Genomic DNA, 57,671 nt, shown 5'->3' on the forward strand with positions numbered 1-57,671 from the left:
AGCCGCTTTCTTCGCTTCTCTAGCCATCATGAATTTCGTCAATCGTTCTGTTACGATACCGCGGATCAAAATAACGACGATCCCAACTAGGAAGTAACGAACTGCTAAACTTGATTGACTGAATCCAGCTTTTGTCACACCATTCGCGATCCCTAAGTAAACAAATAGTTCGCCCGCGTTGGCATATGGGAATAGACCTGTAACTGGATGGACAAATGATACTGCCGCATCATAAAATGCTGGTTTTTCTTCTTCTTTAACGAATTTACCAAATGTATAAGCCATCGGATTCGTTAACATCAAGACTGCCAAGATCGGCATCAACGAATAACGTAAAACCATATATTTTGAACAATAGCGGATTGCTCGGTCAACACGCTCTTCACCAATAAATGCAATAACAGAATAAGTAAAGGTTAAAAGTACAATTAGCAATGGTACGATACCGGTCATATAGCCCATAAATTGCTCTCCGCCGGCTTCAAACATACCAATAAAGTTTTTTCCTGCCCATTCGATATATTTCATTATAAAATCCTCCTTTTAGGTAACCGCTTCCAATTTCCGTGTATAAATCTGCGATAAAGCTTTCTCAATTTGTGATGCCTTTTTTTCCTGTGCAGCTGTGCTATAACGGTCTAGCTGCGTACCTCTATATGATTGTTCCTCTTTGAAGCGGGCAAAAATAGTCAAGCCTCTGCAGATATAGCACTGGATAACTTTCCCGTCAGCATCCACAACAACTGCAACAATCGTTCGCAGTACCTTCCCTTTTACAACTTCAGTATAAAACTCATACTCCGTGCCAGCTTGTTCGCTAGTGATTTTTTTGATAAAACTTTGGTAATATTTCACCTGAACGATACTTAGCAAACTCTGGCTAAGCATCAAAACGATTAAAATAATCATTAAGCCGCTCATAAGCTACATCCTCTCCAAAAGCAGATGAGGAAAATCCTCACCTGCTATAACTATGTCTTAATCGCCAAATGTTGAATCTTGAAGTTTCCGCAACCGATAGACTGTTGTTGATTCATCGATCTCAATGTCATCATAAGTTAAGAAAGTCCCGTCTTTGATATCACGTTTCGCAACAGAAGAACCGCCAACTAAACCGATTGGAACATTGTCATTCTTCACTAGATCTGCATGTGTTTCTAACACGCCACGGACACAATAACCGCCAATACCGTCGATTTTTTCTCCCGCTTTGATATCTTTCTTCGCTACCGCAACTGTTTCAGAAATTGGAGCGCCTAATGGAACGATTGCATGATCATGATTTAAGACTGCTTTAGCAATCGTGATCGGTGTTTCTAAACTTGCTAAGTGATACGGACGATACAAGATATGATGGTCGCGATCACCCTTCTTCATCAAGTAGCTCAATTCATGACGAGCGCCGTCGTTTTGCCCCTTAACAATAACAAAGACTCCTGGTGCTAAACCGTCAACGTATTCTACAACGCCGTATTTGTCTAAGACACCGCCATTTTCTTTCAAGTCTAGATCCTTAACTACAGAATCCACATCGCCGCTGATCCCATGCATCCCAACTTTATCAGGAATAAACCCGATCGCATTTGATAGTAGGTTCATTTCTGCCATCGTTTTTGTTCCGTCTTGGAAGGCTGCCAACATATGACTGGACATTTGTTTCGAGTCCGCTTCTGCTTGGGCTGTATCTGGATTCGCACCAACTTTTAATTTGTTGTTCTTCCCTTTACCTGCAACCAGTACTTCCATTCCCATACTCTTCGCAAATTCAAATAATTCCGTCGTTGCAGCTGGTTCGTCACCATCAGACCCTGTATAAACTAAGTTAGCTGAGTCGTACATCTTCTTCATCAATGGGCCAATCGTAATATCTACTTCCACATTTAACAGGACGATATGCTTCTTCGCTAATAATGTTTCTAACGAAATTTGTGCGCCAACTTCTGGGACTCCAGTCGCGTCAACAATAACTTCTACCTTATCCGAATGAATGATTTCTTTAAAATCTGAACTAACTAAGATATCCACTTTCTTCTCTGCACTTGCATTATAAGCATCTGCCGCACGTTGAGCAGCGTCCTTATGGATATCGCTGATTCCCGTTACTGCCATTCCTGGAATCGTTGAAATCTGAGCAATCATCCCGAAACCCATTTGACCTGCACCAATTACCCCAACCTTGATCGGTGCTCCATTTTTTTCTCTTTCCAAAAGCTTGCCATAAAGTGTCATTATTACCCCTCCATACTTTTTTGACATATGACAACACCATTGACATATGCCTTAAGACAACTTTAGTATAACATCACAAAGAAACATGTCAACGCTTTCTTTTCACAAACTATCATTTTTTACTAATTGGAACATATGTTACAAAAGTATTTTATACCGTAAAAAAGGTGATATAACAGCGAAATAGAAATAATATCTATTAAACAATATTTGTTTCGAAGATAAAATAATCACAAATACACATTCTTTAAATAACTATTTTTTAAAATAGCGGTTTTCTATCTAGTCTATTAAAAAGTCAATAAATCATTTTCATTGAACTAAAATTCACAATGTTCCGAGCAACTATTTATCCTTTAAACAAGTCTGTTTATTCATTATAAAAATATGGACCAATTTAAATAGGAAGGTTTCTCTCTTCTCTTGTGAATAAACACACGATAAAAACCCCAACCCTTCATCGCTCTTTTTATTAGCGAGAAAAACAAAAACCGTAACCTTGTCTTTCGGCAAAGTTACGGTTTCTCTTATTGCTGTCCGTAGGTCTCGAATTTCTCCAAGACCTCTTTCATTTGTTCTTGATTTAATAATTTCGGCGTTCCGATGCAACGCGCACGATAATCAAGTTTTGCTAAAAATTCGATGTCTTTAGCGACTCCAAAAGCACTGGATAGATCAGGACCAATGGTCAAAACACCATGATTACCCAGCAAAATACCATTGTCTTCCTGAATAAAATTAAAGGCTTCTTCGGCCAATTCGCGTGTTCCAAATGTTTTATACTCACAACAACGAATTTTTTCGCCGACAGAACCAATAATATAATGCAGCGGTTCAATTTCTTGCTGCAAGCAGGCAAACGTCGTCGCATATTCGGAATGCGTGTGGACGACTGAACGTACGTCTGGACGATTCGCGTAAAAAATACTATGCAGATCATATTCACTAGAGGGTTTGCGATTTCCTTCTAACACATGGCCCTGAAGGTCTAGCAAAACAATATCTTCCGGTTCGGTTTCAAAATAAGGAATACCACTCGGACTGATCAGCATCGCTTCCTCTTCTGGAAGATAAATACTGATATTGCCCCCCGTTCCTGTCGTCAATTTTTCAGTAATGAGCTTCTTGCCGTATTCAACAATCAACTCACGTTCTTTTAGATGTCTCATTTTCTGCTCCTATCAATAAAAATTATTTTCAGGCTGTTCTGTTAGATACCGTTTTAAATCATAAGGAGAATAAATCCCACGATCTGTTACAACAGCACCGATTAGTTCTGGCGGCGTGATATCAAAGGACGGGTAGATCGCTTTGACTCCCTTTAAGGTATGTTTGATACCATTTAGTTCCATAACTTGTTCAGGGTCACGCATCTCGATCTTGATACTTTTATGACTCGTTTTATCCATATCTGGGATGCCTGTAACAAAATAAGGAATACCAAAACGTTGAGCCAAAATCGCTATTTGATAAGTCCCCACTTTATTAGCAATATAGCCGTCTTGGGCAATCGTATCTGCTGCAGAAGTAAATAGATCGATTTTTTCATGTTCCATCAGATAAGCGATCATATTATCCGAAACGACGGTCGTATCAAACCCCATTTCAGCACAACAACTAGCTGTTAGACGCGCGCCTTGCAGATAGGGACGAGTTTCTGCGCAAAAGAAACGCAGCGTTTTTTTCTGCTCAATAGCTTCCCGCAGCAACATTCCAATGATCGTTTCACCAAAACATTGTGTCAATACAGTCCCATTATCAGGGATTTTTTCAATCAAATATTTCGCCACTTGATCCATCGTGTAGTAGCGGCGATTCAAAGAATCAATCGTATTTTGTTTAATTGCTTCAGTCGGGTCCTCACCTTTTTTTAACGCCTCTTCTGCCACTGCCACACATTTTTCCGTGATCAGTGTCATACGATTAGCGGTCGTTGGACGAGCATGAGCAATTGTATGTGACGCCTTTTTTAAATACGCGATCTGTTCTGCAGATTCTAACGCTTTACTTTCTTCGGCCGCTAATGCCATCCCCATTCCTGCCGCAGTATACGGTCCCGCGCTCTGGGTCACCATATCCGTGATGGCTTGCGCGACCGCCTGATGTGTCTCACATTCAACAAATTCCACCCGAGTCGGATAAATTCGACGGTCTAAAATGCGAACTTTTCCCTCTTCATACCATGCGACATTTTCATATTGTAATAATGTTGGCATGGTGTAATCCTGTCTCTTCAAGTAATCCACCTTCTACTTCATTGTTAGTATATTCATTTTTAAAACGCATATCATTCCGCTAAACCTGGTATGTAAGGATAGCATGAGCATTCGAAATTTTATCTTAACTTTGCAATCTGGAAAAAGCGGAACTGACAAATTCATTGATGCTATCAACTAGCTGGCTGCCGCTAGTGATGTGTTGGCGATTGGTAATTAATTGTATACCTAATTTTAGCAGCAATCGTTCAGCAGCAATTTTATCCTCAACAGAAAGCAAAGACAATTCCTTTACTTTGGAATCTCCTACAACTCTGCGAATGATCTCGGTACCAGCATACCCTGCTGCATCTGCCATAATTTCTTGCAGTATGGCGTCCTTAAATGCATGATTCCGATACAAAGAAATTGTTACGTATTCATCGTAATATGTCCTTAATTTTGCTTGGACCTGGTCGTAAACAGCCGCAATTGTCTCAGTAATCCATTGCTGGAATTTTTGATTGCTTGTCGGATCAAAGAGATTTTTGACCATCGGAAAATAAAGATGTGCCAAAACGTTTCCAATGTCATATCCCGCCGGACCATAAAAAGCAAATTCAGGATCAATCACTTTCAGGCCTTCTTGGTTAATAAAAATAGAACCTGTATGAAGGTCGCCATGCAGCAAAGACTGAGCGTTGTTCATAAAATTGATGCGCAACATTGCAACTTCTGCTTGCAGCGGCTCATTCTCATATAAATTTTCGACAACAAATTGTTCATTGCCCGGTGTCAATATATTCCGTTGTTTATAGTCGTTATACGGTTCTGTGAATACCAAATCCTCGCTGATATCGCACATCTCTGGATTGATAAACTCTTTAACACGCTGTTTTTTAATCTCTCGATCCAAAACAAGGTCACTCGTCAAAAGCAACGTCCGTACTAAATATTCTGCAATCTCCTCGCTGAAGTGAGGGAATGTATTTTTTTCAATCAATTCATAACGCATGTTTAAATAGTCTGAAATATCTTCCATCGTCAACGCGTACATTTTTTGATCATAATAATAAACTTCCGGCACAAACTGTGGCGCTAACTCATTTTGCAAACGTAAAATTTCTGCTTCGATCCGATTACGATCAATATCCAATGGTCGGCCAGAAGAACGCAGCAGCACATCCGCCTGTTTAATAATCAGACTTTCTTGTGTCGCTTCATTCACCACACGAAAAACATAATTGATATTTCCATCACCTATCTCAGTAACAGTTAACGGTACATCCGCTGGAAAAACGCCCAATTTTTCCACGACATAGTGTTCGATCATTTGCGTATCCATTAAAAAATGTTTTTGGTACATCGCCGATTCTTTCGGTCTAAATTTCATATTATCGCCTCATTCATTTAATTTCCCAGTTAACTCAATGTTTTTTCCTAAAATAAAAAAAGATTCTGGTTCTCGCCACACATATCCTCAAACTAAATCTCCCTCGGATAAAACTGCGAGAAATTTGACTGACAAAAAAACACTCACCTAAAAGTGTACATTTAAACCAGTTAAATGCAACTCTTAGATGAATGTTCTTACCTAATCGCAATCTTTGTTCCAACAGTAATCGTTGGCATTGCTTTTTCTTCTACATAAAGTGTTCCTGGCAGTTCTGCCGTTTCTGAACCATCGAAGCGCAAGGTAATATGTCCTAAATCATCAAGATTCTTTTTCACTACCTCGCCTACTGCTGTGATTCTATATGTTTGCTCATCGAAAGAAAAATTCATCCCTGCGGTGATTTCATCAGTGGATGGGGTCAATTGGATGTTGTAACAATAATCTGCTAAAGTCTCCGGCGCATCATTGCCGAAAAAAATCAACATCTTTTCTTGTTGAAACATCTCTGCTTCAGGTCCAATATTGGTAATCTGCGTCTCAAAAATCATCGTTCATCTCTCCAAACATTTTTAACTGTATAATCCAAAACTTGCTAACCAAGCCACGATTACCCGTGGAACACCGTTTAAGAAACGTGAATACAAGACGGACGGTACTCCAACTTCAACTGTTTCCGCTTCAGCTTCTTCCAATCCCAAACCAACTGGAATAAAGTCGCAGGCATTTTGGGTATTGATTGCAAATAGAGCGGGCAAAGCTAGCTGCGGCGGGATATTCCCTTTACCTATTTCTACCCCGATCAAGGTTCCCAAGATCTGGCTAATAACTGCCCCAGGCCCTAATAATGGTGACAAGAATGGCAGCGAACAAATAAATCCGATAATAATCAAGCCGATTACGTTCCCAGCTAATGGTTTCATTAGGTTGGCAAAAACAGTCCCGATTCCTGAACCTTGAATGATCCCGATTAATAATGATACAAAGGCCATAAAAGGAATAACCGTATTGATCATCGTCTGCACACCTTCGCGAGCGGACTGATTGAACGTCGCTACGACTTTTCCGGCACCCATTCCGATTTTAGCGATAAAACTTTTTTGTTCTGCTCGTTGTTCCGTAATTTTTTTATCCGTTGAATATTTGAACTCGCGCTCTGATTTGTCTTCCGTAACAAAAACTGGTTTAGTGGCAGTTTCGGTTTCATTTGCTAACATGATTTGATTATCACCAACAGCAGAAACATAGATATCTTCATTGATGTATTGCGCTAACGGACCACTCTTTCCTGTAGGAACAATATTCACTGTCGGAATATTCTTCTTAGGATAAATTCCGCAGCGTAATGTTCCGCCGCAATCAATAATAGCTAAAGCGATTTCATTGTCGGGAATGGATGTCTTGAAGCCATTGACCGATTCCATACCAGATAATTCCTCAATTTTATCAACGATGCTTGGTTTATCTCCACCACCAGTTACATAGACAAATTTATGTTTTTCGTCTGTTGGTGTAATGACTAAAGGCCCGCCATATCCGCCTGAACCTTTTACGATTTTAATACTATTATAAGCCATTTTCGCTCCTCCTAATTCATTTCAATGTATTTATTTTTCTAATAGAAAAATAAATTTGATGTTCATCACCTATCATTCCACTAAACTGTTCAATTCACGCAAACTGTGAAAATTTCTATTCGGTCACTGGAACGTCATCGACTTCTTTGCTTAACTGAATTCCTTGTTGTTTACAAACAAATGCTGTTGTAAAATCAGTCGTCCAGCCGCCGATAAAGTTCATGACTAACCCAACAAACATATAACGAATCGCTAATTCCATTGAATTCAGACCTAGCTGCGTAATCCCTTGAGCGATCCCCATCCATACAAACAATTCACCGGGATTGATGTGGGGAAAAACACCGGTACTAGTATGGCAGAATTGCGCATTTGACGCATAATAGCTTGGCTTATAAAATTCCGGTAAGAATCTAGCCATAGTAAAAGACATCGGATTACCTAACATAAAAGCAGAAACGAAGGGTAAAACAAGATAGCGTGTAAAGGGATTCTTTGAAGAGACTTTTGCAACTTTCGTTACGCGTTCTTCTCCTAAAAAAGCAATCAATGTGTTCATCGCTACCATCAACATTAAAACAACTGGAACGATGCCTGTCATCCAACTAATAAATGTTTCGGCACCCGTTTGGAAAAGGCTCATAAAACCTTCCGCAAATTTCGTAATGTAATCCATTTTTAAAACACTCCTTTTATATTTGTGATTTACGTTTCGTGAATTTATCTTGAATCGAAAGTTTCATTAGTGCTACTTGATTGCCTACATTAAAGATTGGGGATTTTGGAGCTTCATCCCGGTGGTTGCCATTTTCTACCTCTAAATAAATCTTTTGTGCATTTGCCGCCGCTTGACGAGTTAATTTGTTTTCCTCTATCAGGATAGAAGATTCGGTCAATTGGTGAATATCAATGCCAATAAATTGCGGGCGTGATTTGAATCGGGCTAAGATCGACGTTCCCTGCATCATTTCCGCTTCTTGAATGATTCCGGTATTATCAACCCCTAACAATAGGATCGTCCCCGAAGCGATTTTTCCAGGACGACGACCAATCGCTACTTTTCCTTTACGCTTCATTCGAATATAAACAGAATTAAAATTTTTGATTTGCTTCATCCCTAAGAAAATTTGAAGAATGTAAGCCATAATTGCAATAGCACCTAAAACAAAAATATTCATACAACACCTGCTCCTTTCTGATACAAAGAGAAAACTCCTCGTACACCTGCCTCACTAGCATCCCTTAACCAATAATTGACGATATTCCTCTTTGCTAGTTATTCGTTTGACCTGTTCCCTTAACGCTTCACTGGAAGAGATAACAAAAATTGTATCGTAAAAACTTAACAGCTCATCCTCCATCTCCAATGTCAGATTTTCCGGAATCGCTACCAGAAAAATCAGTTCAATGTCTTCGGTTGATCGTTCGTCTGGATATATCCCAATCGTGACGAGAATTTCCTCGCTTTGATGATTGATTCCATGGGGAAAAGCAATCCCATTGTCGATCACCGCAGATTCTTCTTGAGCCTTTGTCAAAATATAATTCCTAAACGAATCGCTGATCAGTTGTTTTACTCGCATTTTATCTAGTAGCGCAATCAAATTTTCCTCATAAGCCAACTGTTTATCCAACTGTTCAAAAGCAAATTGAATATGTTCAAATGACGCAGCTTTTGAAGCGACGATCCGTTTCCATTCACTCAATAGCCAATTTTCGTTGAATAGATCTGTTAACTTGATCACAGCGGTAGTGGCCTTTGTATGTTTCAAAGGAATAGTCGTGAATACTGCAAAATAACGATCTAAATCCTTCGTCTCATATTCTTCCTCTGAATAATGAGCAATTCGAATATTCGGTCCTAGAACCGTTGCTAACTGCCGCTTGATCATCAAAGCCGTGCCTTTCCCAGTATTACAAACCACAGCGATCTCTTTCATCTTTGGTTGAGCATCCGATTTCAATGCCAACTCAAAATAGATGGCTAAGTATGAAAGTTCGGATTGCTGATTGGGTTTTTGTAAGAAATCGGCCAGCGCTGTAATCCCTATTTCCGCTAATTCATGTACGAAAGCATGCTTTTGTTTAAATTCCTCACGAAATATATCATAGGTCTCAATTTGAAAAATGATCCGATTAATCAAAAACATAAAATGCGCTCGAATGTTTTGGAACAATACTTCTTGATCTAAATTAATGATCACAGCCGCATTGATTTGATCCATCATCGATTGAAACAATGTTTTGACTTCCGGATTATCCGCCTGCTCCTCAGGAACCAGATTATTATTGAAAATATTTAACGGGAAACAGAGAAAGTCAAAATCAAATTTACTGATCGTCAGACTATATTCCGTTGCCAAACTGACAAATAATTCTTCCAATAATTGATCGGCTGCGAAATAATTAACATAATAGGGAACCGCCTGTATCAAAGGTTTTCCACCTTGAATTCGTTGAATCGTTAAAATAATCGTCTTTTTTAATAATCCCAATGTGCGAAAATCCATTTTTTTACTTAATGCGATCGCGTCAATCTGCTCCAGCAAGTCGTCACTTAAGATCGGCTGCTCCAGATAATCATAGGCGTGCTGCAGATAGAGTAATCGTACCTGCGACTCCGTTCCAGCGATCCGTAAGCCTTTATTAGGTGTACCAATCAGAGAAATCTGATACCTTGTCATTAATTGTTTCAACTGCCGCAAATCTTTATTGACCGTTGAACGACTGACACCTAATACTTCTGATAGATCATCGATTACGATATACCCTTCTTGTTTCATAAAACAATCAATCAACACTGCAATTCGTTTTGTACTTGAATTAAAATCAGTTTGTTGTTTTAAACTGCCATTCATAATCTCTGAGAACTGCTGTGAATCCCGTACTTTCAGGGAGTAAATCGCTTCTTTTTCTTCAATTAATGCAATCCGTTCCATTTGATCATTCAATAGTTGAATCGCTTTTTTGGTGGTCTGCGCGCTTGTACCAGTTATTTTTTGCAGTTCAATCAGACTCAGGCGGTCATGAGTAATAAAATGCTGCAATAATTGATACCAGCGATTGATCAATGCCATCTTATTTACACCACCTTCTTTATCCTCGCGTCTTCCCTCCAGCTACATTGGTCGTAACGCCTGTAATATAACTAGACCGGTCAGATAGATAATAGCATACTAAATCCGCGACTTCACTGAGCTTTCCGCTCCGTCCTAATGGGATCGTCGTAGTCTTATCATAGTTCTTACGAAGTTCTTCAACAGTGATTCCACGTGTATAAGCCAACGCTGTCTCATAAGCTTCAGTTCGTAAGCCAGTTTCTTCCATGATTCCCGGTGCTATTCCCACTACCCGAATTCCTTGCTTGCCTAATTCTTTCGACCATGACCGTGTAAAACTGTTGACTGCAGCTTTAGTTGCAGCGTACGGGCTTTGACCTTCTGATCCTTCCAAACCGCATTCCGACGACATGTTGATAATCACGCCTTCATGTCTTTCCATCATTGTCCGCGCCGCCGCTTGTGTCATTAAAAATAGACCCTTTTGATTGATCGCCATCATTTTATCAAAGACATCATCAGATAATTCAAACGGACTATGAGGATTTTCTTCATCCACTAATAATCGCGGCACGTTAATTCCAGCATTATTTACCAAGCCATCGATCTGTCCTAATTCTTCAACAACTTTCGCCACATTCTCTTCTACTTGCTGGCGATTCGAAATATCCGTTTTAAAATAGTAAAGATTATCGTGAATCATCTTCCCAGGTTGAAGATCAAAATTCGCAACGATCACTCCTTGACCCAGTAATTCCTCAATAATACTTGCTCCAATTCCTGAAGAGCCACCTGTTACGATCACTTTTTTTCCTGCAACGTCTAACCAATCTGACATTCCATGTTCCCTCCTCTTAATTACACGCCAAGTATAAAGCGCTTTCCCCAAATGATTAATACGCTCTTTTTTTTGAAACCAGAAAAAAAAGGACACTAATTTGTGAAATGTGCAAAAAAAGCCTAAGCAGACGAAGCTGCTTAGGCTTTTTGCAACACTCTATTCATTTCTGTTTGCAGCAATTGCGGTGAACGCTCGATTGCATCGATCGTATCTCCGGCAATATGCGATGTGATCACAACATTATCTAATTTTAGTAACGGGTCATTGGGATCAGCCGGTTCCTCCCAAAGCACATCAATGCCGGCACCAGCAATCCTTTTTTTCGTTAAACACTCGATAAAATCTGTCCGATTAAGAATGTCTGGTCGAGCTGTATTAATCAAATAAGCACTGGGTTTCATCCGCTTCAACAAGGACTGATCAATCAAATTTATCGTCTCTGGTACCACTCTCAAATGCAAAGAGACGACATCCGATTCGCTAAAAATTTTCTTCAAGCTTTTCAATTTTATATGATAGCCTTTTTGATCTAAGCTTGCTTGATCTGCAAAGGCATCATACGCGCTGACTTCTAATCCTAATGCTGTTAAACGCTTTGCGACGATCTTTCCAATATGGCCTAAACCGACCAAACCGACTTTTAGATTAGAAAAGGACGTTTTGTACGCATCATTCGAAAAATTTTGCGGCCACTTGCCATTCTTTACTTGGATCGCGGAAGCGGCAATATTTCGGACTGTCGTATACATCAAACCAATCGTAAAATCTGCCACCGGTTCCGCATTTCGAATGACGTTGATTACCGAAAGCTCTTTTGATTGTTTTACTGCCTCCAAATCAATATGTTCCAAGCCACCTCGACAAGTCCCAATCATTTTTAACTGTTTCCCGTGCCGTAATAACTTTTGAGAAACCGGCGCCAAATGAACTAATAAATACTCGGCTGACGACACTGCGGTTAGTATCTCTGAAGGCCACTCAAAACCATTCGGTCCATCATGCTCCAAAACTTTGATTACTTCGCGAAATTCCGAACGCGTTTTTCCAGCTTGCCACTCAAACAGTTGAACATTGATTGGTGAATCAAGTATCAGACCGTTGGCTGCAGCAGCTAAATTTTCAGCCGATACAAAGGGATCTCCAATCACTACGACATTAGTCATTTCGCAAGCCCTCTTCCATCAATATCCCAGATTTCGGTTTCACGTGAAACTTTTCCGCTAAATCCCAAAGTTGCTGATCGGTAATTCGCTGCTTAATTTCTTGTCTAGTTGAACAAATCTGCAAATAAATTTGCGCTGCTTTTTCCGCTGTTTCAACTAGGCCAAAAGCATCATCCATTGTTTGTCCTGCACCCATAATACCGTGATGTGGCCAGACAACAATCCTAGAATCATGCATTTTTTTTGCCGATGCGGCACCTAACTCACTCGTACCCGCAACCATCCATGGAAGAACGGATACACCATCAGGAAAAACGACTAAACATTCAGTAATCATTTGCCACAATGTTTTGGTAAATTTTTTCTCATCTAAGTCATGGATAAAGGTCATTGCTGATATCGCTGTCGCGTGGGTATGCAGAATTACTCGATGTTCTGGATCTTGCGCAAGCCGAACTTCATGACATTGAAGGTGCGACGCTAACTCACTCGTTGGCAGGTCGCCTCCTTCTAGCCCCCATAACAGGTCGTACTTGTCACCTTCTGCGCTTATCTGGATGATCGCCAAACTATTTGCTGGATTCTTTTGGATATTCTTAAAATACTTTCCTGAACCTGAAACAAGAAATAGTTCCCCTGCCAAATTTTTTACAGTAAAATTCAGTTCTACCGTCCGTTTAACATGAGCGATATTGAGATAATATTGAACCTCCTCTTGCGGCAACCGGTAACTGATATTACCACCATTTCGCTCCGCCCAGCCATATGCCCATAATTGGCTGGTTGCTTCGCACATTTCTCGAATAAAAGGAGCCTGACCGATCTCATGAATTTTCATTCCATCATCCTCCGTTGCTTACTTAATTAAAGGAGGACCGTAATTAGTCGAGCTACGATCATAAATGCCACACCCAGCACACCATGAATCCAGTAAGTTCTGCTTTTTACGACATCCCCATTGGTGCCAACTACTAGTTTTTTTGCGCCATCAAAAAAGATTTTGATAAAAAAGGCTAGGCCAATCAAAATAAACAAATCGCTAATCATCGTCATCCTCCTCCCTAATTAGTAACTATTTCTGTCCGTAATACGCATTCGCTCCATGTTTACGAAGATAATGTTTATCTAACACACGTTGCGGCAGCTCTTCTGCAAATGAATTTAATTGACGAGTCAACAGGTTCATTTTACATACTTCTTCCAATACCACGGCGTTCATCACCGCGCTATGAGCGTCTTTGCCCCAAGTAAACGGACCGTGTCCATGAAGCAATACTCCTGGAACTTCCAAAGGTTTGATTTCACGTTGTTTGAATGTTTCGATAATGACATTTCCTGTTTCGTGTTCGTACCCTTCATCGATTTCATTTTGTGTTAGGAAACGAGCACATGGAACCGAGCCATAAAAGGTATCTGCGTGAGTCGTTCCCATCGCTGGAACATCTAATCCTGATTGTGCCCAAGCTGCTGCCCAAGTTGAATGGGTGTGAACGATGCCGCCAATCTCTGGAAATGCTTTGTATAATACTGCATGAGTCGGCGTATCGGATGAAGGGTTTAATTCTCCTTCGATCACATTATTTTCTAAATCAACAACAACCATGTCATCAGCCGTCATTTCTTCGTAGCTGACTCCGCTTGGCTTGATAACAAAATAGCCGGTCTCAGGATCATAAGCGCTGACATTTCCCCAAGTATATTTAATTAATCCTTGTTTAGGTAAGGCTAAATTCGCTTGAAATACTTCTTCTTTTAATTGTTCTAACATTGGTTTGGTCCCCTCTTACTCTGGATTGACTGCAACAACGATTTTGTTATACGCAAGTTCTCTTTTAAACATCTTAGGCAGCACATCTGACAAATCCGTTAACGTGATTTCATTACTCACCATTTCTTTGAATTTGATTCTGCGTTTAGACATTTCTTCTAACGTCGCTTCCCATGCCCGGCCAGGATAGGGTGCTGTATAAGAATTCCATGAACCTGTAATCGTCAATTCTGCGCGCATAATACGTTCTGCCTCATGCTCAGATAACGGCAGGTCTTGATGCGAGATGCCAACTAGTACTACAGTCCCATGTTTTCGTGTAATCAAAAGGGCTTGTTTCTGAGTAAACTTGCTTCCAGCAGTTTCAATCACGACATGTACACCTAGACCTGTTTCCGTCTTGATTGCTTCTTCTAAATTTTGCTCCTTACTATTGATAGTCACATCCGCGCCGAGTTCTTTTGCCAATGCCAATTTGTCATCGAAAATATCGACCGCGATGACTTTTTTAGCACCGAATATTTTCGCGATTTGAATCGCAAACTGACCGATTGGCCCACAGCCAAGAACTGCAACTGTATCGCCGACCTTCATGTTTGAACGTTGCATCGCATGCCAACTGATCGTCGCCGGCTCTACCCCAGCTGCTGACAATAAATCCAAATCTGCCGGCATCACCACACAATGCTCTTCAGGGACTTTCACGTATTCAGCAAAGGCTCCATTACTGCCAGTACCGATTATGTTATAATTATCACTGAGACCATAGGAGCCTTCTTTTGTATATTCAGAATTTGGGTCTGGGATCAGTGGTGCAACAGCGATCTTGTCTCCGACTTGAACTTTAGTAACCTGTGATCCTACCCGATCAACAGTGCCGCTGAATTCATGTCCTAAAATGAGCGGATACATTCTTGCACCATCTTCTAAGTTTGCGCGGGGCACATCTGAGCCACAGATCCCCGCGTAAGCGACTTTAACTAATACTTCATCTTCACCAATATCGGGAACATCCACCTCTTGAACTTCCAATACACCAGGTTTTATCAACACACTTGCTCTCATCTTTTTTGTCATGATCTCTTTCATCCTTCTCTATCTCAATTAGGCTACCTTCGTTTTAGCATCTGGGATTTCAACGCTGTTTTTCGCTGCCGCACGCTCAACATACCCATAGAAAGCTTCTTTGTTCTTGCGGAATAAGAAGTAAACAACAAAGTAAGCGACGATCGTCAGTCCGATCAGCAATGGGTTTTGACTTAAAAAGGCCAAGAAGATTAAACCAAAAATCGGTTTTCCTAAAATATTGAAGCTTGTTACCATCAATGCGCCAGCTGGCAAAGTAACGCCTACTGTTTGTGCGATTTCTGTAAACATTGGTGCAGTATAGGAACACATATACAGACCTAAACTGAACCAGATCACACCATTGAGCAATGTCTTCGCGATATTCCCATTCGACAAACATACCAATGCTTGAACCATATACGGAATTGCCAATAAGTCAACGACTGGCAAAGTTTGGTTGCCAGGTAAGATCATTGCGATAAATACCATGATCGGAATCAAAAGAATTCCTGAAATCAATGTCGCAGGTTCACCATAACCAGTTGCATCATTTACACCTAGGTACCATTCACGACCTTCATTGTTGCCGCGAACATTTTTACTAGCTGCTTGTGAGATTGGGTTGAATGCTTGTGAGAAGATTCCGGCCACTTTCGGGAAGATCGCCATTACCGCACTCGTTGCGATCGCTACTTCAGTGATTTGCCCCCAAGCAGATAATTCTGCTAAATTGCTTAGATTTCCTAGAATTCCTAAAAACAGACCCAAGAACAAGCCCAATGAGATTGGTTCACCTAAGAAGCCTAATTTTTTCTGCAAGCCTTGCGGATTCAAACGAACTTTATGCAAGCCAATCATATTCCATATCGGGTCCATCAATAATGCGAAGATTCCCGGTTCAATGTTGTGCATTGCAATGATCGTACAGTTTGGATAATGATAATAACTAGACCAGCGTCGAGCCAACATTTCTGATAATAATAAGCTGTACATATTCAGTAAGCACATCAACACAACCGCTAAAATCATATTTTTCGTAGCCAGATAAACCATCGATCCCCAAACCATGTAAGAATAGTTATTCCATAAATCTGAAGGCTGGAAAACATTGGTCCATTTCACTAAGAACAGCACCGTTTGTAATACTAACGCAATTACTAAGTAGATCATTCCTGCTTCCGTCGAATAGGCTACTAGCGCTGTCGCCTGCCACCCCACATCAAAAGCTGGAAGATTGATCCCTGTTTGATCGACCATCTGTTGAACGACTTTAGAAATAATTGGGGTGTATGAGTTCAAAATCAACGTAAAGCCCATCAATCCTACACCTGCATATAATCCAGATAAAAATGCCTTTTGAGTCTTTACTTTTAATACTTTGGCAACCACAAAAATCATTACAGGAACAAAAACAGCTGATCCAAACGTATCAAAAACGCTCTTTAATGTATCTAACATCTCACTACTCCTTTTTCATTTTAATGTATTTATTTTTCTTACCGAAAAATCAGTTGGATTTTCAAGCCGCATACCATTTTACTAACTTGCTAAAGCAAAAAGTAAAACTGGCACCCTTTTTCATTTTTTTCGGCTTCACCAAAAACGCCAGTAAAACCATACTCTCTGTTACTATTCGCAAGAAACCAAAACAATCTTTACCATAATTATTTTTCCAACGTTAACAAAACACCGTCTACTTCTTCTAAAAATTCTTCTTCGCCAAACCCAGTTAAAAAGCCAATGGCATTCACTACTGGAATCCCATAATCTCCGTCTGGTAATGGGCTCGTGTAGGTAATAAAATCAAACTTGCCGGTCTTCGCTAAAGATAACGCTTCGTTTGGATTGGCTTCAGTTGTGTCGACGATATATCCTTTTTCTTCCAACGTCTCTCTTAATTTCTCTGCCACCATTGATGATGTCACTGTTCCTGATCCGCATACGGATAACACATTGTATCTTTTCATTGTTGTTCCTCCTTCTATTTTCGCTTTATGCGATTTCCAATTCCATTTTTGCCACGATGTTGTACATTTCTTCTGTGGATGAGGCACGTTCCAAACGCTTCAATGTTTCAATATCTTGAAACAGACCCATCAGTTTGCTCAACATTTTAACTTGACCATCTGGGTCTTCTACCGCCATCAAAATGACCAATGATACACGGACTTTTTCTGCCGGATTGATCATTGAACAAACCTCAAGAGGCTCGGCCAAGGTCGCAATTGCTAACGCTGATTGATGTACATGCTCACGATCCGTATGGGGAATCGCGATTCCATAATCGCCCATTTGCAATCCAGTGGGAAAGCCCTTTTCTCTTTCTAAAACTGCGGGAACATAGGTTGGTTTAACATAGCCTAACTCTTCCATTCTTTTCCCCAAGAACGTAATCATTTCTTCGTAATCTTGTGGTTTCATTTTGCTAAAAAGCAATTCTCGTTTGATCACTCGATCCCTCCTATTCTGTTTTTTTGCTTCTTGCTTAATCAAAAGATAGCACGGAAACGCTTTCTTTTAAATTTCTTTTGAACTCATTTTTTACTGAACCTATTCCGGAATATTTGTACGACTTGCTGAAAACGTTGATTTCACAAGCGTTTTTTTCTTATTTTATAATTCCAAACAGCCTAGTAACAAGAGAGGCCTCGTGAAGCCGGACATGGCTGGCACTGCTGTTAAGCAATTTATTTATATAAAATTTTTATATTTTCCGGACTGTCTAAAAAGCCCGCTCGTTAAACGAGCGGGACAGATGGGGTTTATTTTTTGATATCTTGAATGATTGCTAGAAGCGATTCCTTATCCTGTGCTTGATCTAAACGCTGAATCATTTTAGGATCACTCGCGATTTTTAGTAGCTGCATCATAGGCTGGATGTGCATCTTCTTATCAATCGCAGAAATAACGACAACATAACGATAGGTTTGCCCTTGGCTCGTAAATCCTTGTGGTACTTTAGCTAGACACATCCCCAGTTCACGTGCACCATTTTCAGGAACCGTGTGAGGAATAACGATTTGATTCCCTAATACGATACTCGGCGTGACCTCAGGAAACTGCTCTTCCAAATGATTTAAGTAACTTGGATCGACAATTTCACGGTCGATCAGATTTTGAGTAGCCGCTTGTAAAATATCCAGCCAGCTCAATTCATTCGGCAAAATAATGATACTGTCTCTCATAATCAAATCACTTAAATTCAATTTTGTTTCATTTGTCAAAATCTCTTGATCCTGAATTTGGAAAATCGAATTATACGAGATCATCAATTCTTTGCGGATCTTTCCTTCTATTTCGTCATCCATTGGAAGATGCTTTTTAACGATCGACAAGATATGATCTGGCTGCAGCTTATAACTATCAATCTTGTAGATCAACTGGATCACTTCATTGACGATTAAGGTTTTGTTCATCGACGACAAGTCATTTCCCACAACGATCACAGGCAGCTCCGTTGTTAACGGAGTCGTCGAAAATATTAATTGAACATCTAGACAATCCTCCTTCTCATAAAATTCGCGAATCGAAAAAGAACTGACGAAATGGATCATGGGAAACCAATTATCTAATGTCTTTTCCAAAAGTTTTGAGCTGATGATGCCGTTTGGACAAACTACTGCAGCTTTGACGATCGTATTATCCAGATTTATCGGCTTTTCTTTTTGCATATAAGCACCGATAAACATAGTAATCAAATAAATCTCATCATTCGGAATCCGTTCTTCAAAAAATTCCTCCAAGGGAGCGACGGATGATTTTACGATAAAAAACAAGGGGTCCAATTGATTTTTCACAATGTCCGTAAGAGTATAGTCAGACGTCAACCCGTAACGAATCCGGTAATAAGCGGGCGTCAGATGCAGAGCCAGATTTTCAATTAATTGAGCCTTGTCATTCAGCTGAATAATCGTATTTTTTTCTAGCATAGCAATGAACAGCTCGATATGCCTTCGCAGATCCTCTTTATTCAGAGAAAAAATATTGCTTAAATCGGTAATTTTTAGAGAAAGGATATAGAGACACAGATAAAGGTGCTCTGTATAAGATTTTGGCAACATTCCTTGTCCTGCTAATACTTTCACGATTGCGGCGTACTCATTGGTATCCATGATTTCTTTTGCCAATAAGCCGAAACGCTGCTCGATAATATGCCTATTTTTAACTCGACGATCCAGCAACACCAAAAAATATGGCGCTGTTTGAATCCGGTTATCCGTATATTGAACCTGCAGCTCCTCCTCCACCAAACGTAATGTTTTGCGTTGTGCATCAATTTCTCCTGACCGAATATCTAAATATTTTTCGAAAATAAGGCGATTATAAATCGAGTCCATTACTTGATCTGTTACAACCAGAACTAACCCGCGAATCGCTTCTTCATCCCCACGAAAATAGTAGCCGCCCTTTCTAGAATAATCGATCGTTAGCTTGTGTCTTTTCAACTGCTTCTTTAGTTTTTTGATATCCGATACAATCGTATTTTTACTAACCTCCAAGCTTTCTGAAAAGTGATAAAGCGAAAGATAGTCTGCTGAAAAAATCAACAATAAAATAACCAGCAGCCGATGCTCCTCGTCTAAAAAACTATTTTCGTCCGCCTGCAGCTGACTCTCGCTGTTCATGATTCCTGAGAAAGTATCGACTACTTTCATATCCACGATAAAACTGCCATTACGTGATCGAATGATTTTTCGATAGTCATTTTCATGCAGATAGTCATTTATTTTTTTTATCGCATAATCTAATTGATTACGGGTTAAATCATATTTTTCCATAATTTCTTTGGAAGATATTTTCACCGTAGACGCGACCGACTGCAAAATCTGAACACTTCTATTATCAAGATCCATCTTTTTCCCTCCTATCTTCATTTTTCCCTTAAGTCTAGCCTGAACAGAAAAAATAGTAAACGGTTTCTTTGTGAAAATATTTTAAAATAACGGTAATTAAAAATTTACAACTCCCTTTGTCTGCGCTAGTTTAGTTGATTGTTTCATGTTGATAATCACTTGCTTTCCAACGAGCAGGCACCTGTTAGAATCACCTCTTCCGATACCATTATTGAAACAATCCGCTTTGTGAAAAATAATCTCTTTATTGTTACATAATCGAATCGTTCATAAATAATCGTAAGAAATTGCATACAAAAAAAAGCTGCACCAGAAATCTGGTACAACTTTCCTTATTTAATTAAAATTCTCCTGGATTTGACTCGATCATCACTTTGATCTCATTGCCTTCCATCACTTTATCAAACGCTTCACGCCAATCAGTTAATGGGTATTTTTTCGTGATCATCTCATCGATATTGATTGCGCCTTTGGCTAACAAATGAATCGCGATTGGCCAATCATAAGGATTCTGTGAACGACTGCCAATGTATTCAATCTCACGTTGTATAATTGATTCCGTATCCAAGTCTACCATTTTGTTGGCAAATAGCCCAACTTGGACAAATTGCCCCTGTTTACGGATCAATGGCAAGCTGGCATTTACAGCCGGCACCGCTCCAGATGCATCGTACACTTTATCAACACCGTAGCCATTCGTTGCTTCATCAACAATTTTGGCTAGATCTTCTTTCATCGTATCTACGATCACATCCGCACCCAGGTTTTTCGCTAATTCTAAACGGTGCGCATCTTTCGTGATTCCTGTCATAATAACGAATGCTCCGATTTCTTTGGCGATCTGCAATAGGAACAGTCCAATCGGTCCGGGTCCCATGATAATAATCGTATCTTTTAGTTCTAAACGGCTCTTTTGATACATCGCATGCACACAACAAGCCAAAGGTTCGCTCATCGCTGCCCCTTCATAACTCAGGTGATCTGGTAATAAATGAATACTTTCTTCCCGTGCCAACACGTAATTAGCCATCGAGCCATTTTGCTGCGTTCCGATTCCTTTACGATGCGGACATAAATTGTATTGTTTTTCCTGACAATACTCACATTCGCCACAGACATAAAACGTTGTCTCGCTGGTCACACGATCGCCAACTTTGACCGTTGTTACGTGGTCACCTACTGCAACGACTTGTCCAGAAAATTCATGCCCCAGCACAACTGGTGTCGTTGGATTTTTGTATTCACCTTTAAACGTATGGATATCTGATCCGCAGATACCAGTATAAGCGACTTTGATCAAGACCTTATCCTCTGTTGCTTCAGGTACAGCAAGGTCGATAAATGCCATTTGATCGTAGCCGGGGGCTTGTTTTGAAATACCCTGCATTGTTTTCGTCATTTCTCTATGCCTCCTACATCACTTGTGCGACTAATTCAGATAATTTAAAGAATATCCATTTCAGGAAGTTCCCACCAGTGTCTAAGTTGGTGATTTCTGCCGCACCTTCTGGGAATTTCACGATTCCTTGAGCCATTTCAGTGATAACAGGTGCAAAGTTCGTCGCCATCAATAAAGCCACTGCCATAACTACCGTTAAAGAAATTACGGAGTGTAAAATATTTCCTTTACGACTAGGTACAACTAAGGCCGCGAAAAATGGAATCGTTGCTAGGTCGCCAAACGGCAAAACACGGTTTCCTGGTAAAATAACCGCTAAGAATAATGTGATTGGTACCATCAAAAGACCTGTTGACAATGCTGCCGGTGAACCTGTTGCTAACGCCGCATCCATTCCTAGATAGATCTCACGATCCCCATAACGGCTTTGCAATAATTTTTGTGCGCCTTCTTGAATTGGGATTAAACCCTCCATCAAGATTTTTACCATTCGGGGCATTAAGAACATTACTCCGCCCATGTTCATCCCGATTTGCAAGATACCAATGAAATCATAACCGCCCAACAAGCCAAGGAACATCCCGATGATGATCCCCATGATCATTGGTTCGCCAAAAATCCCAAAACGTTTTTGGATCGTTTCTGGTTTTACATCCAATTTATTGATACCAGGAATCTTATCGACTAACCAACCAATCGGCAACGCCAAAACAGCGTACCCTTGAGCAGAGCCTGTCGTGATACTGATACCTTCAAGCCCATAGTATTCTTGAACTTTAGGAGCTGTTTTATCCGCAATAATTTGAATAATGATCGTAAACAAAATACCGCACAAGATGCCAAAGAAAAAACTTTTTGTTACAATATAACCAGTTGCTGCCACAGAACTAACATGCCAGTAGTTCCAGATGTCGATATTCAGTGTCTTCGTTCGATTTAATGCCAGCATAATTAAGTTCACGATTAAAATCACTGGAATCATCACAGCCGCGATTGGTTGCGCCCATGTCCCGGCTGAGACTGCTGGCCAGCCAGCATCGATGATCGTCAGATTCAAACCAAACCGTTCGACCATTGCCTGTGCTGCTGGACCAACGTTTGTAGTCAACACATTGATCACCAAGTTGATCCCGATCATCCCGATACCTACAGTTATCCCCGATATAATTGCTTTTTTTACTGGAACCCTAAAAATAATTCCAACAATGAAAATAATGATCGGCAGCATGACGCTTGCGCCAGCACCTAAAATACTTTGTACCACATTCATTAACCCATCCATTGATACGTTCCTCCTAATTCGTTTTGATATATTTACCTTTTTCCCTTGGAAAAAATAAATCAGAATCTCATCACGTATGCCATCCCGCTAAACTTCAAAATTATAATTATCTGCGACGTGCGGAATGGACATACCTGATTTCAAAATTATTGAATCCCTTTAGCTGCCTCAATGATTTGGTTCTCAACTTTTTCTGTTCCAATCCCTGTTAAGAACGCCATCGCTGAAATTGCCGGAATAGTATATTGGGTTGGCAACATCGTCGTTGAAATCAACATATCTGCGCTGTCTTGCTTCCCTGCTGCTTCAGCAATCTTGATTTGAGTGATTTCTACCGGCATCTCATTTCGGGCAAATAAATCCTCGACTTTTTTCATAACCACCGTTGATGTTGCGATTCCGGCTCCACATGCTACTAATACACGAATTGTTTTCATAATGATTCTCTCCTTTTTACATTTATAATTGGTTTTTCTTGATTGTACTGATTAATTCATTTTCCGTTGTCGCCAACAGTAATTCTGATAGAACGGTTTCGTTTTGTAATAACCCCATTAACGATTGCAGCATTTCTAACTGCGCATGAGGTTGATTTAATCCTAAGACAAAGATGATCTGTGCCTTAACCTGGGTGCTGTTGTCTTCCATACTGTAAAAAACAACGGGATCTTGCATAGTAATTACCGCAACAAATTCTTCTAACACACACTCCGCATCTGTGTGAGGGATGGCTGCGCCAAAATTCATTAATTGAATCCCTGTTGGAAATGTTTCCTCCCGCTTCCTGATTCGGTTCAAGAAGTCTTCACGCACCCAACCCAAATCTAAAGCTTTTTGAGCAACCTCTTCAAATAGCTCCGCTTGAGAAGAAAAATTTTCTTGCGCAAAAACTAATGGTTCTTTTACATAGGAACTTAGTGTCGTTTCTGTCATTATTTCGCCCTCCAATACTCATCGTTGAAACGAATCAACGCCTCCCGAATCTCTTCTTTCGTTGCTGCTTTTTCTAATTGAGCCAATTCTTTTGCTCCAGCTAAACTCATCATTTCAAAAATCAAATCCAAATGTTCATCTTTATCATTGGAACCAAGTAAAATGACGGTATGGATCTTCCGACCATCTTCTGTGAGAACCCCTTTTTTCACCAATCCTAAACTGATTCCAACGCCGATTGCTCCCGCCTCCGTCACCGTATGCGGCAACGCGATTTTATGACGTAAAACGGAATAGGCAGGCAAAACCGGCATCTCTTTTTTCAATGCTTTGACATAATCCTCTGTAATGACCTGTTGCCGCTCTAACGGCTGTGCCAGCGCATCTAAAACTTCAGACCAGCTGATTGTATCTTCAAAAATTTGGATCGTTTCGCCTTTTAATAGATCAATCAGATGAGGCCGTTTCTTTTCTAAAATTTTGGATTCCTTTGGAGCAAATAGGCTAAGTAATTCCTCATAGAGACTTGTTTCATCCACAACCTTCGCGTGTTTTTTTACCACTGCCAAAATCTTCTCTGGCGTCACGATCTCCGTCTGAATGATTGCCGTAGATCGTAGAACCCGCTCTCTTAATTGACGCTTTTCCTGTTCAGATAAAAAATTGTTAACCACGAATAATTTCTTCTCTGTTTTTAACGGAACTGCCGAGAAAATGAAATCAACATCATAATCCTTTCGATAGAATTCCCGAGCCGACATCGACATCACAAAATCAATTTCCGGAAGCAAGTTTTTCAACGTATTTTCTAGTAGAACGGCGATTGATATCCCATTCGGACATACAATGATCGCTCTTTTACGATTTTCCGGATGAACAATCTCCGTGCTCTCTACTATATGACTGCCGATAAACAGTGAAATAAAAAATAATTCCGCATCTGGAACTGGCTGATCAAAATAACTTTCCAGTGGCCCGCTGGCTTCTTTAACTAGATAAAACAGCGAGAACAAATTCGCATCCTTATTCTCTTGATAAAAACGTGTCTGTAAGTTCAAGTGGTACTTGATCCGATAATAGGCCGGCCGCATATGGACTAGTAGCCGCTCTAATAATTTTTCTTTTTCCTCTAAAATGACGCTGGCGATGCGTTCAAAATTCGCAATAACCTTTTCCAGCGCTTCCTTCATCTTATTGATCTCTTTCACAGAAAGGATGTCCCCTCGTGAAAGATTGGTAGTCAGCAGCAGCATCGTCACATAAACTCGTTCATTTTCACTTAAGCCATCGACGTCCCAAATGACCCGATCAGCTGCCAGATACTCCTTCGTATCCGCAAGCTCTCGATAGTTCACCTTGAAACTATAAGAAATCAGCTTGCCTTTTTGCGCCCGCCGGACCATCAAGAGGATCAATAGAGGCAACGTCTTCAATCGTTCATCCGTGAATTGAACTTCCAATTCTTCTTCCACCAGTTCCACCCGCTTGCGAAAGGTTTCAATCTGCTGCGGATCAATATTGGCAAACTGGATAATAATATTGATTCCGTTGTACATCACTGCTAAATTGCTCAACAAATCGGACAACACATTTCGCTTATTCCATTCATCTCCCTGAATAAAATAGCCCTTCTGACGGGTATATTTCAAAGCCAGTTCATGTTTTTTCAGTTCTTGATCGACTTCCTTCAGATCTCGCAATATTGTATTACGGCTGACTTTCAACTCATCAATGAAATGATTTAGCGACAAATAATCTTCTTTACTCAGTAACATCAATTCAATTATGGCTGCTCGTTCTTTGCCGGAAAACACATAGCTTTCCGCTGGTTCCCCGAGCTGCTCATCACCACCCTTATAATTTGAAAGGATCTCATTTGCGATCAGAAAGTGACCATTTTTTGTCCGTTTGATCTCACTCAACTTTTCGTCTAGTAAAGAATCATTGATTTTTTTTAGCGCGTAATTCAATTGTCCTCGCGTCAAATCGAATTTCTCACACAACGCTTTACTAGTGATTTGCGGGTTGTTGACTAACTCAACAAAAATTTGATTGGTTCGTTCTTCTAAATTCATTGTCATCCCTCTTTACATCTTCAATTTAGACGAAAAACGCTTACATTTCCATCTTCTTTGTTCCCAAATAATTCAGTGTTCTTTATGCAACTTGGTGCTTACAAATATTTTTTTTCACAAAAAAAAATGATCAAAAACAAGAAATACCTAAACAAAGGCAATTAATGAGCTTAGAATTCCTGTTTTTGTCTACCTATTATGCAACTTGGTACTTTTGTTCATTACTCATTTTAGCAAGAGTCTCATTATTTGTCTGTTTTTTATGTAAGCTAGACTTTAGAGATTTTACCGCAAAAAAAAGTCTGACAAACAATATGTCAGACTTCTTAGCGGAAAAGATTCAATCACTAAGTAAAAAAAATGCTATTCAACTGCTATTTTTATCTCATAAGGTTCAATTTTGAAAAGCTGTTCTAGGATACTGTTTACTTGTTCAAATAGTTCAGCGTTGGTATCAAACTTTTGCTTACTTTGGATTCGTTGATTCTCGGATTGATAAATGATTTGATCACCAAAATATTTCGGTTTTATCACATCGGTTTCTTTTTTCAAAACGATCTCTTCCTCACTGATTCCTATAGGAATGACGGTTTCTCGCCACCCATTTTTTTGTGCGATCGCTTGGACAACCGAAGGAAGATCAAAATTATCCAACATTTCAGATCGCCGGTCTTCAAAATGAATCGTAAATGTTTCGGTATTTTGCAGACCACAGGCATTGCACCCGCCCTCAATCAGAAAAGCTTTACTGGAAATCGCTGCTTTAGGCATCTTGCTCCCTCACTTCTTGATAGATTTTAGCTAAAGCATCGGCATCTACTTCTGAAAAGGTTGAAACCACAGTATCTGCAAAAGCCAAATCTTGCTTCGGAAAAGCTGGATTGGCAAAACCGACACAGACCATTCCGGCATTTCGGACGGCGCCAGTTCCATTTTTTGTATCTTCAATCCCCAAACAATTTTCAGGCTTCACGCCTATTCGCTCAGCTGCTGCCAAATAGACATCCGGTGCAGGTTTTGAATGCTTTACTTCTTCGGTACTAACTACTTCTGAAAAATAATCGGACAATCCGATTTCTGCTAGATTTACTTTGATTTCGGCCAAGGAAGAAGATGATGCTACCGCCAACTTCAACCCAGCTTCAAATAACCCTTTAACAAAAGTTTGTACATGGGGAATCACTTTAATTCCATCCCGCTTAATCATCGCTTGGCGTAAATCCGTCATCTGCTGAATATACTCCGGTACCGACAAAGGCAGTGAAAATTCTTGCTTCATTTGTTCCCACATATACTCACCTGTAGTTCCCATGAACTGAAAATGATAACTTTCTTCTACCTCATGCCCTTCTTCCTTCAAGATTTGCGATTTGCTTTGGAAATACGTATATTCTGAATCAACTAATACGCCATCCATATCGAAAATAATTGCTTCTAACATAGATACCCTCCTTGAACTTTCCATGATTAAAAATAAAAGATACGTAGTCTCTTTTTAAACTATCTCAAATTGACGATGTCATTCTTAAAGTAGTTTAACATACGCTATTCGTTAAAGGGAGTTTGATTATTCTAGACAAGTTTTTCTCAAAAGCCTAACAAATAAAGCCTTTTCATTAAAACTCTTAATTATAATACAGTTCGTTTTTTTTCTCAAATCGCAAATTGACCTCCAGCCCCCCAATTTGACACGTTTTGAACGAAGGAATGCGGGTTACAGCTTCCAAAGTGGTCAATTTGAGGGGGGTAAATGCTATTTTGCGATTCGCATATCTTTTGTAAATCAATTATCCTGTAGTCACCGGCCGGAACAAAAATTAAATAAGAAATTGCTAGTCCACTTAGCCTACTAGAGGTGGGAAATTTGAAAAAGTCACATTCTCAAATGTAGTGGCCAATCCAGATGCAGTAGAAATCGTCAAACTAGATAAGATCATGATCGAGTTTGATCATGAAGAGACCTTACTAAATACGTGATTATCTCGAGTCAATCACGAGTGACCAAAAATAGGAGGAAAAGAACAAATGTATGAACAACTACTCAGCTGTCGCCAGCTGTTCAATTTAACACCAAAAACACTTGAAAAACGGATTACTGAATACTATCTCGAGTCACAAAACAGCAGTTTAACCATTAAATATATTATCGCCTTACGCGTAAGGTACCAACTTGGCGCAGAGGAGTTTGCGTTCATTCTGAAGGATCTTATCCGCGAGATATTCATGAATACTAAGGCCACTAGGACTATGAAGCGCTTTTTCTACTATTTTCAAGATTACTTCATGGCTCCTGAGTGGCGCACGTTCTGCTCGAAAGTATTTCCGATCCGCAGTTTTGGCGAAAAGGCCAAATCAGTTATCCGTTCGTTGATCTCCATCGTCCGTCCCGAAGAAACAAACGAACCTTGAATAGAATAATGCCCTACCTACGCAAAAAAATTAGAAAGGAAAACTGAAGATGAAAAAGGATTTAGTTGTTAAATTCGCAAACAGTCTAGGGAAAAACCATGACTGTACCTATAAAGATTTGAACCCCGATCTGCCGATACCAGCAATCAAAGAAGCTTGCGAACTCTTGACCACGTTGGATATTTTTGAACAAAATGGCGTAAAACTATTTGCTTCGGTCGTAACGGCCAAGATCGTGGATACGTATGAAAGAGACGTTTTTGATGTTGAAAAAGAACCAATGATCGTCGAAAACGAAGCGAATGAACCAGAAACTATAAAAGACGCCGCACCTTTCAAAGCACCAGAGAACTATGACTATCTGTTTGAACCATCAAAAGCCGCGATTGCGCAGAAACTTGACGGTCCAGTAAAAACGACGAAGGAACTACCTTCATTAACAATAAATGCACCACAACTCGAGAAGCGATCGCTTACAAATAATAAAAGTGAATACACTGCTACAGACACTTCAGACCCTATTTCAATACACCTTGATGAACGGGAACAAAAGGATACCAAGAAAGGATTCTTGGCTTGGTTTCGCAGAAGAAAAAATCGAAACAAAGATGACCCTGATATTCGTCCACGCGGCTCAGAGCCGCCTAAGTAAATCCGACCTTTCAAAACTTCATACACTTGCGTAAGTATCTCATATCGTCTGTCTCCACCAATTTCAAATGAACTACTGCTCTTCTCTGACGATTTAAATGCAAATACACCTGCGATTTTACGATCGCAGGTGTTGCATTACAGTATCTCGCTAAAAAAGAACATCCTTCTAACAATTATTTTTCTTACAGAATCTTTTCAATGGATTTTTCCGGAATAAACCACATCAATAGAATCAAGACATTGACGATCAATACCGCGATCGGTGCAATCAATTTTCCTAGTATCAAGGCGACGATCGCTAAGCCGATCGATAAATATGATTTAGGATAATGTCTGAATAATTGACCGACCTTAGAATCCTTTCCGTTCGCCCGCACTAATGCTCGGACCAATAAATAGTAGGCTAAATCCGTTCCTAATGTCACCAACCCATACAACGCTTGAGGCGCCCAAGAAAAAGGATAGTCTCCGACCCAAGCAGTGACATACGGAAAGAGGGTCATCATCAATATCAAGAAATTATTTGCCCATAATACCCAACCATCTACTTTTCGTACTAGTTGAAAAAGGTGATGATGGTTGTTCCAATAGATCGCTAAACTGACAAAACTAATCAGATAGACGATAAATTTATGACCCATACCAAAAAAGGCCGTCCAGGTTGGAGCACCTGGTTCGTGTAACTCTAAAACTAGCAGAGTCATAATAATAGCAATGACCGCATCTGTAAAAGCTTCAATTCGTGACTTCGACATTTTTTTTGCTCCTAATCAATTAAAAACTCACAGTAAATCCATTGATTTACTGTGAGTCTATTAAACAAAAGAACCTATAAAATATCAAGAATTATGTCATTTCTTTTGATTCAAAGCGATTCCTAGTTATCTTTTGACTCTTACAATTCCTCTTTTCTTTGATAACTTGAACTATTTTATCTATTGACTGCAATTTGAAACCGGCTTATTCAGTCAAATCTTCAATAAATACGTCTTAAGTTGGACGTAACCGTGAAAATAGTTTGCTAAACTATGTTTAAGATAAAACAAACGGAAAGAAGGAATTTAAAATGATGAAAGAATATCCTATGGTTGTACGAATTTTAGCTGTTGTCGGCTTTTTCTTAGTTGCTAGTTTGATTTTAAGTATTGTTGGTCCAATCCTATCGGGCTTGATTGGCTTGTTCTTTAGAATTGCTATTCCATTAGCAATTGCTTACTTCCTAGTTAACTGGCTGACTAAACGTCGCAGACGGACCTATTAAAAACACAAAACCGCCGAAAGCTGAGCTTTCGGCGGTTTTATCTTTCTATCCCAACGCTACATCTAAAATCATCATGATAATAAACCCAGACATCGCACCAAACACTCCGAAATGGTGCTTACTATCCGTCGTTGCTTGCGCTTCTGGGATTAATTCCTCTACCACAACATAGATCATGGCCCCTGCTGCAAACGATAAAGCATAGGGCAACAAAGGTTCAACACTTGTCACTAGGAGCGCTCCTATTACAGCTGCGATTGGTTCCACAAGACCTGATGCTTGCCCATAAAGGAATGATTTCGTTCGACTTAATCCTTCCTGTCGCAAAGGAATCGAAACAGCCGCACCTTCGGGGAAGTTTTGGATTCCGATCCCCAACGATACGGAGATAGCGGCTAGGACTGCCGCCGTTGGATTTGCCGCTTCGCTTGCTGCACCAAAAGCAACACCGACTGCTAGTCCTTCGGGAATATTATGCAGGGTAATCGAAAATACCAGCAAAATCGTCCGCTTCAAATGACTAGGCAATCCTTCTTTTTCTTTATTCGGCCCAAAGTGCATATGCGGAATCGTTTTATCGGCTATATAAAGAAACAATCCACCCAGACCAAAACCTAGACTTACTACTAGCCAAGGGATTGACCCATTCTCCTCCGCAGCAGCGATCGCCGGGTCCAATAAAGACCAAAAACTTGCCGCGATCATCACGCCAGAAGCAAAACCTAGCATTAGATTCAATACATTTCGATTAATATTTTTAAAGAAGAAAACCAATGCCGCACCTAGAGCGGTCATTCCCCAAGTAAACAGTGTTCCAACTAACGCTTGCTGCCAAGCAGTTAAACTAAGTAGCCATCCAACCATATGCTCCTCCTATTTCCTATCACCATCAGCCGTTTCTCAGAAAAATTAGTCTAGAGTTCCACGATAAACAAACCTAAGGAGATACCAATACCTCACAAATAGTTTGAATTCACTTGGTGAAACTGACAAAATTAAACTGGTATCCTGAAAACGTTTATTTGCTATAACCTTATCATGTTTTAGGTGAGCCTGTAAACTTCTTTTGGAGACACTTTCTTTGCTGGTTTTTTTAAGACGCGTTATACTTTTTTGGTAGGAAACTTACAAAAAGAAAGTGAGTGAAAAAGATGTCAAAAATTAATGCAGGAATCGCAATGGTCAATGTTTTAGAAGCCTGGGGAATCGATCACATTTATGGAATTCCCGGCGGCTCATTCAATTCAACAATGGATGCTTTATACCACGAACGTGAAACTGTTAAATATATCCAAGTGCGCCATGAAGAAGCTGGTGCTTTAGCTGCGGCAGCAGATGCAAAATTAACTGGTAAGATCGGAGCTGTCTTTGGTTCCGCTGGTCCTGGTGCCAGCCACTTGATCAATGGACTCTACGATGCGCAAATGGATCATGTTCCTGTTCTGGCATTGTTAGGTCAAGTGGCTTCCACTGCCATGAACTATAATTCTTTTCAAGAATTAAATGAAAATCCAATGTTTGCGGATGTTAGTGTTTACAACCGGACAGTAATGACCTCCGAAAGCTTGCCGCATGTGATCGATGAAGCAATCAAAGCAGCTTATCAAAGCAACGGTGTAGCTGTCGTTACGATCCCCGTAGATTTTGGTTTTGCGGAAATCGAAGAAACCGAAATCGCAACTGCGAAAAATCATAAAACGGGTGTCCTGCTTCCTGATGAATCGGATCTAAAAGCAGCATTGCCTTTGATCGAAGCAGCGAAACAACCCGTTCTTTATATTGGTCAGGGGGTACGCGGTGGTTTTGATGCGATCAAATCCTTCGCTGAACATTTCTCGATGCCCGTCGCGGCAGCTGTCCTAGCCAAAGGAATTGTCCCTGATCTATATAAAAACTTCCTAGGTTTTGCAGCACGTGTAGCAACCAAGCCAGCGAATGAAGCATTAGCTGATGCAGACCTGATCGTATTTGTCGGCAGCGACTTTCCGTTCGGCCGTTATTTCTTCAACCCGGATGCAAAATTCATCCAAGTCGATATTGATGCCGCTAAGTTTGGCCGTCGCCACAATGTCGATCAATCTATTTTAGGTGATGGTGCGACTGCTCTTCGCCGCTGGGTCGAACTTGGAAAAGCCCGCCCTGCCGATGCCTGGTTGAAAGCCAACCAAGAAAACATCCGTAATTGGCATGCTTGGCGTAAGAGCTTTTACGATGACGAGTCAACACCATTACGAGCTGAACCTGTCTTCAAAGAAGTAAATCGCATCGCAGAAAAAGATACGGTTTATGTTGCCGATGTCGGCAATGTCACCTTAAATGCGATTCGCCATCTAGAAATGAACGGAGAACAACAATTTACTACGTCTGGCTGGTTCGCAACCATGGGGAACGGTGTCCCAGGCGGAATCGCGGCACAATTAACTTATCCTGACAAACAAGTCTTTACCTTTAGTGGTGACGGTGGTTTTGCGATGCAAATGCAAGATATCATCACGCAAGTAAAATACAATTTGCCGATCATCAACGTCGTCTTCTCTAATAATGCTTTTGGCTTTATCGAAGCCGAACAAGAAGACACTGAACAACAAAAATTTGGCGTCTTTCTCGAAGGAGCCAATTTTGGTAAAGTTGGGGAAGCGCTTGGTGCAGATGGGTTTACGATTACTGAGTACAGCCAATTAGAACCAGCTTTCACAGCAGCGAAAGCCAGCAAACGACCTGTCGTGATTGATGTTAAGATCAAGGACGAACGGCCTTTACCTGTTGAAGCCTTAGAACTAGACCCAGAAAAATTCTCCACAGAACAGATCAATGCCTTCAAAGAAAAATATCACGTTCACGATATGCCTACTTTGCGTGAACTTTTGAAATAAAGCACCGTCAGCTCATGTGGTTGAACAATGTAGACTGCAAAAAAAGGTTGTGCCAAAAATTTTTTTTTGCACAACCTTTTTACATTCTTCGAATCGTTTGTTTTGCTTCTGTTTTTAATTGTTTCGTTAGTTCATCTGCTGATAACTCTCGACTTACCAAAGCCTGCAAGACCATCGGCAAGTTGACCCCTGTCACTAAAGACTGGCGCGAATCATTCACTACACAAAAGCTAGCATAACGAAATGGTGTTCCGCCAAACATATCTATCAGCCAGACCAGCTCATCAACTTTCGTCAATAGCTCTTTGGCGTAATCTTCAATTTCTTCCTGCAGTCCTGTAGCTCCCGGCTCAATATTTAATGTTTCCACACAGCTTTGCTCACCTAGAATGGACTCGGCTGTTTTTAACAGACTGTCCGCTAAATGGTCGTGGGTCGCGATAATTATCCCGATCATACTGACACATCCCTTCAATTTCTCAGTCTATCCTATTTTTAATCCCAAGTAAATTCTTTAGGAAGCTTGAAACTTCAGATGTTCCCCGATATAATGCAAAGAGGCCTTGCGCCAATACTGATAAAGCGAGGAAAATCATTGATTACAGTAAGTGACGTTAGTTTACAGTTTCCTGACCGTAAATTATTTGACGACGTAAATATTAAATTCACTCCCGGCAATTGTTATGGGTTGATTGGGGCAAATGGTGCCGGAAAATCAACCTTTCTTAAGATTTTAGCAGGCGATATCCAGCCTTCTACCGGCTCTGTTGCCTTAGGTCCCAATGAACGGATGGCGGTGCTAAAGCAAAACCATTTTGACTTTGAAGAATATACCGTTCTTGAAACAGTTATCATGGGCCACGAACGCTTATACCAAGTCATGCAAGAAAAAGACGCCATTTATATGAAGGAAGATTTTTCTGATGAAGATGGTATTCGCGCAGCAGAACTTGAAGGCGAATTCGCCGAGCTTGACGGCTGGGAAGCCGAGCCGGAAGCAGCCGTCCTATTGCAAGGGCTAAACATCCCTGAGGACTTGCACCAGCAAAAAATGAGCGAACTGACGGCTGGGCAAAAAATCAAAGTCTTACTAGCACAATCTCTTTTCGGCAAACCAGACGTTCTTTTACTAGATGAGCCAACGAATGGATTAGACATCCAATCAATCAACTGGTTAGAAGAATTCTTGATCAACTTTGATAATACCGTAATTGTCGTATCCCATGACCGCCACTTCTTAAACAAAGTGTGTACACACATGGCAGACTTAGACTTCGGGAAAATCAAATTATACGTCGGAAACTATGACTTCTGGTTAGAATCAAGCCAGTTAGCAACGAAATTACAATCGCAGCAAAATGCTAAAAAAGAGGAGCAAATCAAAGAATTACAAGATTTTATCGCTCGATTCAGCGCTAACGCGTCTAAATCAAAACAAGCGACTTCTCGTAAAAAAATGTTGGATAAGATCACATTAGATGATATCCAGCCTTCTTCACGCCGCTACCCATTCGTCCAATTCAAACCAGAACGGGAAATCGGTAATGACTTGCTGCAAGTTGATAATGTCAGCGTGACGATTGACGGCAAGAAAATTTTAGATAATATCTCTTTCACCTTGAATCGTGATGACAAAGTAGCTTTTATTGCTGAGAGTGACTTAGTAACAACTACCTTATTTAAAGTTATCATGGGCGATCTTGAACCTGATACAGGTACGGTTCGCTGGGGTGTAACGACGAGCCAAGCTTATTTGCCAAAAGATACTACTAAAGAGTTCGACAGTGAAATGCCGATCCTCGATTGGTTACGCCAATATGCCAGCAAAGAAGAAGATGACAATACATTCTTACGCAGCTTCCTGGGCCGTATGCTGTTTTCTGGCGACGAAGTAATGAAACCCGTCAATGTCTTATCCGGTGGTGAAAAAGTTCGTTGTATGCTTTCGAAATTGATGTTGTCTAAATCCAATGTTTTAGTTTTGGATGATCCAACCAATCACTTAGATTTAGAATCGATCTCAGCATTGAATGATGGGTTGATCGCTTATAAAGGTTCGCTTTTATTCGCCTCTCATGACCATCAGTTCATCCAAACGATCGCTAACCGCGTCATCGCTATTTCTGGAAACGGTGTTGTTGACCGTGCGGAAACGACTTACGATGAATTCTTGGAAAACCCGGAAGTTCAAAAGCAATTAAGTCATCTGTATTAAAAAAAAGCATTCGCGAAAAAAATCGCGAATGCTTTTTCTATTGGGGAAGCAAATTAAATAAATTGCACAAGTTCCATCAAGATCGGAACTACGAACACAAATAGTACGGTACTAGTTGTTACCAAATTCGTAGTATATTTAACATCACCATGCGCTTCATTCGCTAAGATCGGCAAGACAGCCAGCATTGGGGTCGCAGATTGAACGATCAACGTTTGTTTCAATAGCGGTGCGAGGCTGACTCCAAAGGCATTTGACCCGAGAGCAATCAAGGCAATCAAAACAGCCGGTGCCAAAACGAAACGGCCCAGTAAAGCTACGACCGTATCGCGATCAAAACGAATGCTCTTCAATCCAGCGTCATACAAGACGATCCCGATATAGAGCAAGGACAACGGAGTAACAATACTACCTACATAACCGAGTGTCGCGTTAATAAAGCTTGGTACAGGAATTCCGATCAATAAAAAGAGAATCGCTACGATAAAACCTAATAATGGCGGCGGTAATAATTTCTTCCAGTTTAGTTTCGCTTTGCTTTCACCTTTGACTTTGGTTGGATCATCATTCGAGATCAAGAATACGCCAAACGCCCAAGTAGAAACCGTGTTCGTCACATAATAAACCAAGAAATAAGGCAATGATTTTTCACCAAACAGAGCGATATTTAAAGGCAAACCAATGAATATCGTGTTGGCATTAACGACCGCATTCATGAATATCCCGCGGCGGCCTGGACGAATCTTCAAAATTTTAACTAACGCATAGGCCAAGACATAAGAGATAATAACCGCTCCAACTGGGTAGATCAAACTCCCCGATAGTTGGAACAAGCTTTCTTTTGTTAAGTTCTTTAGTACGGACACAAAGATCGAAGCTGGCAGCGCCACACGGGTAATCAATGACGAAATGCTTTTGCCGAAACTTTCATCAAACCAGCCTTGTCTCTTCAAGATATAGCCTAAAGCAATCATAATAATGATACTTAAAACACTTTGGATCGATTGAAAGAAAATCATCTTTCTTCCTCCTTTTGCTTAATAAAGCTTTTTATCCTTTTAATCAACATCAAGCGTTTGATATTCTGGATACCATTTCATCTCTTCTACAGCCTGTTTGATGTCTTTGATCTCTTCTTTATTCAATTTTTGTTCAATCACGCTCTTCACAACAATTTCTGCGATTGTTTGGGAGAACTCCGTCAATTTTGATACTGGCGGCAAAACTGCGGCGCCTGGTTTGCTTGTATCAACGATTCCTCCTAATGCATGACTAGCCTGCGACAACATTTCTCCATTAACACGCGTTGCTGTTGAAGCGATGATGCCAAGTCCTAAGCCAGGATACATCAACGCATTGTTGGCTTGACCGATTTGGTAAGTAACACCGTTGTATTTTACATCGTCAGCAGGAATCCCCGTTCCAATCAACGCTTTTCCATCTGTCCATTTGATTAGATCTTCAGCCATTGCTTCAGCTAATTTCGTAGGATTAGACAATGGGAATATAATGGGACGTTCTGTATTAGCGGCTAATTCTCGTACGATTTCTTCGGTAAAGGCCCCTGGCTGGGTCGAGGTACCAATAATGATCGTAGGATGGATTGCTTTAACAGCCGCTGTTAAAGTCGTCAATTCATTCGCATTTGTAAATTCGCTGCGTTGACGGACGAAACCTTTTTGACCAGAGGTTAAATCCTCAGTATCTTCAAATAGGACACCTTGTTTATCTACCATATAGAAATGCTTCCGCGCTTCTTCTTCGGACAATCCTTGGCGTTTCATTTCATCTAGCAATTGGTTGGCGATCCCAACACCTGCGGTACCTGCTCCAAAAGTCATCACTGTTTGTTTCGTCAATTCTTCCTGCGAGATATTCAGAGCACCTAAAACACCTGCTAAAACGACAATCCCTGTTCCTTGGATATCATCATTGAAGGTCGTGATCTTGTCTTGATATTTCTCTAAGATGTTTGCTGCATTTGAACGACCAAAATCTTCCCAGTGCAGCAAGACTTCAGGGAACAATTCTTCCACAGCCTCAACAAATTGATCGATCACTTCATAATACTTATCCCCATAGATTCGTTCATGTTTATTTCCTAAGTACAAAGGATCATTTAATAACTCCTGATTATTTGTACCAGCATCAATGGATACAGGTAAAACTTGGGCAGGATTGATACCCGCAGCAGCAGTGTATACCATCAATTTTCCGATGGCGATATCCACACCATTGACGCCCCAATCACCAATGCCTAAGATCCCTTCCGCATCTGTCACAACGATCAATCGAATGTCACGACCAGCAGCAGCATTTTTCAAACTGTCTTTGATACTTGCTGGATCATCAATTGAAATGAAGGCGGCATCCTGCGGCTCAACGAATAATTCATTGTATTGTTCAATGGAATCGGCCACGGTTGGATCATAAACAATCGGCATAAATTCTACGACATGTTGTCCCATTACTTTATAGAACAACGTACGATTCGTATTGAAGATTTCCATTAGAAATAGACGTTTTTCTAAATTGGTTGTTTTACTTTGATATTGACCATAAGTTTGTTCTGCTTGCTCCTCCAATGTTTGGACTTTAGAAGGCAGCATGCCAGTCAAGCCATATTGCTTCCGTTCTTCCTTTGTAAATGCAGTTCCTTTATTCAAAAATGGATTATTTATTCTTTCGAGACCTTTCATATTGTTCTCCTCCTTGTTGATTACAGTTAGGACGATACACGCTCTCCCCAACTATAGTCAAAACAAAAGCTTAGGATAAATTTTATTTATATGATAATCTGACTTCACAAGAGGAGACGCTTATGAACTTTAAAGACCTAGAATATTTCCAACGCTTAGTACGAGAAAAGAGCTTTACCAAAGTGGCGAACGCCTTCCATGTCAGCCAGCCAACCATTACTTATGCAGTGAAACGGCTAGAAGAAGAACTTGGAACCGAACTGGTTTATCGTGACCAATCCCACAAACAATTGATCATTACTCAATCCGGAATTGTTCTTTCTCGCCACATCTCAAATATCTTGAAAGAAGTAACGATTGCTGTGACTGAAATTGATCGACTAAAAGAAGAGACTTTGGACTTCGGCTTGCCGCCGATTATCGGAAACTTTTACTTTCCCAAACTCTCTTCCTACCTTTTCAAAAATAATTTGATGCGCCATATTCATTTAGTTGATGGCGGATCAAGGGATCTTTATGGTCTTTTACGTCGAGGGAAGATCGATCTTGCTCTGCTTGGTTCAACACAACCGATTCGTGATGACGATTTGACTAGTGAAATTTTGGTCGAAAAAAGATTTATGATCGTCGTCAGTCCGAATCACCCGCTGGCTAAACGTAAAGAAATCTCCTTTGCTGAATTAAAAGACGAGCCTTTTGTCTTATTGAATGAGCACTACGTTCATCCAACCGCCTTTAAAAAAATGGCCCAACAAGCCCATTTTGAACCGCAGATTATTTATCAAAATAGCAACCTGAATATTTTAAAAGGCATGATTCGTGAACAAATCGGCATTGGTTTTTTAGCAGAACTTGCGATCTCTCCGGAAGATAATTTGGTCATGATTCCTATCACCGATCAGCCTCAGCCAACATTTATAATTTCACTCGTTCAACGTGAACAGATTTTAGATTCAATGATTCGAGGTCAATTAATTGAATTGATTCGAGGTTTCAGTCAGCAAAATGATTACTAAAAAACGAGGAAATCTAATAGATTTCCTCGTTTACTTATTAATTTCGTTTGTCGCCGCGAGTAAAGACTGCGATACATCCTAAGCCAGTATGGCTGGAGATTGTTGTTCCCAATGGAAAAATCCGAACCTCTTTTGGCTGTATACTGTCCTCTAAATGCCGCTTCACTTCTTCCGCGCCTTCTTGATCGGCACTCGTTGTGATAAAAATCGTTTGATTTGCCGGGTCCGTGGTCGCTTCACTGATTTTGTCAGCGACTAGTTGCAAAGCTTTTTTACGCCCACGCACTTTTTCAACATTTTGCAGCTTCCCTTCAACATCAACAGTGATGATGGGTTTGATATTCATCAATCCGCCAATCGCTGCACTTGTTTTAGAAATACGCCCGCCACGTTGCAAATGATTCAAATCATCAACCGTTACCCAGTGATGATACGTTAACTTGTTTTCTTCTAACCAATTGTATAAATCAGTTAGAGACATTCCTGCTTGCTGTTTTTGCGCTGCCTCGTAGACCATCAGTCCTTCACCGCCGCTGGCAGCCAGGGAATCTACCACATAAACTTCCGCATCAGGCAAATCTTCCTTTAAAAGCTCCAACGCCTGCAACGCACTTTGATACGATCCGCTCATTCCAGAAGAAAAGCAGATATACAAAACAGGAATCTTTTTTTCAGCATAACTGCGGAAAAATTCCACATAACGCCCAACATTGACTTGTGATGTTGTTGGCATCGCACCATTTTTAATTTGTTGATAGAAATCATCAATCTTGAAACTGCGACCCAAGTCATCAGCAAATTCTGTGCCATCTATTGTGACGTACATCGAAATAAAATCAACGTTGTTTTCATCTAATAACTCATAAGGCACATCGCAACATGAATCTGTCAGAATCTGATACATTTTTAAAATCCTCCAAACACCCGCTTATTAGTAAATCTATTCTACTAGATAATTGGTTGCTTGTCTCATAATATGTTAGATTTGAGCCCAAACACTTTCCAGAATATTCGTTTGCATCCGGTCTGGTCCCACAGAGAAGGTTGAGATTCGTACACCTACGAGTTCAGAGACACGACGAACATAATTCCGAGCATTCTCCGGCAAATCCGCTAAATCGCGACATTCCGTAATATCTTCGCTCCAACCAGGCAATTCTTCATAAACTGGTTTGCAACGATTCAATTCTTTCAAACTTGCTGGATAATGATAGATCAATTCACCATCTAATTCATACGCCGTACAAATTTTGACCGTCTCTAATCCACTCAGCACATCGATCGAGTTTAAAGAAAGATTGGTAATGCCTGAAACACGTTTTGAATGACGCATCACAACCGAATCAAACCAGCCAACACGACGGGGACGACCTGTTGTCGTTCCATATTCACGACCTACTTCACGGATCTGACCGCCGACGTCATCAAATAATTCTGTTGGGAAAGGGCCATCACCGACACGTGAAGTATATGCTTTACATACTCCTACGACTTTGTCGATCTTCGATGGTCCAACACCGCTACCGATCGTTACACCGCCAGCAACCGGATTAGATGACGTAACAAATGGATAGGTTCCTTGATCGATATCCAACATCACGCCCTGCGCGCCTTCAAATAGCACACGTTTTCCTTGATCCAACGCATCATTCAAGATGACTGATGTGTCTGTTACATATTGTTTGATTTGTTGGCCATATTCATAATACTCTTCAAAAATATCATCAAAGTTCATCGCTTCGTCATCAAACATTTTAACGAATTGACGATTTTTTTCTTCCAAGTTGATCTTCAAACGTTCTTCAAAAATTTCTTTATCCAATAAATCGGCCACACGAATCCCTACACGAGCTGCTTTATCCATGTATGCCGGTCCGATCCCCTTGATTGTTGTACCGATTTTATTTTCGCCTTTTGCATCTTCTTGCAATTGATCTAATTTAATGTGGTAAGGCAAGATGACATGTGCACGATCAGAAATTCGCAAATTATCTGTCGTAACTCCTCGTTCATGCAAATAAGCCAATTCCGTTACTAACGATTTCGGATTGACTACCACACCATTTCCAATAACACTGATTTTTTCTTTGTAGAAAATCCCAGAAGGAATCAAGTGTAATTTATATGTTTCATTGTCAAATTTGATTGTATGACCTGCATTGTCTCCACCTTGGTAACGAGCAATGACTTCTGCATTCTCACTTAAAAAATCCGTGATTTTTCCTTTACCTTCATCGCCCCACTGCGTCCCTACAACTACTACAGATGACATCTGAACACCTCATTTTATTTTATTTAATCCTGAATCATTGTATCAAGAATAGCGCTATACTTCAATTAAAATTCGAATATTAGATGATAAAGATTACAAAAACAAGGCAAATTACGAACATTATTTTTGAATACTAGAAAAAATGATTCAAATTTCGGATACTCTCATTTAATAATTTCTCGAATTAGCCCGATCACCTCTCATTCCAAACAAACCATGAAAAATGTGATTAGCAGTTATCTTGTACGGGCTTAGTATCTTTTCTCACCATGCTAAAAAGTGAAGAAAAACTAAAAAAAAGCGCAAGTTCAAGACTTGCGCTAGAAATCTTCTCTCGGTGATAGTGACGAGAACTTATTATACTGCTTTATAAAGAGCAGTTCCACGGTACCACGTGCGCCACTCCGGTTTTTCTCAATGATAACTTCGATTACATTACGATTTGCGATCGATTCCTCATCTTCTTCGCCTTCACGTTCATAATAGTCATCGCGATACAAGAAGGCTACAATATCGGCATCTTGTTCAATCGATCCTGATTCACGAATATCACTCAATACTGGTCGTTTGTCCTGACGTTGTTCAACACCACGAGAAAGCTGTGACAAGGCAATAATAGGAACTTTCAATTCTTTGGCCAGCTTCTTCAGTTGTCGTGAAATTTCAGATACCTCTTGCTGACGGTTTTCCCGACCTGTTCCTTCAATTAATTGCAAATAGTCAATCAAGATCAAACCAAGATTCCCTTTTTCTTTCGCCAATTTATGGCATTTAGCTCGAATCTCAGAAATTTTGATCCCTGGTGTATCATCAATAAAAATATTCGATCGTGACAAGCTCCCCATCGCTACGATTAGATTTTGCCATTCTTCTTCTGACAGCTGCCCTGTTCGCAAGTGACTCGCTTCGATCGACCCCTCCGCACACAGCATCCGATTGACCAGTGATTCAGCTCCCATTTCCAAACTAAAGATAGCAACAGATTTATCTGTTTTTGTTCCGACATTTTGGGCAATATTCAAAGCAAAGGCTGTTTTCCCAACCGCTGGACGTGCTGCCAAGATAATCAGTTCCTCTGCTTGAAGTCCAGCCGTCATTTTATCTAAAGCTGCATATCCCGTTGGCAAACCAGTAATTTCTTCATCATTTCTTGCCAATTGGTCAATATTTTCAATGGCAGTATTCAACACTTCACTGATGGTCAAAAAACCGCTCTTATTGCGACGTTCTGATACTTCCATGATATTCCGTTCAGCAGTGTCTAAAATCGTCTGTACGTCGTCTCCTTGCTCAAAACCTTGGGTCACAATGTTCGTGGCCGCTTGAATCAAATTACGCAACAGCGATTTCTCTTCTACAATTTTGGCATAATACCCAACATTGGCCGCCGTCGGAACGCTTAAAGCAAGTTCAGATAAGTAACTTAGACCACCAGCATCTTCCAGCTGATTTTGTTGTTCCAATAATTCCTTAACCGTCACAACATCGATCGCTTCATTGCGATCATTTAATTGGATCATCCCGCGAAAAATCAACTGATGTCCGCGACGATAAAAGTCTTCTGGAACTATGTACTCCATAGCCGTGATCAAAGCATCTGTTTCCAAAAAAATAGAACCTAAAGTCGCTTGCTCGGCTTCAATGCTTTGGGGTGGCACACGATCTTGTAACATTTCGCTCATGTCTTTTTACGCTCCTCTTCGTCCATCTATTTTACAAAATCTGCCCGTTAAATACAACAAAGAGTATGAGGGATTCTCTTAATTTCAAGAACTCTCATACTCTCTTGTAATTATTCGTTTAAATAGATTATTCTTCCACCACGTGTACTTTAATGATTCCTTCAACTTCTGTGTGAAGTTTTACTGGAACCTTTGTGTATCCAAGTGTACGAATTGGGTTTTCTAGTTCAATTTTACGTTTATCAATTTTTAATTTAAATTGCTTCTTCAGTCCTTCTGCAATTTGCTTAGAAGGGATCGAACCAAACAAACGTCCATCTTCGCCACCCTTAGCCTTGATTTCTACTACCGTATCTTCTTTTGCCAAAAACTCTGCTAATTTTTTTGCTTCAGCTAAGACTTCCGCCGCCTTTTTGTCCTGAGCCTTCTTCTGTCCACTCAATTCAGAGATACTGCTCTTCGTAGCTTCTTTAGCCAAATTATTCTTTAATAAATAATTTTGGGCATAGCCTGTAGGGACCTCTTTGATATCGCCCTTTTTCCCCTTGCCTTTTACATCATCTAAAAAAATTACTTTCATTCTTCTGTCCCCTCCATTAACTGTTCATTGATGGCCTCTAATAACTGTTTCTTTGCTTCAGCGATCGTACTATTTTTCAATTGAGTCGCTGCATTAGTGAAGTGTCCCCCTCCGCCCAATGCTTCCATAACCGTCTGGACATTAATAGTCCCAGAGCTGCGTGCACTAATCGCAATCACGCCATCAACTCGTTTGATAATTACAAATGCCGCATTGATATCCACCATGGATAACAATGTATCAGCTGTCTTAGCCGCCGTTACACTATCGTACTCTTGCTCATCAGTTCCAGTAGCCACAACAATGTCATCTTTAACATATTCACTCTCGCCCACCAGTTTACTGATTTCCAAGTATGATTGGATATCGGTACTCAATAAATATTGTACTAAAGAAGCATCTGCACCACAAGTTTTTAAATAACTAGCAACATCGAAAGTCCGTGCAGTTGTTCTGACAGCAAAGTTCTTTGTATCAACGGTGATTCCAGCAAGTAACAGTGTAGCCTCCATCTTGCTCATTTTTTGATGCTCATTACTTTCAAATTGAATTAGTTCTGTTACTAATTCTGAAGCAGAAGACGCAGAAGACTCAATATAGGTCAATAAAGATTTCTCAGGAAATTCTTCTCCTCTTCGATGATGATCAATTATGACAATGTTTTCAAATTGTTCATATAATTCTTGATCAATCGATAGTGATGGTCGATGATAATCTACCATCACTAACAAATCTCCCGCTTTGCGTTGCTTTTTTGCTGCCTCAGGAGAGATCAAAAGATCTTCCAGCTCTCCATTTTGATGAATCTCTTCCAAACAACGTTCTACATCAGGTATCGTCTCTTCTTCATTGATGACTATTCGGACTTTCTTATCATGATAACGAGCTAAACAAGCGACGCCAAAAGCCGATCCTATCGCATCCATATCAGGAAAACGATGTCCCATCACAAAGACATTCCCTGTCTGATTAAAGACATTCTTCAAAGCCGTTGACATCGCCCTTGAACGAACCCTTGTACGCTTAGCTGCACTGGCTGATTTTCCGCCATAAAACACGGGCTTTTGATCTTCCGCGGCATTCTTCACAACAACTTGATCACCGCCACGTACTAATGCAATATCCAGGTTGTTTTGGGCTTCGTCACCAATCACTTCCAATGACTCCGTCCCATAACTGATTCCCATACTAACCGTAATCAGCATGTCTTGTTTTCCAGCCGAAACACGGATGTGCTCTAATAAATCAAAATTATTTTCAATCATTTTCTCCAAATCGTCATAACGAGCAAAGATGAAGAAACGTTCTGCATTTACACGTTTATAAAAAATACGATATGAATCCATCCAATCAGAAATGATCGTTGTAATGAATGAATTTAGATTAGATATCTCTTTATCATCTCGGCGATCAATCACATCATCATAATTATCTACTGAAAGAATCCCCACAACTGCTTGTTGTTGTTTTTCTTTGTTTTCTAATGCATATTCTTTTGTGATATCAATTAAATAAGCAACACGTTTTTCACGATTCAAATCAAAGTGATAGAGTACATTACCAATCTTATAGATACTTTTTCCTTTATCTGCACGTTGAAGCAATTCATTGACCATATCTTGTTGATCATCTTTCGATAAATGCTGGACACTTTCCGTTATTGCCGGGTTGGTCCAAGTAAAGCTATTGCTCTCATCCCATGTAATAATTCCTACAGGCATATCATCGGATACATAAGCTAAAGCTTCTTGAGCACGTCGAGAAGCATATTGAATTTTCTTTTGATTACTGATCTCAATACGCTTCTGTAAAACAATCATAGAAACCAATAATAAAAGATCAATTAGTATAACGATTCCTGCCGTAAAAAAGGTGAAAGGAAACAAGAAAATTGCGGCTAATTGAATCAGTAGTAAACAGAGTAAGAAAAAGGATCCCTTTATTCGAAGATTCTTTTCCATCTATACCTCCTAATTCGGTTTTGTTTGTCCATTCCGCTATCGCTATGTTTTTCAGCAATGTAGCTAGGATCTTGTAACAGTGTAATTTTATCACAATCTCCCTTGACAAGCGACTTTCTTGAATGTTTCACGTGAAACACAAAAAAGAGACTTCAAGTCTGAAGTCTCTTTTAAAATCACATTTTATTCTTCAGAAACGAATGCTAATAATCCCATAATACGTGCGCGTTTGATAGCGATCGTTAGTTTACGTTGATTTTTAGCACTTGTTCCAGTTACACGACGAGGTAAAATTTTACCACGTTCACTGATGAAACGTTTTAGTAATTCGATATCTTTATAATCGATATACTCGATATGATTAGCAGCAATATAGTCTACTTTACGACGTTTGCGACCTCTTCTTTGTTGTGCCATTCCGTTTCCCTCCTATTCAATTGTTAGAATGGTAAATCATCATCTGAAATGTCGATTGAGGATCCACTAAATGGATCTGAATCTCGATCGAAGTCAGGCATAGTGTTCTTAGCTGACTGAGAGGATTGATTATAATTGTTGTTAAAATTATTTCCCCCGCCTTGGCTTTGGAAGCTATCGCCAGAATCAGAACTTGGGTTCTGTTGGCGTTGCTCACTTGCAGTACGAGATTCCAATAATTGGAAGTTTTCAGCAACGACTTCAGTCACATAGACACGTTGTCCTTGCTGATTTTCATAATTTCTTGTCTGGATACGGCCAGTCACACCTAAAAGAGTTCCCTTACGCGCATAATTAGCTAAAGTTTCAGCTGATTTCCGCCAAATCACACAATTGATAAAGTCTGCTTCGCGATTCCCGCTTTGATTCGTAAAATTACGATTTACAGCTAAAGTAAACGTTGCAACACCTGTACCATTCGCAGTATAACGTAAATCAGGATCCTTTGTTAAACGACCTACTAGTACAACATTATTAATCAAAGTAAAGCCAGCTCCCTTCTCGTCAATTGTTTCACGTGAAACAATTATTCTTCAATCTTAACGATCATGTGACGAATAATATCGTCGTTGATTTTTGCAAGACGATCGAATTCGTTAACTGCGCTAGCTGTTGTTGGCGCAGTTGCATTGACGATATGGTAGATGCCTTCACGGAATCCGTTCATTTCGTAAGCGAAACGGCGTTTTTCCCAATCTTTTGAATCGATAATTTCTGCTCCATTATCTTTCAAGATTGTATCGAAACGTTCTACTAAAGCAGTTTTTGCTTCTTCATCAATGTTCGGACGAATGATGTATGTGATTTCATACTTCGTGTTTTGACTCATTGATTTTCACCTCCCTATGGACTATAAGGCTCTTAATTTTTTAAGAGCAAGGAGAGTTATCTAAAAATATATAGACTACTCACAAATATTCATTATACATAATCGTCCTACAAAAATCAAATGTTTCTTTACTTTAAGTTACGAAAAAAGACTGGGATTGCTCCCAGCCTTCTACTATTTTATTCTTCAGTTTCATCAGAGGTTTCTTCAATAACTTCAGAATTCTCGATTGTCTCTATGTCTTCCTCTTCTTGGTCAACGATTGCCATGGTAACAACTTTCGTGTTTTCTTCCATTTTCATTAGGCGAACACCTAATGTCGCACGACCTGTTTGAGATACACCGCCAACATTGAAACGGATAATAACTCCCTTATCCGTGATCAGAAGAATGTCCTCATTCCCATTAACAGTGGTCAACCCAGCTAATGGACCATTCTTTTCTTTGACATTGGCCGTCTTGATTCCCTTACCGCCGCGGCCTTTAATTGGATACTCAGTCGCTTTTGTCCGTTTGCCGTATCCCTTTTCGGTAATGACTAAAACTTCTTGGTCTTCGTTTAGTACAGCAGATCCTATCACGTAGTCCTCATCACGCAAGCGAATCCCACGAACACCGCTCGCTGTTCGACCCATATCTCGGACAGCCGCTTCCTTAAAGGTTACGGAATAGCCATTGTGAGTACCTATGATAATTGTTTTGTCTCCTTCTGTCGACATTACGTTTACCAATTCATCCCCTTCGCGCAAGCCAATCGCAATCAACCCATTAGCGCGAATATTTGAAAAAGCAGTGACAGTTGTCCGTTTGACTGTTCCTTTTTTCGTAACAAAGAATAGGAAATGACCATCTTCTGCTTGTCCATTGACGGAAATGACCGCTTGGATCGTTTCATTTGAATCAATACCAAGTAAATTGATGATTGGAATACCTTTGGCTGTTCGACCGTATTCAGGTACCTCATAACCTTTTGCTCGATAAACTCGACCGCTATTCGTAAAGAATAACAAGGTGTCATGCGTCGAACAAGAGATTAAAGTTTTCACAAAATCATCATCATGAATCCCCATTCCTTGAACACCGCGACCACCACGGCGTTGTGCACGGAATTCTGTCGACGCCACACGCTTGATATAACCGTTATTTGTTAAAGTAATAACGATATCTTCTTCTTCAATCAGATCTTCATCTTCGAGGCTCAATACCTCGCCGATTAATAATTCAGTACGACGATCATCCCCAAATTTATTGGCAATTTCTGCTAATTCAGTGCGGATGATTTCTAACACACGCTCAGGACGCGCTAAAATGTCTTCTAGGTCACTGATTGTCTTTAGTAGCTCTTGATATTCATTTTCGATTTTCTCGCGTTCTAAGCCCGTTAAACGGCGTAGACGCATATCTAAGATTGCTTGCGCTTGTCGATCAGATAATTCAAATCGTTCGATCAAAGTCGCCTTCGCGATATCATCTGAAGCTGAACTACGGATCGTTGCAATGATTTCATCGATATGATCTAGCGCGATGCGCAGACCTTCCAAGATATGAGCTCTTGCTTCCGCCTTTTTCTTGTCGAAAATCGTCCGACGAGTAATAACATCTTTTTGGTGTTCGATATAGTTTTCCAGGATTTGCTTTAAATTCAAAATCCGTGGAACACCATTTTCGATTGCCAACATGTTAAAACTGAAAGACGTTTGCAAAGATGTCATCTTGTATAAATTGTTCAAAATGACTGATGCACTAACATCACGGCGTACTTCGATAACGATTCGCATACCTTCACGTGAAGATTCATCACGTAAGTCAGTAATTCCTTCTATCCGTTTATCACGGTGTAATTCAGAAATACGTTCAATCAGTTTCGCTTTGTTGACCATGTACGGCAATTCAGTAACAAGAATTCGTTCCTTACCGTTTTTCTGTTCTTCAATCTCAATTTTCGCTCGAACAGTAATCGAACCTTTTCCGGTCTCATACGCACGACGTATACCTGATTTCCCCATGACTAAACCGCCAGTTGGGAAGTCTGGTCCCGGAATCACTTCCAACAAATCTTGTGTTGTAGCTTCAGGATTTTCCATCAGCAATTCAATTCCGGCCGTCACTTCTCGTAAATTGTGCGGCGGGATATTCGTTGCCATACCAACAGCGATCCCAGTTGCTCCATTTACCAACAAGTTCGGGAAGCGCGCAGGTAATACGTCTGGTTCCTGCTCACTATCATCGTAGTTTCCGTGGAAATTTACGGTGTCTTTGTTGATGTCGCGCAACATTTCCATTGCGATTTTGCTTAAACGGGCTTCGGTATAACGCATCGCCGCAGCTCCATCACCATCGACAGAACCAAAGTTTCCATGCCCATCGACTAACATATTGCGGTAACTGAAGCTTTGGGCCATCCGTACCATAGATTCATAAATCGCACTGTCTCCGTGTGGATGGTACTTACCCATTACATCCCCAACAATACGAGCAGATTTTTTATGCGGCTTATCTGGGGTAACCCCTAGTTCATTCATTCCATATAAAATTCGACGGTGAACGGGTTTCAAGCCGTCCCGCACGTCTGGTAAAGCTCGTGCCACAATAACGCTCATTGCATAATCAATGAAGGAGTCCTGCATTTCACTGGTTAGATTGACGTCTTGTATATTTTCTTTCCGATCTTCCAAAATGATCCTCCTAGTTCGTGTTAATGAATTTATTTTTCTTAAAAATAAATCTGATCCTCACCACGTATATCATTTCTCTCTTTACGCTAAAACACGAAGAGAATTGAGATATCCACTAAATGTCCAAATTCTTAACGTAATGTGCATTTTCTTCAATAAACGCACGACGCGGTTCAACGCGGTCTCCCATCAACGTTTCAAAGACTTGGTCGGCTTCGATCGCGTCGTCAACACTGACACGCAGCATCAAACGATTTTCTGGGTCCATCGTTGTCTCCCACAATTGATGATCATCCATTTCACCAAGACCTTTGTAACGTTGAACGTTTGGCTTTGGTGAAGCTGGCAATTCCGCCATTTTTTGAGCTAACTCCTCTTCGGCTTTTTTACCTGGTTGGATATAAGTGATGTTCTTACCCTGCTTGATACCATACAACGGCGGTTGAGCGATATAAACATAACCAGCTTCCACGATTGGACGCATATAACGGTAAAACAAAGTTAATAACAATGTCCGAATATGTGCACCATCGACATCGGCATCGGTCATAATAACTAATTTATGGTAACGAGCTTTTGCTACATCAAAGTCTGCGCCAAAACCGGTCCCCATCGCTGTAAACAATGAACGAATCTCTTCATTAGCTAAGATTTTATCCATCGATGCTTTTTCTACATTCAAGATTTTCCCGCGAATTGGCAAGATTGCTTGGAATTCACGACTCCGACCTTGTTTAGCTGAACCACCGGCGGAATCTCCTTCGACGATAAATAATTCGCATTTTTCTGGATCATTACTTGAACAATCGGCTAGTTTCCCTGGTAAGTTACTGATTTCTAAGGCACCTTTACGGCGGGTTACTTCACGAGCACGCTTAGCGGCCAAACGAGCCTTAGCAGCCAACATTCCTTTTTCCACGATCCGACGCCCTACAGAAGGATTCTCCATCAAGAACTTCAAGAAATTCTCAGAGAACAAACGATCCGTAACTGTCCGAACTTCCGAGTTGCCAAGTTTTGTTTTAGTCTGTCCTTCAAACTGTGGTTCTGGATGCTTGATAGAGATAACAGCGGTTAAACCTTCCCGCACATCTTCACCAGAAAGATTTTCGTCATTATCTTTCATGATTTTTTGTTTACGCGCATAATCATTGATCACACGTGTCAGAGCTGTTTTAAAACCAAACTCATGGGTACCGCCTTCATACGTATGAATATTATTAGCGAAACTCAAAATATTGGTGTGGTAGCCGTCTGTATACTGCATAGCAACTTCCACGATAATATCTTGTTGCTCACCTTCCACATAAACAGGTTCTTCAAAGATAACAGCTTTACTATGATTTAAATGTTCCACATAGCTTTTTATACCGCCTTCGTAATGATACTCTCTTAGAACAGGCTTTTCTTCCCGTTTGTCTTCGATAGAAATTTTTAAGCCACGATTTAAGAAAGCCAATTCTCGCACACGGGTCGCTAATTTATCAAAATTGAAGACTGTGGATTCTGTAAAAATCTCAGTGTCTGGAATAAAATGAACTGTTGTCCCATGTTGCTCCGTTTCACCAATCACTTTTAGATCATCTACTACAGCACCGCGACGGTACTCTTGGAAATAAATTTTTCCGTTTTTGAAAACACGAACATCTAAAGAAGATGACAACGCATTAACAACAGAAGCCCCCACACCGTGAAGTCCGCCGGATACTTTATATCCGCCGCCGCCGAATTTTCCACCCGCATGAAGGATTGTATAAACCGTCTCTAGTGCTGGACGACCTGTCTTCGCTTGGATATCTACCGGAATTCCCCGACCGTCATCGCTGACTGTGATACTATTATCTTCTTCAATCACCACGTGGATATGCGAAGCAAATCCAGCTAACGCTTCATCAATGGAATTATCCACGATTTCCCATACAAGGTGGTGTAATCCCTCCGTACTGGTCGATCCAATATACATCCCTGGACGTTTTCGAACAGCCTCTAATCCTTCTAGTACCTGAATCTGACTAGCATCGTACTCTTGAGCCCGTTCTAGTAAACTCTTTTCCTCTTCTGTCATTTACGTCTCTTTCCTTTCTATCTGTCCTTGATGGACATAAAAAATATCCGGATGGACCGTCATTTTACCTTTTACATGATTTAATGTCGTCGTTGTCAAAAATGTCTGTACTTTATTTTCGATCGTCTCCAATAAATGGATTTGACGGCTGTCATCAAGCTCGCTCATGACGTCATCTAAAAGCAAAATCGGATATTCTCCTGTTTCTTCTTTCATCAAATCAATCTCTGCTAATTTGACGCTTAATGCAGTCGTTCGTTGCTGCCCTTGCGACCCATAGGTTTGCACATTTTGTTGATTAACCTTAAAGATCAGATCATCACGATGAGGGCCTAAAAATGTATTCCCCTTGAAAATTTCCCGCTTTCGATTTCTTTGTAATTCACTCATAAAAACGTTGCGGATCTCTTCAACAGTCTCACTTTCTAATGGAAGACTAGCGTCATACTCAATTGCCAATTCCTCTTTTTGGTTTGTAATCTTACCGTGAAGATCATTAGACCAATGCTCCAGTTTTTTAACAAACTGCAAACGATTTGCTAAGACCTTACTGCCGAAGTCAACTAATTGTTCAGTCAGTATGTCTAGATAAATCTCATCGGTCTGCTTTTTTTCGGATAATTGTTTTAGATAAAGATTTCGCTGCTTCAATGTTTGCTGATACTGTGCTAAATCATAGAGATAGACCGGATTAATCTGTCCCAGCTCCATATCGATAAAACGTCGTCGCATTTGCGGGCTCCCTTTCACTAAGGAAAGATCCTCTGGCGCAAATAAAATGACATTCAATTGACCAATATAGCTACTCAATTTCTTTTGCTCAATATGATTAACTTTGGATTTACGGCCTTTTTTAGTCAGCAGCAGTTCCAATTCCAGCTCACTAGTTCCACGTTCGATCCGCCCTTTAATCTGAGCAAAATCATCCTGCCATCCGATTAATTCTTGTTCACTGCTGGTTCGATGGCTGCGAGTCAAAGCTAAAACATAAATACTTTCCAAAAGATTTGTTTTTCCTTGAGCGTTCTCTCCTAAAAAAACATTCAAACGATTGGGAAATTCCAAGATTAATTCTTGATAGTTTCGATAATTTCTTAACTCAAGCTTATTCAGCCGCATCTTGTTTTCCCTTATTTTTGACCATAAAAAAAGTTCCTACCTCAGGAATCTCGATCATCATCCCTGGATAGAGCTTTCGGCCGCGGCGGTTTTCCAACTCACCATCTACAAATACTGTTTCTTCTGCTAGAAACCACTTGGCTTGTCCACCGCTAGAGATTAAATTGATCTCTTTCAATAACTGACCAAGTGTCATGAACTCTGTTTCTAAAAAAATTTTTTGTTTCACATTCATCCCTCATTTTCATGCTAGAAACACCTCTTCATTATACCCTTTTTTAATAGATAAAACAAATTAACTCGTTGTATTTTTCGATTTAAGAAGTTCTAAGCCATTCTAATTAATTCACTCAAAAAAAAATAAAAGGTCTTAAAATCGATTTTAAGACCTTTTACCGGAATTTTGTTTTTTACATTATTTTTTCATGTTTTTCAAAAAACTTGTGAAACCCGCTGACTTTCTTTAGTTTGTTCGTACTGGTGTAATCAATTGAATAAAGGAAACATCCCCTTCACTTGGTTCTAAAGTAAATGGACGAATCGCTGAAATAAACTGAATTTTAATACTCATATCCCCAAAAGCACGTAAAGCATCTTTCATATAATCAGGGTTAAATGAAATTTCTAACGGATCCCCGCTGACTTTTTCATAGACTAATTCTTCTTCTACTTTACCTATTTCTGGTGAATTTCCATAAAGAATAATGGAATTATCCGCAATGGCTAGACGAACAATGTTATTACGGCCTTCATGCGAAAGTAAAGATGCCCGTTCAATTGCCGATAATAATGTTGGAACCGAAAAAGTAATCTCCGTATTGAAGCTTGTTGGGATCAATCGGTTAGTATCTGGATAATTCCCTTCAAGTAAACGGGAATAGAAATACATCGTAGGTGTTTTAAATAGTACCTGGTTCTCCATGATGCTGATTTCAACTTCTGCTTCTTCATCAGATAACGAACGTGATAGTTCAACTAGACTCTTACCTGGGATAACGATATCAAAATCCTTATTTGCATTTTCTACAGGTACCACTCGCTGACTCAAGCGATGAGAGTCAGTAGCAACGGCTAATAATTTCCCATCGGACATTGTAAAGTGAACCCCTGTTAAGATTGGACGGCTTTCATGTTGAGAAACCGAGAAAACTGTCTCACTAATTAGTTTTGTCAACATGTGGACAGGTAATTTTAATTGGTTTTGTTCTTCCACGACAGGCAAATGTGGATAATTATCTGCATCCAATCCGTTGACAGTAAAATGGGCGGCGCCAGAAGTAATTAATACTTGATAATTTTCTTGAACCTCTAAAGTAAAGGTCGTTTCTGGTAAACGACGAATAATTTCACTGAAAAAACGAGCTTGTAAAACAATCGTTCCAGGATCAGTAATTTGTAATTCCGCTTTTTCATCAGACGCAGCTAAAAAGGTCTCAATTGAGATATCAGCATTACTACCTGTTAAGTTCAGACCTTCATTATTTAACTCAATTTTTACACCAGTTAAAATTGGAATAGTGGTTTTCGTTGAAATAGCACGTTGAACAGTTTGTAATTCTTGAATGAAGCGGGCACGATTAATCGTAAATTTCATAATGGAACTCCTTTTTCATTTTTATTTGTTTTCTTTTAGAAGATTAAATCTATCAATGACTAGTGTCGTATTTTGATAAAATCGTTATGTTTAATTTCATCTGTTGCAAATAGGCTGTTTTCTTTTTATTTATTTAAGTAATTTAAGTAATAAAAGTAGTAGGTCCTGTTAATCATGTGGAAAAAAAGGATCGAACATTGGTTTAATAAGTTTTCCACTTGTGGATAAGGTGTGGATAAAAACAGCTTTTCTTTTTCTTTTTTCCACAAGCTAACCAAGCAACAAGTTTTTAATTTCCGCAATTTCTTGTTGAAAGCTGCTGTCTTTCTTTATTAACTGACGTATCTTCTCATGAGCATGGATGACAGTTGTATGATCCTTACCACCAAATTCAGCGCCGATTTTTGGTAAAGAATTTTCGGTCATTTCACGGGATAGATACATGGCTATTTGACGGGGAACAACGATTGTTTTAACCCGTTTTTTACCTTTAAGATCTTTTACTTGAATATGATAAAATTTCGCGACCTCATCTTGAATTTTGCTGATGGAAAGCTGTGTATTACTGGTCCCTTTTAGACTCTTTAAAGCGTCTGCTGCAATACTGGTAGTAATATCAGCACTATTCATCGTAGCGAAAGCTTGAACTCGGACCAAAGCCCCTTCCAATTCACGGATATTCGAATCAATTTGTCCAGCGATATAGCTTAAAGTATCATCCGGAATCTCAAGGTTCTCTGCCTGAGCTTTTTTTCGCAAAATTGCGGTTCGAGTCTCTAAATCCGGCGGTGTGATGTCTACTGATAAGCCCCAAGCAAATCTGGAGACTAAGCGTTCTTGCAATTTAGGAATCTCATTTGGCAGACGGTCACTGGTTAGTACGATTTGCTTATTATCATTATATAAGTTCTCAAAAGTATGGAAAAACTCTTCTTGAGTTGCTTCTTTATCAGCAAAAAATTGAATATCATCGACGAGTAATAAGTCAACTTTGCGATATTCTTGTCGAAATTCTTCCGAGGTTTTGTTTTTGATGGAATTGATAAAATCATTTGCAAACGTTTCACTAGAAACGTATTTAACTTTTGCATGGGGATTAATTACCAACATTTGATGACCGATCGCGTGCATCAAGTGAGTCTTCCCTAACCCAACTCCGCCATAAAAGAAGAGTGGATTATAAATTGATCCTGGTTCTTCCGCTACAACTAAAGCTGCAGCATGAGCCATCTGGTTGCCTTTTCCGATAACAAATGTGTCAAAAGTATATTTAGGATTGAGCATGGCACGCTTTGTTGTTTCGACTTTAGGCGGTTCTTCCTTTTCTACAATACTTACGGGCGGTGCTTCATCGGGCGTCACGAAAAGAGGCATGATCTCATCCCCTGTCACTTTAAAACCGATTTCGACAATTTTTGCGGCTAAATGTTTCTCCCAATAGCGTTTATGCAAATCACTCGTGACTTCTATCGTTAATTGATTATTTGTTAAAGCTAAAGGTTTAGCTGTGCCTACCCAAGCATCATAACTGGCAGGATTGAGGTCATTTTTGTAGCTGTCCTTCAATTCCTGCCAGAAATTGTCCAATGAGGTCAAATAAGTCGCCTCCTATTATTAATAAAATTCAGATAGATTTACTTTATCATTTTTTTAAAAAGTTTTCCACAACCAGAACAGAAATAGTAACAACTTTATTTTTCCACAAAATGTATAAAAATACAAAAAAGGTATCCACGTATATGCAAAACAATATCCACACTTAAGAAATGAAATGTGGAGAGAATAGTTTTTCCACTGAAAAATTCACAGAAATAGAAAAAAGACATCTTGTGAACTAAGGGATAATTGTAGTTATTAACACAACTTATCCACCTTGTGGACAAGTTGTCAAAAACATAAATTATTGTGCAAAACTCATTTGAAAATTCTATGCAAGTTTTTTTGAAGAAAAATGTTTTGCACAGATACGGAGAGTTTATCCCCAGATTTTGTGGATAAGATTTTCATATGTAAAATTAAAAGAAACAAAAAGACGATGAATTGTTAAAACGCTTAGAATTTTTCATTGCGGAAACTAACTAGAATAAAAATAGTTCTAAAGAAGTTAGAAACTACAATGATAAATAGAGAGATGAAGGATAAATCAATAAAATTTATTTCAGAGTTAGATTTATGGAATTTAGATTATTGAGCTGTCTTGTTTGAAGTCGAAAATTTTTTTAAAACGCTGAATTGTAATATTAATCGCAACAAAGAACCCATCAAAAATTTCTAGTAAAATGAGTTTAGGATAACAAACTACTAGGAGTGATTTTGATGGGTTCACACAAAAAGCTTACACGAGATAATCGAAAATGTATAGAGACGATGATTTATGATGCCAAGAGTATTCAAGAAATAGCGGACAGAATTGGTGTTAGCCGAACAACGATTGATCGTGAGTTGAAACGAGTACCCGAAGATTTGATCTATAATGCCGACAATGCGCAATTAGATGCGGAAATGAAGCGCAGTGCCTGTGGTGCGAAGTCCAAATGGACTTCTGAATTCGCTTATCAGATTGAATGTGATCTTGAAGACAGCTGGTCCCCTGAACAAATTGCGAATGATCGTCAAATAGTTTCATTCAAAACCATTTACAATTGGCTCTATGCCGGTATTCTTAATGTGTCTAAACAGTGTCTGAGACATAAAGGCAGAAGACAAGAAAAACAAGAAGAGGCACGAGGCAAAATGACTGTAGGGCATACCATTGATGAACGCCCAGCTTCTGTGTCAACTCGAGAAGAATTTGGACATTGGGAGTTGGACACAGTTGTTTCTAGCAGAGGGGAAAGCAAAGCCTGCGAAGCAACGTTTATTGAACGGAAAACACGCTTTTATTGGGCGATCTCAATGAGGGATCGTACCGCGAAGTCAATGGCACAAGCGATTAAAGCTTTTGTGCAAGACCTAGGGAGTCACAAGGCATTTTTAAGCTTTACGGTCGACCGTGGGAAAGAGTTTTCTTGCTGGAAAGAAATTGAGAAAGATTTAGACGTACCTATGTATTTTTGTGATCCATACTCCCCATGGCAACGCGGATCTAACGAAAATGGGAATGGTTTATTTAGAGAATTCTTCCCTAAGGGAACTGATTTTTCAAAGGTACCCCCTACGGAGAAACAGGAAGCATTACGCAAGATAAATATGCGTCCTAAAAAAACATTGAACTGGAAAAATTGTTGGGAAGTCTTTCAAGAAGAAATGTTGCAATTAATTTGACAATTCAGCAAACTAAAAATAAAAAGGGATTCATCAGCCTTTTTCATTTCTTGATTGACAAAGTAGGGGAGGTGTCGTTATAATATTTGGGTATGTCTATGTAAAGTTAGCTATGGAGGTGTATTTAAAATGAAAAGAACTTATCAACCAAATAAACGTAAACGTCAAAAAGTTCATGGATTCCGTAAACG

Annotated in this window: 55 protein-coding genes (2 of these 55 running past the window's edge); 8 read left to right on the forward strand and 47 right to left on the reverse strand. The window is 39.9% G+C overall.

Annotated features, from left to right (window positions below; all coding sequences use genetic code 11):
- The 28 genes from srlA (IGI38_RS20765) to IGI38_RS20900 form a co-directional block, all read right to left on the reverse strand.
- Window positions 1–528: the 5' portion of a PTS glucitol/sorbitol transporter subunit IIC gene (srlA, locus tag IGI38_RS20765; RefSeq protein WP_438733810.1), read on the reverse strand. The gene continues 6 nt to the left of window position 1, outside the view; 528 of the gene's 534 nt are visible here — the first part of the coding sequence; the start codon lies at window positions 526–528; its stop codon lies off the left edge, out of view.
- 15 nt (window positions 529–543) lie between these two features.
- On the reverse strand, window positions 544–921 hold the full coding sequence (locus tag IGI38_RS20770; RefSeq protein WP_438733811.1) for a transcriptional regulator GutM: 378 nt from the start codon (window positions 919–921) through the stop codon (window positions 544–546).
- A 57-nt stretch (window positions 922–978) separates the two neighbouring features.
- Window positions 979–2,229 (reverse strand): NAD(P)H-dependent oxidoreductase, encoded by a 1,251-nt coding sequence (locus IGI38_RS20775; protein ID WP_438733812.1) that lies wholly within the window; start codon window positions 2,227–2,229, stop codon window positions 979–981.
- 527 nt (window positions 2,230–2,756) lie between these two features.
- Window positions 2,757–3,398, reverse strand: a complete 642-nt coding sequence (locus IGI38_RS20780; RefSeq protein ID WP_438733813.1) for an L-fuculose-phosphate aldolase — start codon at window positions 3,396–3,398, stop codon at window positions 2,757–2,759.
- A gap of 12 nt (window positions 3,399–3,410) precedes the next feature.
- Entirely contained in the window at window positions 3,411–4,466 is a 1,056-nt protein-coding gene (locus tag IGI38_RS20785; protein ID WP_438733814.1) for a s-methyl-5-thioribose-1-phosphate isomerase, read from the reverse strand.
- Between the two features lie 103 nt (window positions 4,467–4,569).
- Window positions 4,570–5,817, reverse strand: a complete 1,248-nt coding sequence (mtnK, locus tag IGI38_RS20790) for an S-methyl-5-thioribose kinase (protein WP_438733816.1) — start codon at window positions 5,815–5,817, stop codon at window positions 4,570–4,572.
- 197 nt (window positions 5,818–6,014) lie between these two features.
- Window positions 6,015–6,368, reverse strand: a complete 354-nt coding sequence (locus tag IGI38_RS20795; RefSeq protein WP_438733817.1) for a PTS glucitol/sorbitol transporter subunit IIA — start codon at window positions 6,366–6,368, stop codon at window positions 6,015–6,017.
- Window positions 6,369–6,389: 21 nt separating this feature from the next.
- On the reverse strand, window positions 6,390–7,394 hold the full coding sequence (gene srlE / locus IGI38_RS20800; protein ID WP_438733818.1) for a PTS glucitol/sorbitol transporter subunit IIB: 1,005 nt from the start codon (window positions 7,392–7,394) through the stop codon (window positions 6,390–6,392).
- Between the two features lie 115 nt (window positions 7,395–7,509).
- Complete coding sequence (gene srlA, locus IGI38_RS20805; protein ID WP_438733819.1) at window positions 7,510–8,070, reverse strand: PTS glucitol/sorbitol transporter subunit IIC; 561 nt, start codon at window positions 8,068–8,070, stop codon at window positions 7,510–7,512.
- Window positions 8,071–8,086: 16 nt separating this feature from the next.
- Window positions 8,087–8,572 carry a transcriptional regulator GutM gene (locus IGI38_RS20810; protein WP_438733820.1) on the reverse strand — a complete coding sequence of 162 codons (486 nt, stop codon included), beginning with the start codon at window positions 8,570–8,572 and terminating at the stop codon, window positions 8,087–8,089.
- Between the two features lie 54 nt (window positions 8,573–8,626).
- Window positions 8,627–10,471 carry a BglG family transcription antiterminator gene (locus tag IGI38_RS20815; protein WP_438733822.1) on the reverse strand — a complete coding sequence of 615 codons (1,845 nt, stop codon included), beginning with the start codon at window positions 10,469–10,471 and terminating at the stop codon, window positions 8,627–8,629.
- Between the two features lie 19 nt (window positions 10,472–10,490).
- Window positions 10,491–11,291, reverse strand: coding sequence for an SDR family oxidoreductase (locus tag IGI38_RS20820; protein ID WP_438733823.1), 801 nt, complete (start codon window positions 11,289–11,291; stop codon window positions 10,491–10,493).
- A 140-nt stretch (window positions 11,292–11,431) separates the two neighbouring features.
- Complete coding sequence (locus IGI38_RS20825) at window positions 11,432–12,457, reverse strand: NAD(P)-dependent oxidoreductase (RefSeq protein ID WP_438733824.1); 1,026 nt, start codon at window positions 12,455–12,457, stop codon at window positions 11,432–11,434.
- On the reverse strand, window positions 12,450–13,295 hold the full coding sequence (gene rhaD / locus IGI38_RS20830) for a rhamnulose-1-phosphate aldolase (protein ID WP_438733825.1): 846 nt from the start codon (window positions 13,293–13,295) through the stop codon (window positions 12,450–12,452). Before rhaD ends, IGI38_RS20825 begins: the two co-directional genes overlap by 8 nt.
- A 26-nt stretch (window positions 13,296–13,321) precedes the next feature.
- A complete protein-coding gene (locus IGI38_RS20835) occupies window positions 13,322–13,504 on the reverse strand; it encodes a hypothetical protein (protein ID WP_438733826.1) in 183 nt (60 codons plus the stop codon).
- A gap of 25 nt (window positions 13,505–13,529) precedes the next feature.
- Complete coding sequence (locus IGI38_RS20840) at window positions 13,530–14,225, reverse strand: L-ribulose-5-phosphate 4-epimerase (RefSeq protein ID WP_438733827.1); 696 nt, start codon at window positions 14,223–14,225, stop codon at window positions 13,530–13,532.
- Window positions 14,226–14,240: 15 nt separating this feature from the next.
- The gene (locus IGI38_RS20845) at window positions 14,241–15,302 is read right to left on the reverse strand and encodes a galactitol-1-phosphate 5-dehydrogenase (RefSeq protein WP_438733828.1); all 1,062 of its coding nucleotides are present in this window, start codon (window positions 15,300–15,302) and stop codon (window positions 14,241–14,243) included.
- A 27-nt stretch (window positions 15,303–15,329) separates the two neighbouring features.
- A complete protein-coding gene (locus tag IGI38_RS20850; RefSeq protein ID WP_438733829.1) occupies window positions 15,330–16,751 on the reverse strand; it encodes a PTS galactitol transporter subunit IIC in 1,422 nt (473 codons plus the stop codon).
- Between the two features lie 206 nt (window positions 16,752–16,957).
- Window positions 16,958–17,260 carry a PTS fructose transporter subunit IIB gene (locus tag IGI38_RS20855; protein ID WP_438733830.1) on the reverse strand — a complete coding sequence of 101 codons (303 nt, stop codon included), beginning with the start codon at window positions 17,258–17,260 and terminating at the stop codon, window positions 16,958–16,960.
- 25 nt (window positions 17,261–17,285) lie between these two features.
- The gene (locus IGI38_RS20860) at window positions 17,286–17,744 is read right to left on the reverse strand and encodes a PTS sugar transporter subunit IIA (protein ID WP_438733831.1); all 459 of its coding nucleotides are present in this window, start codon (window positions 17,742–17,744) and stop codon (window positions 17,286–17,288) included.
- A 311-nt stretch (window positions 17,745–18,055) separates the two neighbouring features.
- Window positions 18,056–20,146, reverse strand: coding sequence for a PTS sugar transporter subunit IIA (locus IGI38_RS20865; protein WP_438733832.1), 2,091 nt, complete (start codon window positions 20,144–20,146; stop codon window positions 18,056–18,058).
- Between the two features lie 340 nt (window positions 20,147–20,486).
- Window positions 20,487–21,545 (reverse strand): zinc-binding dehydrogenase, encoded by a 1,059-nt coding sequence (locus tag IGI38_RS20870; RefSeq protein ID WP_438733833.1) that lies wholly within the window; start codon window positions 21,543–21,545, stop codon window positions 20,487–20,489.
- 13 nt (window positions 21,546–21,558) lie between these two features.
- Window positions 21,559–22,827, reverse strand: a complete 1,269-nt coding sequence (locus tag IGI38_RS20875) for a PTS galactitol transporter subunit IIC (protein WP_438733834.1) — start codon at window positions 22,825–22,827, stop codon at window positions 21,559–21,561.
- 146 nt (window positions 22,828–22,973) lie between these two features.
- On the reverse strand, window positions 22,974–23,264 hold the full coding sequence (locus IGI38_RS20880) for a PTS sugar transporter subunit IIB (protein WP_438733835.1): 291 nt from the start codon (window positions 23,262–23,264) through the stop codon (window positions 22,974–22,976).
- A 22-nt stretch (window positions 23,265–23,286) separates the two neighbouring features.
- Window positions 23,287–23,760, reverse strand: coding sequence for a PTS sugar transporter subunit IIA (locus IGI38_RS20885; RefSeq protein WP_438733836.1), 474 nt, complete (start codon window positions 23,758–23,760; stop codon window positions 23,287–23,289).
- Window positions 23,760–25,835 carry a BglG family transcription antiterminator gene (locus IGI38_RS20890; protein WP_438733837.1) on the reverse strand — a complete coding sequence of 692 codons (2,076 nt, stop codon included), beginning with the start codon at window positions 25,833–25,835 and terminating at the stop codon, window positions 23,760–23,762. The genes IGI38_RS20885 and IGI38_RS20890 overlap by 1 nt, the downstream gene beginning before the upstream one ends.
- A 363-nt stretch (window positions 25,836–26,198) precedes the next feature.
- Entirely contained in the window at window positions 26,199–26,606 is a 408-nt protein-coding gene (locus IGI38_RS20895) for a DUF4809 family protein (RefSeq protein ID WP_438733838.1), read from the reverse strand.
- A complete protein-coding gene (locus tag IGI38_RS20900; protein WP_438733839.1) occupies window positions 26,599–27,276 on the reverse strand; it encodes an HAD family hydrolase in 678 nt (225 codons plus the stop codon). Before IGI38_RS20900 ends, IGI38_RS20895 begins: the two co-directional genes overlap by 8 nt.
- 584 nt (window positions 27,277–27,860) lie before the next feature.
- Between IGI38_RS20900 and IGI38_RS20905 the strand changes: the two genes are divergently transcribed.
- Together IGI38_RS20905 and IGI38_RS20910 are read left to right on the forward strand one after the other, a co-directional pair.
- Window positions 27,861–28,244: a hypothetical protein gene (locus IGI38_RS20905; RefSeq protein WP_438733840.1), complete on the forward strand. Its 384-nt coding sequence runs from the start codon at window positions 27,861–27,863 to the stop codon at window positions 28,242–28,244.
- Window positions 28,245–28,293: 49 nt separating this feature from the next.
- Complete coding sequence (locus IGI38_RS20910) at window positions 28,294–28,896, forward strand: DUF2922 family protein (protein WP_438733842.1); 603 nt, start codon at window positions 28,294–28,296, stop codon at window positions 28,894–28,896.
- Between the two features lie 184 nt (window positions 28,897–29,080).
- Here the strand turns inward: IGI38_RS20910 and IGI38_RS20915 are convergent, their stop codons facing one another.
- Entirely contained in the window at window positions 29,081–29,653 is a 573-nt protein-coding gene (locus tag IGI38_RS20915) for a TMEM175 family protein (protein ID WP_438733843.1), read from the reverse strand.
- A gap of 311 nt (window positions 29,654–29,964) precedes the next feature.
- On the opposite strand from IGI38_RS20915, the gene IGI38_RS20920 reads away from it, so the two are divergent.
- Complete coding sequence (locus IGI38_RS20920; RefSeq protein ID WP_438733844.1) at window positions 29,965–30,159, forward strand: hypothetical protein; 195 nt, start codon at window positions 29,965–29,967, stop codon at window positions 30,157–30,159.
- Between the two features lie 45 nt (window positions 30,160–30,204).
- On the opposite strand, the gene IGI38_RS20925 is transcribed toward IGI38_RS20920, so the two are convergent.
- A complete protein-coding gene (locus tag IGI38_RS20925) occupies window positions 30,205–31,023 on the reverse strand; it encodes a ZIP family metal transporter (protein WP_438733846.1) in 819 nt (272 codons plus the stop codon).
- A gap of 287 nt (window positions 31,024–31,310) precedes the next feature.
- On the opposite strand from IGI38_RS20925, the gene spxB reads away from it, so the two are divergent.
- On the forward strand, window positions 31,311–33,032 hold the full coding sequence (gene spxB, locus IGI38_RS20930; RefSeq protein ID WP_438733847.1) for a pyruvate oxidase: 1,722 nt from the start codon (window positions 31,311–31,313) through the stop codon (window positions 33,030–33,032).
- A 79-nt stretch (window positions 33,033–33,111) separates the two neighbouring features.
- Here spxB and IGI38_RS20935 read toward each other — a convergent pair whose 3' ends face one another.
- The gene (locus tag IGI38_RS20935; protein WP_438733848.1) at window positions 33,112–33,489 is read right to left on the reverse strand and encodes a PTS sugar transporter subunit IIA; all 378 of its coding nucleotides are present in this window, start codon (window positions 33,487–33,489) and stop codon (window positions 33,112–33,114) included.
- 138 nt (window positions 33,490–33,627) lie between these two features.
- Between IGI38_RS20935 and IGI38_RS20940 the strand changes: the two genes are divergently transcribed.
- Complete coding sequence (locus tag IGI38_RS20940) at window positions 33,628–35,247, forward strand: ABC-F family ATP-binding cassette domain-containing protein (protein ID WP_438733849.1); 1,620 nt, start codon at window positions 33,628–33,630, stop codon at window positions 35,245–35,247.
- Window positions 35,248–35,300: 53 nt separating this feature from the next.
- Here IGI38_RS20940 and IGI38_RS20945 read toward each other — a convergent pair whose 3' ends face one another.
- Both IGI38_RS20945 and IGI38_RS20950 read right to left on the reverse strand, forming a co-directional pair.
- The gene (locus IGI38_RS20945) at window positions 35,301–36,266 is read right to left on the reverse strand and encodes an AEC family transporter (RefSeq protein WP_438733850.1); all 966 of its coding nucleotides are present in this window, start codon (window positions 36,264–36,266) and stop codon (window positions 35,301–35,303) included.
- A gap of 39 nt (window positions 36,267–36,305) precedes the next feature.
- Complete coding sequence (locus tag IGI38_RS20950) at window positions 36,306–37,946, reverse strand: malolactic enzyme (RefSeq protein ID WP_438733852.1); 1,641 nt, start codon at window positions 37,944–37,946, stop codon at window positions 36,306–36,308.
- A gap of 122 nt (window positions 37,947–38,068) precedes the next feature.
- Here IGI38_RS20950 and IGI38_RS20955 point away from each other — a divergent pair, with 122 nt between their 5' ends.
- Window positions 38,069–38,962 (forward strand): LysR family transcriptional regulator, encoded by an 894-nt coding sequence (locus IGI38_RS20955; RefSeq protein WP_438733854.1) that lies wholly within the window; start codon window positions 38,069–38,071, stop codon window positions 38,960–38,962.
- A gap of 37 nt (window positions 38,963–38,999) precedes the next feature.
- Here the strand turns inward: IGI38_RS20955 and IGI38_RS20960 are convergent, their stop codons facing one another.
- The 14 genes from IGI38_RS20960 to dnaA form a co-directional block, all read right to left on the reverse strand.
- The gene (locus IGI38_RS20960; RefSeq protein ID WP_438733856.1) at window positions 39,000–39,866 is read right to left on the reverse strand and encodes a DegV family protein; all 867 of its coding nucleotides are present in this window, start codon (window positions 39,864–39,866) and stop codon (window positions 39,000–39,002) included.
- 75 nt (window positions 39,867–39,941) lie between these two features.
- Complete coding sequence (locus tag IGI38_RS20965) at window positions 39,942–41,234, reverse strand: adenylosuccinate synthase (RefSeq protein ID WP_438733857.1); 1,293 nt, start codon at window positions 41,232–41,234, stop codon at window positions 39,942–39,944.
- A 320-nt stretch (window positions 41,235–41,554) separates the two neighbouring features.
- Complete coding sequence (gene dnaB / locus IGI38_RS20970) at window positions 41,555–42,916, reverse strand: replicative DNA helicase (protein WP_438733858.1); 1,362 nt, start codon at window positions 42,914–42,916, stop codon at window positions 41,555–41,557.
- A 127-nt stretch (window positions 42,917–43,043) separates the two neighbouring features.
- Entirely contained in the window at window positions 43,044–43,496 is a 453-nt protein-coding gene (gene rplI / locus IGI38_RS20975; protein WP_438733859.1) for a 50S ribosomal protein L9, read from the reverse strand.
- A complete protein-coding gene (locus IGI38_RS20980) occupies window positions 43,493–45,457 on the reverse strand; it encodes a DHH family phosphoesterase (protein WP_438733860.1) in 1,965 nt (654 codons plus the stop codon). Before IGI38_RS20980 ends, rplI begins: the two co-directional genes overlap by 4 nt.
- A gap of 183 nt (window positions 45,458–45,640) precedes the next feature.
- Window positions 45,641–45,874, reverse strand: coding sequence for a 30S ribosomal protein S18 (rpsR, locus tag IGI38_RS20985; protein ID WP_010742563.1), 234 nt, complete (start codon window positions 45,872–45,874; stop codon window positions 45,641–45,643).
- Between the two features lie 23 nt (window positions 45,875–45,897).
- Window positions 45,898–46,416 (reverse strand): single-stranded DNA-binding protein, encoded by a 519-nt coding sequence (gene ssb, locus IGI38_RS20990; RefSeq protein WP_438733862.1) that lies wholly within the window; start codon window positions 46,414–46,416, stop codon window positions 45,898–45,900.
- Window positions 46,417–46,460: 44 nt separating this feature from the next.
- Window positions 46,461–46,763 carry a 30S ribosomal protein S6 gene (gene rpsF, locus IGI38_RS20995; RefSeq protein ID WP_010742561.1) on the reverse strand — a complete coding sequence of 101 codons (303 nt, stop codon included), beginning with the start codon at window positions 46,761–46,763 and terminating at the stop codon, window positions 46,461–46,463.
- A 179-nt stretch (window positions 46,764–46,942) separates the two neighbouring features.
- Window positions 46,943–49,441 carry a DNA gyrase subunit A gene (gyrA, locus tag IGI38_RS21000; protein WP_438733900.1) on the reverse strand — a complete coding sequence of 833 codons (2,499 nt, stop codon included), beginning with the start codon at window positions 49,439–49,441 and terminating at the stop codon, window positions 46,943–46,945.
- Window positions 49,442–49,553: 112 nt separating this feature from the next.
- On the reverse strand, window positions 49,554–51,503 hold the full coding sequence (gene gyrB / locus IGI38_RS21005; protein WP_438733864.1) for a DNA topoisomerase (ATP-hydrolyzing) subunit B: 1,950 nt from the start codon (window positions 51,501–51,503) through the stop codon (window positions 49,554–49,556).
- Complete coding sequence (gene recF, locus IGI38_RS21010) at window positions 51,504–52,622, reverse strand: DNA replication/repair protein RecF (protein WP_438733865.1); 1,119 nt, start codon at window positions 52,620–52,622, stop codon at window positions 51,504–51,506.
- Window positions 52,609–52,851: a S4 domain-containing protein YaaA gene (gene yaaA / locus IGI38_RS21015; RefSeq protein WP_438733866.1), complete on the reverse strand. Its 243-nt coding sequence runs from the start codon at window positions 52,849–52,851 to the stop codon at window positions 52,609–52,611. The genes recF and yaaA overlap by 14 nt, the downstream gene beginning before the upstream one ends.
- Before the next feature lie 234 nt (window positions 52,852–53,085).
- Window positions 53,086–54,216 carry a DNA polymerase III subunit beta gene (dnaN, locus tag IGI38_RS21020; RefSeq protein WP_438733867.1) on the reverse strand — a complete coding sequence of 377 codons (1,131 nt, stop codon included), beginning with the start codon at window positions 54,214–54,216 and terminating at the stop codon, window positions 53,086–53,088.
- Between the two features lie 270 nt (window positions 54,217–54,486).
- The gene (gene dnaA / locus IGI38_RS21025; RefSeq protein ID WP_438733868.1) at window positions 54,487–55,812 is read right to left on the reverse strand and encodes a chromosomal replication initiator protein DnaA; all 1,326 of its coding nucleotides are present in this window, start codon (window positions 55,810–55,812) and stop codon (window positions 54,487–54,489) included.
- 720 nt (window positions 55,813–56,532) lie between these two features.
- Between dnaA and IGI38_RS21030 the strand changes: the two genes are divergently transcribed.
- Together IGI38_RS21030 and rpmH are read left to right on the forward strand one after the other, a co-directional pair.
- Window positions 56,533–57,480: an IS30 family transposase gene (locus IGI38_RS21030; RefSeq protein WP_438725454.1), complete on the forward strand. Its 948-nt coding sequence runs from the start codon at window positions 56,533–56,535 to the stop codon at window positions 57,478–57,480.
- Window positions 57,481–57,609: 129 nt separating this feature from the next.
- Window positions 57,610–57,671, forward strand: the 5' end (the start) of a protein-coding gene (gene rpmH / locus IGI38_RS21035) for a 50S ribosomal protein L34 (protein WP_006703104.1). Its footprint extends 73 nt past the window's final position; 62 of the gene's 135 nt are visible here — the first part of the coding sequence; its start codon is at window positions 57,610–57,612; its stop codon lies beyond the right edge, outside the window.

Origin of the sequence: Enterococcus sp. AZ128, from assembly GCF_051714485.1 — a bacterium.
Classification (GTDB): Bacteria; Bacillota; Bacilli; order Lactobacillales; family Enterococcaceae; genus Enterococcus_A.

Coding starts and splice junctions, on each gene's coding strand:
- IGI38_RS20850 (WP_438733829.1), bottom strand. CDS start 16,751: ATGTTAGATACATTAAAGAGCGTTTTTGATACGTTTGGATCAGCTGTT.
- rpsF (WP_010742561.1), bottom strand. CDS start 46,763: ATGAGTCAAAACACGAAGTATGAAATCACATACATCATTCGTCCGAAC.
- IGI38_RS20925 (WP_438733846.1), bottom strand. CDS start 31,023: ATGGTTGGATGGCTACTTAGTTTAACTGCTTGGCAGCAAGCGTTAGTT.
- IGI38_RS20875 (WP_438733834.1), bottom strand. CDS start 22,827: ATGGATGGGTTAATGAATGTGGTACAAAGTATTTTAGGTGCTGGCGCA.
- srlE (WP_438733818.1), bottom strand. CDS start 7,394: ATGGCTTATAATAGTATTAAAATCGTAAAAGGTTCAGGCGGATATGGC.
- IGI38_RS20840 (WP_438733827.1), bottom strand. CDS start 14,225: ATGTTAGAACAATTAAAAGAAGAAGTATTTCAAGCGAATTTAGCCTTA.
- IGI38_RS21030 (WP_438725454.1), top strand. CDS start 56,533: ATGGGTTCACACAAAAAGCTTACACGAGATAATCGAAAATGTATAGAG.
- IGI38_RS20915 (WP_438733843.1), bottom strand. CDS start 29,653: ATGTCGAAGTCACGAATTGAAGCTTTTACAGATGCGGTCATTGCTATT.
- IGI38_RS20825 (WP_438733824.1), bottom strand. CDS start 12,457: ATGACTAATGTCGTAGTGATTGGAGATCCCTTTGTATCGGCTGAAAAT.
- IGI38_RS20905 (WP_438733840.1), top strand. CDS start 27,861: ATGTATGAACAACTACTCAGCTGTCGCCAGCTGTTCAATTTAACACCA.
- IGI38_RS20845 (WP_438733828.1), bottom strand. CDS start 15,302: ATGACAAAAAAGATGAGAGCAAGTGTGTTGATAAAACCTGGTGTATTG.
- spxB (WP_438733847.1), top strand. CDS start 31,311: ATGTCAAAAATTAATGCAGGAATCGCAATGGTCAATGTTTTAGAAGCC.
- IGI38_RS20900 (WP_438733839.1), bottom strand. CDS start 27,276: ATGTTAGAAGCAATTATTTTCGATATGGATGGCGTATTAGTTGATTCA.
- IGI38_RS20880 (WP_438733835.1), bottom strand. CDS start 23,264: ATGAAAACAATTCGTGTATTAGTAGCATGTGGAGCCGGAATCGCAACA.
- IGI38_RS20770 (WP_438733811.1), bottom strand. CDS start 921: ATGAGCGGCTTAATGATTATTTTAATCGTTTTGATGCTTAGCCAGAGT.
- IGI38_RS20950 (WP_438733852.1), bottom strand. CDS start 37,946: ATGAAAGGTCTCGAAAGAATAAATAATCCATTTTTGAATAAAGGAACT.
- rpsR (WP_010742563.1), bottom strand. CDS start 45,874: ATGGCACAACAAAGAAGAGGTCGCAAACGTCGTAAAGTAGACTATATT.
- IGI38_RS20885 (WP_438733836.1), bottom strand. CDS start 23,760: ATGACAGAAACGACACTAAGTTCCTATGTAAAAGAACCATTAGTTTTT.
- dnaN (WP_438733867.1), bottom strand. CDS start 54,216: ATGAAATTTACGATTAATCGTGCCCGCTTCATTCAAGAATTACAAACT.
- rplI (WP_438733859.1), bottom strand. CDS start 43,496: ATGAAAGTAATTTTTTTAGATGATGTAAAAGGCAAGGGGAAAAAGGGC.
- recF (WP_438733865.1), bottom strand. CDS start 52,622: ATGCGGCTGAATAAGCTTGAGTTAAGAAATTATCGAAACTATCAAGAA.
- IGI38_RS20920 (WP_438733844.1), top strand. CDS start 29,965: ATGATGAAAGAATATCCTATGGTTGTACGAATTTTAGCTGTTGTCGGC.
- IGI38_RS20795 (WP_438733817.1), bottom strand. CDS start 6,368: ATGATTTTTGAGACGCAGATTACCAATATTGGACCTGAAGCAGAGATG.
- IGI38_RS20935 (WP_438733848.1), bottom strand. CDS start 33,489: ATGATCGGGATAATTATCGCGACCCACGACCATTTAGCGGACAGTCTG.
- IGI38_RS20865 (WP_438733832.1), bottom strand. CDS start 20,146: ATGGATCTTGATAATAGAAGTGTTCAGATTTTGCAGTCGGTCGCGTCT.
- IGI38_RS20945 (WP_438733850.1), bottom strand. CDS start 36,266: ATGATTTTCTTTCAATCGATCCAAAGTGTTTTAAGTATCATTATTATG.
- IGI38_RS20965 (WP_438733857.1), bottom strand. CDS start 41,234: ATGTCATCTGTAGTAGTTGTAGGGACGCAGTGGGGCGATGAAGGTAAA.
- IGI38_RS20870 (WP_438733833.1), bottom strand. CDS start 21,545: ATGACGAAAACAATGCAGGGTATTTCAAAACAAGCCCCCGGCTACGAT.
- IGI38_RS20815 (WP_438733822.1), bottom strand. CDS start 10,471: ATGGCATTGATCAATCGCTGGTATCAATTATTGCAGCATTTTATTACT.
- IGI38_RS20780 (WP_438733813.1), bottom strand. CDS start 3,398: ATGAGACATCTAAAAGAACGTGAGTTGATTGTTGAATACGGCAAGAAG.
- IGI38_RS20955 (WP_438733854.1), top strand. CDS start 38,069: ATGAACTTTAAAGACCTAGAATATTTCCAACGCTTAGTACGAGAAAAG.
- rhaD (WP_438733825.1), bottom strand. CDS start 13,295: ATGAAAATTCATGAGATCGGTCAGGCTCCTTTTATTCGAGAAATGTGC.
- mtnK (WP_438733816.1), bottom strand. CDS start 5,817: ATGAAATTTAGACCGAAAGAATCGGCGATGTACCAAAAACATTTTTTA.
- IGI38_RS20910 (WP_438733842.1), top strand. CDS start 28,294: ATGAAAAAGGATTTAGTTGTTAAATTCGCAAACAGTCTAGGGAAAAAC.
- IGI38_RS20980 (WP_438733860.1), bottom strand. CDS start 45,457: ATGGAAAAGAATCTTCGAATAAAGGGATCCTTTTTCTTACTCTGTTTA.
- dnaB (WP_438733858.1), bottom strand. CDS start 42,916: ATGAGCGAAATGTTACAAGATCGTGTGCCACCCCAAAGCATTGAAGCC.
- IGI38_RS20960 (WP_438733856.1), bottom strand. CDS start 39,866: ATGTATCAGATTCTGACAGATTCATGTTGCGATGTGCCTTATGAGTTA.
- gyrB (WP_438733864.1), bottom strand. CDS start 51,503: ATGACAGAAGAGGAAAAGAGTTTACTAGAACGGGCTCAAGAGTACGAT.
- IGI38_RS20775 (WP_438733812.1), bottom strand. CDS start 2,229: ATGACACTTTATGGCAAGCTTTTGGAAAGAGAAAAAAATGGAGCACCG.
- IGI38_RS20855 (WP_438733830.1), bottom strand. CDS start 17,260: ATGAAAAGATACAATGTGTTATCCGTATGCGGATCAGGAACAGTGACA.
- IGI38_RS20820 (WP_438733823.1), bottom strand. CDS start 11,291: ATGTCAGATTGGTTAGACGTTGCAGGAAAAAAAGTGATCGTAACAGGT.
- IGI38_RS20810 (WP_438733820.1), bottom strand. CDS start 8,572: ATGAATATTTTTGTTTTAGGTGCTATTGCAATTATGGCTTACATTCTT.
- IGI38_RS20890 (WP_438733837.1), bottom strand. CDS start 25,835: ATGAATTTAGAAGAACGAACCAATCAAATTTTTGTTGAGTTAGTCAAC.
- IGI38_RS20895 (WP_438733838.1), bottom strand. CDS start 26,606: ATGCCTAAAGCAGCGATTTCCAGTAAAGCTTTTCTGATTGAGGGCGGG.
- IGI38_RS20835 (WP_438733826.1), bottom strand. CDS start 13,504: ATGATTAGCGATTTGTTTATTTTGATTGGCCTAGCCTTTTTTATCAAA.
- srlA (WP_438733819.1), bottom strand. CDS start 8,070: ATGGATTACATTACGAAATTTGCGGAAGGTTTTATGAGCCTTTTCCAA.